Origin of the sequence: Dickeya sp. Secpp 1600 (genome assembly GCF_003049805.1) — a bacterium.
Taxonomy (GTDB): Bacteria; Pseudomonadota; Gammaproteobacteria; order Enterobacterales; family Enterobacteriaceae; genus Dickeya; species Dickeya fangzhongdai.
This window is the reverse complement of sequence record NZ_CP023484.1, coordinates 173015-229644: the sequence shown is the minus strand read 5'-3', so window position 1 is coordinate 229644 and position 56630 is coordinate 173015. Positions and strand designations below refer to the sequence as shown.

The window sequence follows — 56630 nt, the reverse complement described above, 5'->3', positions numbered from 1 at the left end:
GCTCCTTGAACGGTCCGCGCGTCACCGTCAGCCCCCAGGTGACCAGCGGTGCGGCATCACCCGGCCAGCAGTGCATAATCGGAATCCGCCCCAGATCCACCTCGTCGCCTTCCCACACCTGTTCCTGACAGGGCGCGCTCGACAGCCGTTTGGTCGGCATGTTGAGCACCTGACGGAATTTAGGCAGCTTGTCCACCAGATCGCGGAAACCGCGCGGCGGCTCCGGCTCTTTCAAAAACGCCAGCAAGCGGCCGACATCGCGCAACGCGCTGACCTCTTCCTGCCCCATGCCCAGCGCCACGCGCTTGGGCGTGCCGAACAGGTTGCACAGCACCGGCATACCGTAACCTTTGGGATTTTCAAACAGCAGGGCCGGGCCTCCGGCACGCAAGGTGCGATCGGCGATTTCGGTCATTTCCAGATAGGGGTCAATCGGCTGGTGGATACGTTTGAGCTCGCCTCTCGCTTCGAGTTGAGCGAGAAATTCACGTAAGTCACGGTATTTCATGCTGAATCATCAGAAAGGTCAGTGGTGGGGCTATTATAGAGGCTCTTGGTCATGCTGTCGCTTCCCGCCCGCGCTATTTCTGGCGGCGGTTAGCTCGCGCCTGTGACCAACGCAACGCGCGATTACACGTTTTTGCCGGAAATTTTTATCCCGCAAGGCGTAACGCTTTTGTTATCCTCTCCCGCTGTGAGAGCCACAGAAAAGTGAAATTATGCGAGCCTGGTACCTACTTTATTGCAAGCGCGGCCAACTGTTACGGGCAAAAGAACACCTGGAACGTCAGGAAGTGGTCTGCCTGAGCCCGATGATCGCGCTGGAGAAAATCGTACGAGGGAAACGAACCGAGGTCAGCGAGCCGCTGTTCCCCAATTATCTGTTCGTCGAGTTCGACCCGGAGCACATACACACCACCACCATCAGCTCAACGCGCGGCGTGAGTCATTTTGTCCGTTTCGGCAACCTGCCGGCCCTGGTGCCTCAACAGGTGGTTGACGATTTGCAGCAGCATCCGTGCGCTACGCATATCGACCCGGAAACGCCGCAACCCGGCGACGAGGTGACCATTACCGAAGGGGTGTTCAGCGGCCTGCAGGCCATCTACACCGAACCGGATGGCGAAGCGCGCTCCATGCTGCTGCTCAATCTGCTGAACAAGCAGGTGCGGCAAAGCATCGACAATCGCCAGTTCCGAAAAGCGTAAACCGCCAGGGCGCAGCCCTGACGGTTTATCATCAGCGACGCAACGCCTCGTCCCGCAGCCATTCGGCCACGCGTTTGGCGAAATAGGTCAGCACCCCATCCGCCCCGGCGCGTTTGAAGCACAACAACGACTCCATCACCAGCGGCTGTTCCTGCAGCCAACCATTCTGGATCGCCGCCATCTGCATCGCGTATTCGCCGGACACCTGATAGGCGAAAGTCGGTACGCCAAAGGTGTCTTTCACGCGGCGCACCACGTCCAGATACGGCATCCCCGGTTTCACCATCACCATGTCGGCCCCTTCCTGCAGATCCTGCGCGATCTCCTGCAGCGCCTCATTGGTGTTGGCTGGATCCATCTGATAGGTTTTCTTATTGCCGCCTTTCAGGTTGCCCGATGAACCGAGCGCATCGCGGAACGGCCCGTAGTAACAGGACGCGTACTTGGCTGAGTAAGCCATGATCTGGGTGTTCACCAGCCCTTGATCTTCCAGCCGATCGCGGATAGCGCCGATACGGCCGTCCATCATGTCGCTGGGCGCGACGATCTCCGCGCCGGCTTCAGCGTGGGACAATGCCTGGCGCACCAGAATCTCTTTGGTGATGTCATTGACCACATAACCGTCTTCATCGATCACGCCGTCCTGACCGTGCGTGGTGTAAGGGTCCAGCGCGACATCCGTCAGCAGCCCCAGCTCCGGCACCGCGTCTTTCAACGCGCGTACGGTACGCTGCACCAGCCCGTCCGGGTTGTAGGCTTCTTCAGCCAGCAACGATTTTTTGTCCGCTTCAATCACCGGAAACAGCGACAGCACCGGGATGCCCAATTTAGCGATGATTTCCGCTTCCCTGACCAGCTCATCGATCGTCAGACGATACACGCCCGGCATGGAGGGCACTTCCTGACGTCCCTGTTTGCCTTCCATGACAAATACCGGGTAGATGAGGTCGTTAACCGTGACCTGATGTTCCGCCACCAGACGGCGGCTGAAATCATGACGGCGCAGACGACGCATGCGCCGTCCGGGAAACGTACCGGGAAAAGCATGACTCATAATTATTCTCCTTTCTGGCCCGGCCGGAAAATCCGGCGGGCGTTTTCATCCACATTTCTGCCAAGCCATTCGGCATCCTGCCCGCGCCAGGCCGCGACCTGACGGACAATATGCGGCAGAAAACAGGGTTCGTTACGGCGGGATGCAGGTTTAGGATGTAAATCCCGGGGTAACAGGTAGGGCGCGTCGGTTTCCAGCAGCAACCGATTGTCCGGAATACGGGGCAACAGCGCGCGCAACGCCAGCCCACGACGCTCATCGCACACCCAGCCGGTAATGCCGATCATCAACCCGGCGCGCAAACTGTCGTCCAGCTCGTCGCCGGAACCGGTGAAACAGTGCAGTACCGCGGCCGGCAACTTATCGAGCCACGGCGTCAGCAGCGCCATAAAACGCGCATGCGCATCGCGACAGTGCAGAAAGACCGGCATCGCGCGTTCAGCGGCTATCGCCAGTTGCGCGCTGAATGCCAGTTCCTGCTCCTGTGGGGTGGAAAAGTTGCGGTTGAAATCCAGCCCGCACTCGCCAATCGCCAGCACCTGCTCACTTCCTGCCAGTTGATGAATCAACCCGGCGGTATCGTCATTCCAGCCGCTGGCGTCATGCGGATGAACCCCGGCGGTCGACCAGCAGTAACCGGGATATTGCGCGGCAAGCAGACATGCCTGCTCGCTCTCTTCGGCGCTGGTCCCCGTCAGCAGCAGACCGGTCACGCCAGCCTGACGGGCACGCGCCACAACCTGTTCCCGATCTGATCGAAATTGCGAGCTGGTGAGGTTAACGCCAATGTCGAACATGCACAGATATCCCAAAATCCATCGCGGTTATCCCGATGGATAACCCCAAAAAACAACACCTCCCGAAAGAGGTGTTGCAGTAAGAAGACCGCCGTTTCACGGCGAGACGCCACTCAGGAAGAGGGCGCAGACTCGTCCGCGTCTTCTTCTTCGTCTGTCCGGCGCCGTTTACCGACGTAGAACCGGGCGAAAAACACCCCGATTTCAAACAGTAAATACATCGGGATCGCCAGCAGCGTCTGGGAGAACACATCCGGCGGCGTCAGCAACATGCCAACCACAAACGCGCCCACCAGAACGTAGGGCCGCTTCTGTTTCAGGCTCTCCGGCGTCACCACCCCGCTCCAGCACAGCAGCACGATCGCCACCGGCACTTCGAACGACACGCCGAACGCCATGAACAACGCCATAACGAAATCGAGGTAGTTGTTGATATCGGTGGCAATCAGCACCCCTTTCGGCGCGGTCTGAGCAAAGAAGCTGAACGCCAGCGGGAAGACGACGAAATAGGCGAACGCCATCCCCATGTAGAACAACAGGCTGCTGGACACCAGCAACGGCATCATCAGCCGCCGCTCATGTTTGTACAACGCCGGGGCCACAAACGCCCAGATCTGATATAGCACCAGCGGCGCGGACAAAAAGACCGACACGATCAGCGTCAGCTTGATCGGGGTAAAAAACGGCGACGCCACGTCGGTCGCAATCATGCTGGCGCCGGCCGGCAACTGTTTGATGAGCGGCGCGGAGACAATCTGATAGATGTCGTTAGCGAAATAGACCAGTGCCAGAAACACCACCAGCACGCTGATAATGCTATTCAACAACCGCTTACGCAGTTCGATCAGATGGCTGATCAGCGGTTGGGTTTGATCAACAGCCATAGGTTAACGATCACCAGAAGGTTGGGAGGAAGGCGCTGACGCCGTCTGTTCAGATTTGGTCTTGCTTTCAGCATGGCTGGCGGACGCCGCACCTGCAGGCGCTGTCGGCGGCACAGCCGTCATCGCCTCGCCGCGCGTAACCGGCTCCACAGCGGGAGTCGCGGTGACCGCTGGCGTCGGCCCGGCATTGCGCTCGACGTCCAGAACACCATCGTGCGCCGCTTCAGGATCGGCAAGCGGTACATGTTCCGGCACATCGCTGCCATCCAGCTTGATGCTGTGAGGGCGCTTCATCGCTTCGGCAGCCTCTTTCAGTTCATCCATCGACGCTTTAAGCTCCGGCGACAAATTCTGCAGTTGGCTGGCCTGTTCCACTTTCTTCAGGCTTTCCTGCAATTCCTGCAGTTTCATCTCTTGCGCCAGTTCATTCTGCACCGTCGATGCCAGCGAGCGCAGCGCGCGAATCCATCCCGCTACGGTTCTTACCGCTACCGGCAGGCGTTCAGGCCCCAGCACTACCAGACCGATCACCATCACCAGCAGCAGTTCACTAAACCCGATATCAAACACCGATTACACCTGCTCTTTATGCTGGCTTTTCTCTTCCTGACTGGCTTGCGGCTTCTGCTCCGAAATGGATTTGGTCGCAAAGTCAGCGTCCTGTTGTTTGTCGTCGTTGGCAGCGGGCTGATCGTCGCTCATCGCTTTCTTGAAGCCCTTAATCGACGCGCCCAGGTCGGAACCCAGGGTTCTCAGCTTGTTGGTTCCGAACAGCAGTACCACGATCACCGCGATAACCAACAGATTCCAGATACTAATACCGCCCATACTGTGCTTACCTCTTTACTCAAAAGGAATTCATGTGACACGTTCATCAGGAACCGTCAGGCTCCTGATGAGGCGCTTGTTCAATGGGTGCAACTGTTCAACGAGTGCAACTGCTCAACGAGTACTACGCCAGCCGACAATCCAGGCCACAAAACCGGCGGCAATTAGGCCAGCCGGTACGATATCGGCCTCCACCTTACTGACCAACAGTATCGTCCCGCTCAACAGCAGCGTCGCCCCGACACCCAGCATATAACGGGCCCGACCATGGCGGGTGCGTTGTGTCCGCAGCTCGCTGGTCAACAGCTCCATGTTCTGCTTCAGCATCTTATGCTGGCGTAAACCGTCATAGAACAATTCGGGAATCTCAGGCAGTTTTTCCACCCAAAACGGCGCTTTCTCTTTAAATGCGCGCAACATGGCGGGCAATCCAACCTGATCCTTCAGCCAGGTTTCCAGAAAAGGCTTGGCCGTCTTCCACAAATCCAGCTGCGGGTAGAGCTGGCGCCCCACGCCCTCAATGTACAGTAACGTCTTCTGCAGCAGCACCAGTTGGGGCTGCACTTCCATATTGAAGCGACGCGCCGTATTAAAGAGGTTCAATAATACATGACCGAAAGAAATTTCTGCTAACGGCTTTTCAAATATTGGCTCGCACACGGTACGGATGGCGAATTCGAACTCTTCTACATTGGTATCTTGCGGAACCCAACCGGAGTCTACATGCAGCTCGGCGACGCGGCGGTAGTCGCGGTTGAAAAAGGCGATAAAGTTCTCCGCCAGATAGCGCTTATCGTTTTTATTCAGCGAACCGACAATACCGCAGTCAATGCCGATATATTGCGGGTCTTCCGGATGCTCGTAGCTGATGAAGATATTGCCGGGATGCATATCGGCATGGAAGAAGCTGTCGCGGAACACCTGGGTGAAAAAGACTTGCACGCCGCGCTCGGCCAGCAGCGGCATATTGATGCCGTGCCGCTTGAGCGCCTCGATATCCGACACCGGAATACCGTAAATACGCTCCATTACCAGCACTCGTTCGTTGCAGTAATCAGAGTAGATTTCCGGCACATACAGCATCGGGCTATTTTCAAAATTGCGCCGCAACTGGATGGCGTTGGCGGCTTCACGCAGCAGATTCAGTTCATCCAGCAACGTTTTTTCATACTCGCGCACCACTTCGCGCGGCCGCAGACGACGCCCGTCCGGCAGCAGAATCGGCAGCCAGCCGGCCAGACGATTCATCAACCGCATATCCGCCTTGATGACCGGCAGAATATCCGGACGAATGACTTTGATGACGATGTCTTTGCCGGTGGTTTTCAGCCTGGCGGTGTGCACCTGAGCAATCGACGCCGAGGCCAGCGGTTTGGCGTCAAAATCATCGAACCAGGTTTCCAGTTTTCCGCCCATCGACATCTCGATCTGCCGACGGGCCAACTCGCCGTCAAACGGCTCCACCTGATCCTGCAGCATCGCCAGTTGGTCGGCGATAGCGGGGGGAAACAAGTCACGGCGGGTCGACATCATCTGGCCGAACTTGATCCATACCGGACCCAGCTCTTGCAGCGCCAGACGCAAACGCTCGCCCAATGGTTTATCCTTGTGGCGATTCGGCAACCAGAACCACAGGCAACGCCAAAGACGCAACGGCGTCGTCAGAGGAATACGCGGAATCAGCTCATCCAGACCATAACTCAGCAGCACCCCGATAATCCGGTACAGCCGCAGCAATTCTCCCGGCGTCATGGCGATCCCTCCAGTTTTGCCAGCCGGCGGGACAGGGTTTCCGCCGACTGCGCCAGAGCGTCCACTTCATCGGCAAACCACAGCCCTTCCAGTTTGCCCGGCGCCAGACGCCACTCTTCGGTCACCGTTTCCGACAACGCCTGCTGCTGGCGGCACGCCGAGCGCATTAGCGCCCCGGCCACGTTGCCGACCGCCTGACTCAGCCCTTGCGCCACCACATCGCCCAGCCAGGGCGACAGCCACTCCGCCGGGTCAAACTCCGCCAGATCCAGCAAGGTGACAAACTGCTGCGCAACCTGAATGTCGCCTTCCAGCACCAGCTCGCCACTACGCATCAGCGCGGACAATTGCTGCCGGTCGCGCAGTTTCACCAGCGCCGACAGGCGGGTCTGCAACAGGCAATCCGGCTGCGCCGACCACTGACTCATGACATCGAGACGGTACTCGGAGAAAACCAATACCAGCGGCGTATCCAGCTCCGCCACTTCAACTCGCAACGTTTTTCCGTGCAAACGCTGACGGGCGGCCTTCATGCTCCGGTCGCGAAACAACAGCTGGTTGAGCGCTGTTTCCAGTGCCGCCGTCAACACAGGCATTATCAACATGGGAGTATCCAACTCAGAATTTAAATCCGCGATGCAACGCCACGATACCGCTGGTCAGATTGAAGTAATCCACACTGTCAAAACCGGCATCGACCATCATCCCTTTCAGGGTTTCCTGATCCGGGTGCATACGGATAGACTCCGCCAGATAGCGGTAGCTGCCGGCGTCGCTGGCTATCATTTCGCCAATGCGGGGCAGCACATGGAAAGAGTAAGCATCGTATACCTTGCTTAACGCTTTCACGGTTGGCTTCGAAAACTCCAGTACCAGCAGGCGACCACCGGGCTTCAACACCCGATACATGGAACGCAGCGCCTTCTCTTTTTCGGTTACGTTACGCAACCCGAACGAAATGGTGATGCAGTCGAAAAAGTTATCCGGGAACGGCAGGGCTTCGGCGTTGGCCTGAACATAGCTGACATTGCCCACCACACCGTGGTTGCGCAGTTTCTCGCGTCCTACCTTCAGCATCGACGCGTTAATATCCGCCAGCACCACTTCGCCTTCATCCCCCACCAGACGGGAGAATTTAGCGGTCAGGTCGCCGGTGCCGCCAGCCAGGTCCAGCACGCGCTGGCCGCGGCGCACACCGCTGCATTCGATGGTAAACCGTTTCCAGATGCGGTGAATGCCAAACGACATCAGATCGTTCATCAGGTCATATTTGGCCGCCACAGAATGAAAAACACCCGCGACCATGGCTTCCTTATCGTCTTTAGCCACCGTGCGAAAACCAAAATGTGTCGTTTTTTCCGAATCGTCTACCATGTTATCCGCCTGCTTTTTCAACTTCAGGATCGTGTTACCTATTAATGGGTAGAGAGTGTAACAGACCCCGCCCAAAAGCGACCGCCCTTCTTTTCACCCTATACATCGAACCTGATCAACATCATACCGCCGTGCCGTTGTGCACCTCATCCGTACCGCATTCAGCCGCATCGTCATCCAGATCCTGCGACAGCGCGGGCAGCTCATCATACGCCAACGGTTCGTCTTGCATTACGGGCACATTGACCGGCCGCTTAATCTCCACCCCCAGCGCACGAAACCCTTCGGCCTGACCGATCAGGTTGCCACGCCCGGACGCCAGCTTTTTCATCGCCTGACGGTAACCGGCCTGCGCCTTGTCCAGCCCTTGCCCCAATGCTGCCATGTCGTCAACGAACAAACGCAGTTTGTCATACAGCCGGGACGCCCGTTCGGCGATCAACTGCGCATTGCGGCTTTGCTGCTCGTAACGCCAGAGATTGTTAATTGTCCGTAACGCTACCAGCAAAGTCGTGGGGCTGACCAGCATAATATTGTGACGCAGTGCCTCGGTAATCAGATCAGGCTGACGGTCGATCGCCACCAGAAACGCCGGCTCGACCGGGATGAACATCAGTACATAGTCGAGCGAACGCAATCCCGGCAGTTGCTGGTAATCTTTACTGCCCAGCAGCCGGATATGATTACGGATGGACAGCAGATGCTCGTTGAGCGCCGCCGCCCGCTCGGCTTCGTTGTCGCTGTTGAAATAACGCTCATAGGCCACCAACGACATTTTGGCGTCGATGACCACATCCTTGCCGTGCGGCAGCCGGACTATCACATCCGGTTGCAGGCGACTGTTGCTGCCGGTTTGCACGCTGACCTGGGTGTCATACTCATGCCCTTCGCGCAGCCCGGAGCTTTCCAGCACCCGGCTTAACACCACCTCTCCCCAGTTGCCCTGAGTTTTATTGTCCCCTTTCAACGCATTGGTGAGGTTGATGGCTTCCTGCGCCATGCGGGCGTTAAGCTGTTGCAGGTTACGGATTTCATGGGCCAGCGTATGTCGCTCCTTCGATTCGGCGCCAAAGCTCTCCTGCACCTGACGACGAAAACCGTCCAGTTGTTCGCGCAGCGGCGTCAGCAGCTTTTCCATGCTCTGCTGATTTTGTTGATCCACTTTGAGCCCGTTCTGTTCAAAGATGCGATTGGCAAGGTTTTCAAACTGGGTGGACAACCGCTGTTCGCTGTTCATCAGCAACCGCTGCTTTTCTTCCGCCGCCAGCCGGGTTTCTTCAAGGCGGATTGTCACTTCGCGCAGTTCCGCTTCCTGTGCGCCGTTGGCTTCGCGCAGCGCACGCAGCTCCTGATTAAGCTGGGCGCACTCTTCCCGCAGCTCCGCCAGTTGCCGCAATTTTTCCTCGCCAGCCGCCAGTTGGCCGTGCAGCGTACGCAGTTCCTGCGTCTGCTGCTCCAGCCGCTGCTGGTCCTGCCGTCGTATCTGCTGGCTTTCAATCAGCTGTTGGCGCGCCTGTTCCAGCGCCTGCTGTTGCAACTGTAATTCGGTGTCATGCCGGGCCTGACGCTGTTGCTGCCACAGGCTGGCAGCCAGCCAACCCAGCAGCAGGCCGACCACGCCGCCGCCGACGCCATAAAACAAGGAGATCTCCACATCGCCTCCGGGTTATGAGTACCACTGCCCGCCAAGGTAAAATGAGGCTGTATATATGTCCAGAGGTGACGTGAGAAATCGGCCGAAAAAGCCGCTGTCAAACGAGAAAATGCGAGCCGACTTCAGAAAGCGGGCGGCAGAAAAAACAAAACCGGCCCTTGAGCCCGGTTTTGGAATTTATCGCAAGGATTACGCCAGACGCTGTTTTGCGTCGGCGATGGCGCGCACAACCTGTTGCGGTGACACCCCGCCTTGCGCGGCGCGTTTTTCCAGACAGGACTGCAACGACAGCACCGGGTACACATCGTCTTCGATCATAGCGCTGAACTGTTTGAGATCCGCCAGCGACAGCGCTTCCAGCGCTTTGCCCTGACGAATGGCCTCCACCACCGCTTCACCGACGATGTGGTGCGCTTCACGGAACGGCACGCCTTTGGCGACCAGATAGTCGGCCAGTTCGGTGGCGTTGGCGTAGCCCTGCTGCGCCGCTTCCTGACAGCGCGGACGTTTCACCTGAATGCCTTCCAGTACCAGCGCCGCCATCATCAGGCAGTCGTGCCAGGTGTCCAGCGCATCGAACAGCCCTTCCTTGTCTTCCTGCATATCTTTGTTGTACGCCAGCGGCAGGCCTTTCAGCGTCACCAGCATGCCGGCCAGCGCGCCCTGCACCCGTCCGCATTTACCGCGGATCAGCTCCAGCGCGTCCGGGTTCTTTTTCTGCGGCATCAGCGAAGAGCCGGAGGTAACGCGGTCGGACAGCTCGACAAACGCCGCTTCGCCGCTGTTAAAGAAAATCAAATCTTCAGCGAAGCGCGACAGGTGCACCATACCGATGGACGCATCGGACAGCAGCTCCAGCACGTGATCGCGATCGGATACCGTATCCAGACTGTTGCGCGTCGCCGAGGCAAAGCCCAGCCAACCGGCCAGTTGCTCGCGGTCGATAGGATAGGCGGTGCCTGCCAGCGCGCCGCAACCCAGCGGGCTGACGTCCAGACGCTTGAGCGTGTCTTCCAGACGACTCTCGTCACGCGCGAGCATTTCGTGATAAGCCAGACACCAGTGGGCGAACGTTACCGGCTGCGCGCGCTGCAAATGGGTATACCCCGGCATCACCGCGTCCTGATTGGCCTCGGCGGTAGCGACCAGCGCGGCGCGCAGATGACGGATCGCCTGCGCCAGTTCGCTCACCTGCGCCTTGCACCACAGTTTCAGGTCGGTGGCGACCTGATCGTTACGGCTGCGCCCGGTGTGCAGTTTCTTGCCCAGATCGCCGACTTTCTCGATCAGTTTCTGCTCCACCCAGCTGTGGATGTCTTCCGCATCGCTTTGCAGGATAGCGTCGGGATCCGCCTGCACCTCTTTCAGCAGTGCGTTGAGCGCCTGCTCCAGTTGCTGCTGTTCCTGAGCGCTCAGTACGTTCACCGTCACCAGCGCCTTGGACCAGCCGATGGATCCGATGATGTCCTGCTCCGCCAGACGGTAATCAAACCGCAGTGAATCGTTGAACTGTTTAAAACGTTGATCTGCCGCCTGCGTGAACCGTCCGCCCCACAAAGCCATAACTACACTCCCGGTATCTCTGATAAAGGCGGGCCGACTCCTGTCCGCCCCGCCGTTGAACTGCTCGTATTTCTCCGGCGGTTGTCGCCGGGAGAAAACGTAATTGGTGCTCGCGGCTTACGCCAGAATACGGGTGCCGATGGACACGCCGTTGAACAACGCCGGCAACTGCTCGGCGTGGCGCCAACTGGCGATATCTACCGGACGCCCCAGCGCGCGCGCCGCGTCCAGCGACGCATTGACCTTGACGATCATGCCGTCGGTAATAATGCCTTGCGCGATCAGTTCTTCCGCTTTACCAGCGGTCATTTCCGCGATGCGCTGACCTTTGCCGTCCAGAATGCCGCTGACATCGGACAGCAGGATCAGGTCGGCGCCCAGCGTCTGCGCCAGCGCGGTGGCGGCCTGGTCGGCGTTGACGTTCATCAGTTCGCCGCCGACGGTGATGCCGATGGAGCTAATGACCGGCAGATAACCGGCATTCAGCAGGGTGTTGAGCAGCGCCGGAGAGCCGGCTTCAGCTTTACCCACGTGTCCCAGTTCGTCGTTCAGTTGGGTGACCACCGTGCTGCCGCCATCCGCCAGACTCAGGCCCACGGCGTTGATGCCGTGACGAATCGACCAGGCCAGCAGGGTTTTGTTGGCGGACCCGGCCAGCGCGCCGGTAATAATGTCGATCTGATCGGCAGGCGTCACGCGCAGGCCATTCTTCTTGACCACCGGCAGCGACAGTTTCTTCATCAGGTCGTCCACCAGACAGCCGCCGCCATGCACGATCACCAGCGGGCGCTGATGCTGCTGACGGTAGGCCACCAGCGCGGTGAACAGACGCTCCAGCGCCTCTTCGCTATCCAGTAATACGCCGCCTAATTTGATAATTAACGGATTCATCGGTCTTTGCGCCTCAGGGTGTCATCAGAGTAAGGATTGGGTTTCAGGGAAACCGAAGCGAATGTTCATGCACTGCACAGCCTGCGCCGCCGCGCCTTTGAGCAGGTTATCTTCGGTGGCGACCACGATCAGGTGCTCGTCCTGCACCGCGAAGCCGATGTCGCAGAACGGCAGACCGACCACCGATTTCAGCGCCGGCACGCCTTTCTCATACAACCGCACCAGCGGTTTGTCATGGTAGGCGTTGTGGTAAGCTTCCGCCACGTCCTGCGCGGTAACGCCCGGCTGCAGGCGGCAGGTGATGGTCGCCAGAATGCCGCGCGGGAAATTGCCCAGATGCGGGGTAAAAATCACCGGAATGCCGAGATGGGTGGCGATTTCCGGATGATGGCGATGATTGAAAATGCCATACGGCTGCAGGCTGACTTCACAAAAGCTGTTGGTCATGCTCGCTTTACGGCCAGCGCCGCTGACGCCGCTGGTGGCGTCGATCACCGGCCACTGGTTCGGGTTCAGCAAGCCGCCTTCCACCAGCGGTTTCAATGCCAGCTGGGACGCGGTCGGGTAGCAACCCGGCACCGCGATCAGCTGCGCCTGCTTGATGCTGTCCGCCTGCCATTCCGCCAGACCGTACACCGCCTGCGCCAGCCAGTCGGCGTGCTGGTGCTCGAAACCGTAGTAACGGGTGTAGAATTCAGGATCCTGCACGCGAAACGCGCCGGAAAGATCGAACACGGTGCAGCCGGCTTTCAGGAACTGCGGCGCCAGATCGTGGCTCACCTTGTGGTCGGTGGCCAGAAACACCACGTCCACGCCTTTGGCGGCGTCGGCCACGTCGGTCAGCGGCTGCACCGGCAAGTCAATAATGCCTTTAAGCTGGGGATGCAGGTCGGAAATGCGTTTTCCCGCATCAACACTTTGCGCGGAAACCGCCAAAGCGGTTATGTTCATCTGCGGGTGACGGTTCAGGTACAGGGCCAGCTCAGCGCCGGTATAGCCACTTGCACCAACGATCAACGTATTCAGCATGAGTTCGGTATACCTTTATTGCCAGATAGGTGGAACAGGAAGCAGGCTCATCAGCGCGGCCACGCCGTTCACCCACAAAAGCCAGAAGAAACGATTATGCGACAATCTCGTATCGCCGCACAGCTTATGATTTCATTTCGCCTGGCATTATTGTATTTTTATTCACAATAAATGCATGAATATTGATACTATCCTAACCCAGAGGCTGTCAACAGTGAAGATGAATTTACCCCCTTTTATGGAGCTGTACCGGGCATTGATCGCCACCCCGTCCATCAGCGCCACCGAGCGCGCCCTGGATCAAAGCAATGAGACCTTAATCAACCTGTTGGCGGGATGGTTTAGCGATCTGGGTTTTCATGTCGACGTGCAGCCGGTACCCGGCACCTTTAATAAATTCAACCTGCTGGCCCGACTGGGAGAAGGCAGCGGCGGGCTGCTGCTGGCCGGCCATACCGACACGGTGCCGTTCGACGACGGCCGCTGGACGCGCGACCCGTTCACCCTGACCGAGCACGACAACAAACTCTACGGGCTCGGCACCGCCGACATGAAAGGCTTTTTCGCCTTTATTCTCGATGCGCTGCGCGATGTGGATGCCGGTAAGCTGACCAAACCGCTGTACATTCTGGCGACCGCAGATGAAGAAACGACGATGGCGGGCGCCAAGTATTTCTCCGAATCGACCGGCATTCGCCCGGACTGCGCGATTATCGGCGAGCCGACGTCATTGCAGCCGGTGCGCGCCCACAAGGGCCACATGTCGAATGTGGTTCGTATTCAGGGCCAGTCCGGCCACTCCAGCGACCCGTCGCGCGGCGTCAACGCCATCGAACTGATGCACGAAGCCATTTCCGAACTGATGGTGCTGCGCAACACGCTGCAAGAGCGTTATCACAACCCGGCGTTCCATATCCCTTATCCGACCATGAACTTTGGTCACATTCATGGCGGCGACGCCGCCAACCGCATCTGCGCCTGCTGCGACCTGCACATGGATATCCGCCCGCTGCCGGGCATGACGCTGAGCGATCTCAACGGTCTTATGAGCGAAGCGCTGGCGCCGGTCAGCGAACGCTGGCCCGGCCGTCTCACCATCAGCGAACTGCATCCGCCGATTCCGGGTTACGAGTGCCCGGCGGATCATCATCTGGCGCAGGTGGTGGAAAAACTGGTGGGGCAGCCGACCGATGTGGTGAATTACTGCACCGAAGCGCCGTTCATTCAGGAACTGTGCCCGACGCTGGTGCTTGGCCCCGGCTCCATCAATCAGGCGCATCAGCCGGATGAATTTATCGACATGTCGTTCATCAAACCGACGCGCACGTTGATTACCGAGTTGGTGCATCACTTCTGCCAGCACTGATTTCGTGTTCTGGCGTTGCCCGGCTGTGACCGCCGGGCAACATTGCCATTGCCGCCGAAAAAAACTCTGCACGCATCCAACCGGCTACCCGCCTCTTTTTTATTGTCTTCTTGCCGCCTTCTCATTGCCGTTCTTGCTTTCGCCGCCGCTATAAGATAAGCGTCACTTATCGGCAAGCTTTTGTAATTAAATTTCACAAATTGCCTTTGCACCGGTTAAACAGGTACAACTGTAGGGATTAAAGGACGTTCATTGACGAACAATGGCGAACGTGGCTAGATAACAGACAGTAACCACACAATTTTTGTGTGTAATAAATTTACAAAATCAAGAGATGGGTCAGGGTAACTATGAATGAACAATATTCCGCCATGCGGAGCAATGTCAGCATGCTGGGTAAATTGCTCGGCGACACCATCAAGGATGCGCTGGGCGCCAATATCCTTGAGCGTGTTGAAACAATCCGCAAGCTGTCCAAAGCCTCGCGAGCCGGCAGCGAAACACACCGTCAGGAACTGCTGACCACACTGCAGAACCTGTCCAACGAGGAACTGCTGCCGGTCGCCCGCGCGTTCAGCCAGTTCCTTAACCTGACCAACACGGCGGAGCAGTACCACAGTATTTCTCCGCACGGCGAGGCGGCCAGTAACCCAGAAGCGCTGGCGACGGTGTTTCGCAGCCTGAAAAGCCGCGACAATCTGAGCGACAAGGATATCCGCGACGCGGTGGAATCGCTCTCCATCGAGCTGGTGCTGACCGCGCACCCGACCGAAATCACCCGCCGCACGCTGATCCACAAACTGGTTGAAGTGAATACCTGCCTCAAGCAGCTCGACCACGACGATCTGGCCGACTATGAACGCCATCAGATCATGCGCCGTCTGCGCCAGTTGATCGCCCAGTACTGGCATACCGATGAAATCCGCAAAATCCGCCCGACGCCGGTGGACGAAGCCAAGTGGGGCTTCGCGGTGGTGGAGAACAGCCTGTGGGAAGGGGTGCCGGCGTTCCTGCGCGAACTCGACGAACAGATGGACAAGGAACTCGGTTATCGTCTGCCGGTGGATTCGGTGCCGGTACGCTTCACCTCCTGGATGGGCGGCGACCGCGACGGCAACCCGAACGTGACCGCTGAAGTCACCCGCCGCGTACTGCTGTTAAGCCGCTGGAAAGCCGCCGATCTGTTCCTGCGCGACGTACAGGTACTGGTGTCCGAACTGTCGATGACCACCTGTACGCCGGAGCTGCAACATCTGGCAGGCGGCGACGAGGTGCAGGAACCCTACCGCGAGCTGATGAAAACGCTGCGCGCGCAGTTGACCGCCACCCTGAACTATCTGGACGCGCGTCTGAAAGGCGAGCAACTGGTCGCGCCCAAAGATCTGCTGGTCACCAACGAGCAGTTGTGGGATCCGCTGTACGCCTGTTACCAGTCGCTGCATGCCTGCGGCATGGGCATCATCGCCGACGGTCAGTTGCTCGACACCCTGCGCCGGGTACGCTGCTTCGGCGTGCCGCTGGTGCGTATCGACGTACGGCAGGAGAGCACCCGTCACACCGACGCGCTGGCGGAAATCACCCGCTATCTGGGGTTGGGAGACTACGAAAGCTGGTCGGAATCCGACAAACAGGCGTTCCTGATCCGCGAGCTTAACTCCAAGCGTCCGCTGCTGCCGCGTCAGTGGGAACCCAGCGCCGACACGCAGGAAGTGCTGGAAACCTGCCGGGTGATCGCCGAAACCCCACGCGATTCCATCGCCGCCTACGTGATCTCGATGGCGCGCACCCCGTCCGACGTGCTGGCGGTGCATCTGCTGCTGAAGGAAGCCGGTTGCCCATACGCGCTGCCGGTGGCGCCGTTGTTCGAAACGCTGGACGACCTGAATAACGCCGACAGCGTCATGATCCAGTTGCTCAACATCGACTGGTATCGCGGCTTCATTCAGGGCAAGCAGATGGTGATGATCGGCTATTCCGACTCCGCCAAAGACGCCGGGGTGATGGCCGCCTCCTGGGCCCAGTACCGCGCGCAGGACGCACTGATCAAGACCTGTGAGAAATACGGCATCGCGCTGACGCTGTTCCACGGTCGCGGCGGCTCCATCGGCCGCGGCGGCGCGCCGGCTCATGCCGCGCTGCTCTCCCAACCGCCGGGAAGCCTGAAAGGCGGCCTGCGCGTCACCGAACAGGGCGAGATGATCCGCTTCAAGTTCGGTCTGCCGGAAGTCACCATCAGCAGCCTGTCGCTCTACACCTCCGCTATTCTGGAAGCCAACCTGCTGCCGCCGCCGGAACCGAAGCAGGAATGGCATCACATCATGAACGAGCTGTCGCGCATTTCCTGCGACATGTACCGCGGCTACGTGCGGGAAAACCCGGACTTCGTGCCTTATTTCCGCGCCGCCACGCCGGAACTGGAACTGGGTAAACTGCCGCTGGGGTCGCGCCCGGCTAAACGCCGACCGAACGGCGGCGTGGAAAGCCTGCGCGCCATCCCGTGGATTTTCGCCTGGACCCAGAACCGCCTGATGCTGCCCGCCTGGCTGGGCGCCGGCGCCGCGCTGCAAAAAGTGATCGACGACGGTCACCAGAACCAGTTGGAAGACATGTGCCGCGACTGGCCGTTCTTCTCCACCCGCATCGGTATGCTGGAGATGGTGTTCGCCAAGGCCGACCTGTGGCTGGCGGAATACTACGATCAACGGCTGGTGGAAGAGAAACTGTGGTCGCTCGGCAAACAGCTGCGCGAGCAGTTGGAAAAAGACATCAAGGCGGTACTGACCATCTCCAACGACGACCATCTGATGGCTGACCTGCCGTGGATCGCCGAATCCATCGCGCTGCGCAACGTCTACACCGACCCGCTCAACGTGTTGCAGGCGGAACTGTTGCACCGTTCGCGTCAGCAGGACACACTGGATCCGCAGGTAGAGCAGGCGCTGATGGTCACCATCGCCGGCGTCGCCGCCGGGATGCGCAATACCGGCTAATGACCCACCAACACAAACCGGGAGCAATAGCTCCCGGTTTGTTACTGCAATCGTTCACGACCTCACGCCAGATACTTATCCCGCAGCCCTTCCCGTGCCGACGCATCCAGTCCGTAATCCTGCTCCAGCCAGTTATCCACTGAGCCGTGTCGCTCACGGATAGTATGCAGCGCGGTCACCAGAAACTCTTCGCGGGCGGAAAGCACGAAATCAAAGCGCTTCAGCGCCTTTTCACTCAGGCTCGACGCCAAATCTTCCAGCAACTGGCGACGGAACGGAATCAGGGTGGATTCGGTGATCAGATAATCTTCCATAACCGTTTGTTCATCCGCGCCCAGCGCGAACAGCACCAGCGCGGAACCAATGCCGGTACGATCCTTGCCCACCGCGCAATGTTGCACCAGCGCGCCATCGTCAGGCTGGCGCAGCAACGCCACCAAATGCTGGTAGGCCGGATTGCCGAACGGCAGGCGACGGTACAGTTCCAGCATAAAAGCGCGGGAATCGAACGCTTCGAGTTTTTCCGACCCCAGCGTTTCCAGGCTGGCGGTCACTTCATGCCGTAGCGGATTGGCGGGAACCTGATGATAACGGGCACCGGACCACAGCCGGTCGGGCCGCAGCGAGGCTTCATCCTGATCGCGATAATCCACCACGTGCGCCACCGGCACGCTGGCGAGATGATCGATGTCACGTTCACTCAGCATGTCCAGCGCGCCGGAGCGAAACAGCCTGCCGCGCCGGACTTGCCGCCCGTCTGCCACGCGGATCCCCCCCAAATCACGGAAATTGACGCCGCCGTCAAGCGGAAGCAACGAGGGATGCAGTAATGAGGTTAAAGTCATATTTTTCCCTGTAGTTCTCGATATTTAGTTACCGATAATTCGTTATCGATACGGAGTTATCAATGCTGAATGATTACGGTTGACTCACCGTCGAATGATGGAAACCGATTCGTATTATCAGACCTGACAATTAAATTAGCATGAAGACGGGCAGGCAGATGAACCGCGCGAGGGAAGTCCCCGCGGAAACAGAAAAAGCGGTACGAAGGCTCGGCCATATCGTACCGCCCGCGCCGAACATATCGCCCGGCGATTGAATCACACTCAGGCGCTCAGCAGTTTGCGGGCCGCCGACAACACTACGTTGACCGACGCGTGTTCCGCTTTCTGCATCGTAGCGGTATCGGGGATTTCCTGCTGAGTACGATTGACAATCACGCCCGCCACCATTCCGGCGCGCAGCCCTTGACTGGCGCACATGGTCAGCAGCGTAGCGGACTCCATTTCATAGTTCAGTACGCCCATGCTCTGCCACTCCGCCATTGACCCCTGGAAACGGCGCACCACGCGGCCGGAATAGGTGTCGTAACGCTCCTGGCCCGGATAGAAGGTATCCGAAGAAGCTGTAACGCCGACATGCAGCGTCGCCCCCGCTTCACGCGCCGCTTCCGCCAGCGCGGAAGTACAGGCGAAATCCGCCACCGCCGGGAATTCCAGCGGCGCAAAATGCAGGCTGGCGCCGTCCAGACGAACCGCCGCCGTGGTCACCAGCACATCGCCCACCGCGATATGCGGCTGGATGGCGCCGGTGGTGCCGACACGCAGAAACGTGCGCACACCCAGTTGCGCCAGCTCTTCTACCGCAATCGACGTAGACGGGCCGCCAATACCGGTGGAACAAACAATCACCGGCTTACCCGCCAGTTCCGCGCGCCAGGAAGTGAACTCCCGATGCGATGCCAGAAACACCGGGTTCTCCATCAGCCGGGCGATTTTCTCCACCCGAGCCGGGTCGCCGGGCACAATCGCCAGCGTGGCACCTTGTAAATCCTGCTTTGTTAAACCGAGATGAAATACATCGGACATAAACGCCTCCAGACAACGGTCAGGTACGGAACGATCTTAGCGCACACACTGCGGCCGTTAAGTGAAGTGCGTCGCTGATTGGAAAGTAACAAACATCCATTTACATTAATATTGTGATTTTAATCACAATTTAAACTGTAATCACCCGACGTTGCGTCACGCAATGTGGCACCGATTGCCTTATCGGGTTGCCGGTATTCGCAATACACTACAAAGTTCCTACACTTGCTTAACGCGGGGGCGGCATTATCCCGCTGGCAGATTCCAGTCTTGATAAAGGAAAGGCAATGAAAACCGATGAGCTACTGACACTCAGAGAGACCACACGGGCATTTTCGCCAGCCGTCATGCCGCTGGCTTCTTCCGCGATGACTACTGACGCCGCCGGGCTGGTCGCCGGCGAGACCACCATCCCTTCGCAGGGCGACAACCTGCCCGCGTATATTGCCAAACCGGAAAAAGCCGACGGCCCGCTGCCGATCGTACTGGTGGTGCAGGAAATCTTTGGCGTGCATGAGCACATCCGCGATGTATGCCGGCGACTGGCAAAACAAGGCTATCTGGCGATCGCGCCGGAACTCTATTTCCGTCAGGGCGACCCGCAACAGTACAGCGACATTCCCACACTGCTGAGCGAACTGGTCAGCAAGGTGCCGGATAATCAGGTGCTGTCCGACCTCGACCACACCGCGCATTGGGCGGTGCGCCAGGGTGGCGACGCCAGTCGGCTGGCGATCACCGGTTTCTGCTGGGGCGGCCGCATCAGTTGGCTGTACGCTGCGCACAATCCGCAGTTAAAAGCCGCCGTCGCCTGGTACGGCAAACTGGTCGCCGAAAAAACGCTGACCTCGCCTCAACACCCGGTGGACGTGGCGAAAGACCTGAGCGCGCCGGTGCTGGGCCTGTACGGCGGGCAGGATAAAGGCATTTCGCTGGAGCAGGTGGAAACCATGCGTCAGGCGCTACGGGCGGTCAATGCCGATGCGGAGATCGTGGTCTACCCGGAAGCGGAGCATGCTTTCCATGCCGATTACCGCGCTACTTACCACGAAGCCTCGGCCAAAGACGGCTGGCAACGCATGCTGGAGTGGTTCGCCCGCTACGGCGTGGTGTAACCCCGCAACAAATGTAAAAAGGGAGACGCTATCGTCTCCCTTTTTCATGTCAGGCGGTGATGCGGAACGTCCCGGCCCTGTGCGTCACATCCTGTGGTTCACGCGCGTCCTGTCATCCTTTGCGCCATTCCTCATCACCGTGTTCGGTTACTGACTTTTTTCGCTAACTTACTCGGCGGTTTCGCGCAGACGTTTCGCTGCCTGCACCATGTTCGCCAGCGACTGACGGGTTTCCGGCCAGCCGCGGGTTTTCAGGCCGCAGTCAGGGTTAACCCACAGACGTTCGGACGGAATACGCTGGGCCGCTTTGCGCAGCAGCGCTTCAATCCACTCTACGCTCGGCACGTTCGGCGAGTGAATGTCGTACACGCCTGGGCCGATTTCATTCGGGTACTCGAACTCTTCGAACGATTCCAGCAGTTCCATGTCGGAACGCGAGGTTTCGATGGTGATCACGTCCGCATCCAGTGCCGCGATGGAATCCATGATGTCGTTGAATTCGCAGTAGCACATGTGGGTGTGGATCTGGGTGTCGTCTTTCGCTACCGCCGCGTGCAGGCGGAACGCATCGACCGCCCACTCCAGATAAGCAGCCCAGTCGGAGCGGTGCAGCGGCAAGCCTTCACGTAGCGCCGGTTCGTCAATCTGGATGATGCCGATGCCGGCCTGTTCCAGATCCGCCACTTCGTCGCGCAGCGCCAGCGCAATCTGCCTGGCGATGGTTTCACGGGTGACGTCTTCACGCGGGAAGGACCAGCACAGAATGGTGACCGGACCAGTCAGCATGCCTTTCACCGGCTTGTCGGTCAGCGACTGGGCATATTTCGCCCACTCGACCGTGATCGGCTCCGGACGGCTGATGTCGCCAATCACCACCGGCGGTTTCACGCAACGGGAACCGTAGCTCTGTACCCAGCCGTTCTGGGTGAACACGAAACCATCCAGATGTTCGCCGAAATACTCCACCATGTCGTTACGTTCGGCTTCACCGTGCACCAGTACGTCCAGCTCCAGACGTTCCTGTTCCACAATCGCCTGTTTAATGTGCTCGGCGATGCCGATACGGTAGTTCTGACCGTCCAGACGACCCTGTTTGAAGTCCAGACGCAGGCTGCGGATTTCGGTGGTCTGCGGGAACGAACCGATAGTGGTGGTCGGCCAGGCCGGCAGGTTGAAACGCGCACGCTGTGCGTCGGCGCGTACCGGGTACGGATTCTGACGCAAACTGTCCTGCGCGGTGATCGCCGCCAGACGCTTCGCCACCTCCGGGTTGTTAACGCGAGTAGAGGTGCGACGGGCGCGGATCGGCGCGCTGTAAGCCACCAGTTCGTCGCCGTTGCCGCTGTTGAGCGCGCGGGTCAGCAGCGCCAGTTCCTGACACTTCTGAATCGCAAAGGCGAACCAGCTTTTCACTTCCTCGTCCAGACGGGTTTCGACGCTGAGATCGATCGGGCTGTGCAGCAGGGAGCAGGAGCTGCCCAGCCACAGAGCGCGTTTACCCAGCAGCGGTTGCAGGCGTTCGAACCAGCTCGCCAGATCGGCGCGCCACACGTTACGGCCGTTGATCACGCCCAGCGACAGCACCCAGTCAGCCGGCAGTTGCGCGTTCAGCACCGCGGCGTCGTCTTTGCCGTGCACCAGATCGACATGCAGACCCTGTACCGGCAGCGCTGTGATCACGTCCAGATTCTGGCCGATGCTGTCGAAATAGGTGGTCAGCAGCAGTTTCACCTGCCCTTGCAGCGCATCGTAAGCCGGTTTGAAAGCGGCTTTCCACTCGGCGTCCAGTTCCAGCGCCAGCAGCGGCTCGTCAATCTGCACCCACTCGATGCCGCGTTTAGCCAGTTCGGCCAGCACCTGCTGGTACACCGGCAGCACCGCGTTCAGCAGATCCAGACGGTTGAAGGCTTCCCCTTTGACTTTGCCCAGCCACAGGTAGGTCACCGGACCCAGCAGCACCGGTTTCACCTTGTGGCCCAGCGCCAGCGCTTCGTCCACTTCATCCAGCAGTTGGGTCCAGCTCAGCTTGAACTGCTGGCCTTTGCTGAATTCCGGCACCATGTAGTGATAGTTGGTGTTGAACCATTTGGTCATTTCAGCGGCGGCGGCCGGCTCACCGGTCGGTGCGCGGCCACGGCCGATACGAAACAGGGTATCCAGATCGACGGAACCATCCGCGTTCTGGTGACGGGCAGGTACATTCCCCAGCAACAGGCTGGTGGTCAGCACATGGTCGTACCAGGCAAAATCGCCTACCGGCAGCAATTCCACGCCGGCGTCTTTCTGCTGTTGCCAGTGACGGGCACGCAACTCACGGCCCACGGTCAGCAACTCTTCCTGCGTGCTGTTCCCTGCCCAATAGCTTTCCTGTGCTTTTTTCAGTTCACGACGCAGACCGACGCGCGGAAAACCGAGAGTGTGATTTAAAATTGCCATGCTTGAATTCCCATTTAGCCGTCCAGATGTTTACACATCCATAATCCGCAGGTAGTGTAGTAAGTACAAGCGCAATTTATTCACTGTCACTGTGAAGGACTCTCATGATCGAACTTAAACACTTACGGACGCTGCAGGCGCTGCGCAACACGGGATCGTTAGCCGCCGCCGCCGCACAGCTCCATCAGACGCAATCCGCCCTGTCGCATCAGTTCAGCGATCTGGAACAACGGCTGGGATTCCGCTTGTTCGTCCGTAAGAGCCAGCCGCTGCGCTTTACGCCGCAGGGGGAAATTCTGCTGCAGCTGGCCGAGCAGATCCTGCCGCAGATACAGCAGGCGCTGCAGGCATGCAACGAGCCGCATCAGACCACCTTGCGGCTGGCGATCGAGTGTCACAGTTGTATTCAGTGGCTGACGCCGGCGCTGGAGAACTTCCACCAAAGCTGGCCGCAAGTGGTGATGGATTTCAAATCCGGCGTCACTTTCGACCCGCAACCTGCGCTGCAACAAGGCGAGCTGGACCTGGTGATGACCTCCGACATTCTGCCGCGCAGCGGCTTGCACTACTCGCCGATGTTCGACTTTGAGGTACGGCTGGTGCTGTCGCCGGATCATCCGCTGGCCGCCAAAGCCGTGATTGCGCCTGAGGATCTGGCGCAGGAAACGCTGATGATTTATCCGGTGCAGCGTCAGCGGCTGGATGTGTGGCGCCACTTTCTGCAACCAGCGGGGGTCAGCCCGTCGCTAAAAAGCGTAGACAATACCTTGCTGTTGATCCAGATGGTGGCGGCGCGCATGGGCATCGCCGCGCTGCCGCACTGGGTAGTGGAGAGCTTTGAACGTCAGGGGCTGGTCGTCACCAAAACCCTGGGAGAAGGCTTGTGGAGCCGGCTGTACGCCGCCGTTCGCGATGGCGAGCAGCGTCAGCCGGTTATCGAAGCGTTTATTCGCTCCGCGCGCCAGCATGCCTGCGAGCATCTGCCGTTTGTGCGGGACGCTTCACGACCCAACGCCGGTGCACCCATAAAGCAACCGCAATAATCGCAGAACCGATGAGAAAGCTGGTCCAGTTTGGCGTTTTCTGCCAGAACGCGAAATTGACCAGCAACCCGGCCGGGACGTGAAAGTTGTTCATGATACTCAACGTACCGGCGTCCACCTGAGTCGCGCCGTAGTTCCACATGAAATAGCCAAGACCCGACACCACCACGCCAAGAAACGCCAGCACCCCCCACTGCACCGGTGCGGTGGGCAGTTTGGTCAGATTGCCGAATAGCGCCCAGGCTACCAGCGTCACCAGCGCGGCGCCGAGGTAGAACCAGGAAAAGGCGCTGTGCTGCGGCATCGGATGCACTTCCATCAGCCGTTTATACCCCACTTGCCCCACGGCAAAACAGACATTGGCCGCCTGCACCAGCAGCAGCCCCCACCAGAAATGTTCGCTCACGCCGTGATAGTGGATCACAGCGGCGCCCAGAACAGCCAGCAAGGCGCTGAATACATAGCCCCAGCGCAGGCGATGCCCGCTGAGCAGGTCGTAAATCAGCGTGACGTACAGCGGCGTCATCACCGAAAACAGCAGAATCGTCGGCACATTGAGGTACAGGTAACTGCGGAACAGGAACAGATACATGACGCCAAGCTGGAAAACGCCCACCAGCAGATACAGCCCCAACACTTTGGGGGAATAGCCGCGCCAGCGCAGGAAAGGCAAAAACACCAGCGCCGCCAGCACCAACCGGAACATGGCTGAGAACCAGCTGTCGACCTGGCCGGCCAGGTATTCGCCAATCAGGCTGAAGGAAAACGACCACAAAATCGTGGTGATGATCAATAACGGCACGGCGTCACTCACTCTATCGCTGTTAACAGGAAGAGCATTGTAGTCGAGTTACGTGGCCGTATTTTCCTCAACTTGGTTTACATGAGAATAAAATACAACCAATCAATTAATCAAAATTGCCAGCGCAACCAGGCGAAGAACACGTTGCCATTATTATGCGTGCCGGGAATGTAAGTAGCCTGAAGAGACAGGCGCTGATAACTGACCGACGCCAGCGGCAGCAGCACCGGGATCGGGATATATTTCCAGTTGTCCCGCATGGTGGCCCCGGCGGTAAAACCCAACCCCAACTGGAAATCCTGATTTTCCAGCGGCCGCCAGCGTTTTTCATAGCCATAGCCGCCGATAGGCTCCCACTTGTTAAAAGAGTCCTTGAACGCCATCAGGTACAGGCTGTGCCAGTCGCCATCGCGATCCAGCCGGGATACGCCATAGCCCGCTCCCCAGGGGCGCTCGTTGTACCTGTCGGTCTTCGTCTTGTCGTAAGTCCAGCGGTTATGCCAGGTCATGACCGGCACATACAGATCCTGAGACTGCCAGTGATGCCAGGTCTCCGACAGATTATCGCCGGCGCGCCGCCAGATTCCCTGCTCCGCGCCGCTTTCAACGACATCAGACGCCGTATTTTCGCCAGACGGCGCGGCAGCAAATGCCGGGGTAGATAACAGGGCAGACAGCGCAAAGAGGCAAGTGTGTGGTGTCAATTTTAATTGCATAAACAACATGTCCAAAGCGAATTACCAATGACCGGCAGGTCAGGTGGTCTGGCGTTTATGTCCAGAGGTTTGTGGTCCGACCACCGATATACAACGATTTTCGCGATATTAAATACAACTAAAGCCAAACCACCGGGCTAATCCGGCACTTTTGAGAGACTTCCTAGACAAAGTGTAGAAGAAACAACCAAGTCAGGCGATTTGCCACAGATAAGGGGATAACGCGCGGACAACAGAGTATTCCTGCGGTACTAATGTGTTCTAAAAAGCTACCGCGCCGACTTTGCCAGCCAGATAGAAAAGAGAGGCTAGGGTGAAAAAATCCGGTTATCCGGCTTGCCGGGCAGACAGGCCGGAAAAAATATCAGATGCCGTCGCCGTCTTCGAAACCGCGCAACGAGCCGTTGAAGTACTGGTCCATATCCAACGAGGGTTTATCGCTTTCCGGGCGGCCAACAATTCGCGCCGGCACGCCGGCGGCAGTGGTATGCGGCGGCACCGGCTGCAAAACCACCGAACCCGCGCCAATCTTGGCGCCGCATCCCACTTCGATATTACCCAGGATCTTGGCGCCTGCGCCGATCATCACCCCTTCCCGAATCTTGGGATGACGGTCGCCATTGGTCTTGCCGGTCCCGCCCAGGGTGACCGATTGCAGGATGGAAACGTCGTTTTCCACGACGGCGGTTTCACCGATCACGATACCGGTGGCGTGGTCCAGCATGATGCCGCAACCGATGCGCGCCGCCGGGTGGATATCCACCCCAAATGACACTGAAATCTGGTTCTGCAGGTAAATCGCCAGCGCCTGCCGTTCCTGCCGCCACAGCCAGTGGCCGATACGGTAAGCCTGCAGAGCATGAAATCCTTTCAGGTAGAGCAGCGGCGTCGAGTATTTATCCACCGCCGGGTCGCGCAGGCGCACCGCCAGAATGTCGCGGGCAGCGGACGCAATCATCTGCGGTTCGGCGCGGTAGGCCTCTTCCACCACTTCACGGATGGCAATCGCCGGCATGATGGCGTTAGCCAGCTTATTCGCCAGCATGTAGCTCAATGCGCTGCCTAGATTCTCATGTTTCAGCAGCGTCGCGTGAAAGAAACTGGCCAGCATCGGTTCGCATTCCGCCAGACTGCGCGCCTCTTCCTTAATGTTTTTCCAAACCAGTTCCAGCTCATCATTCGACATCGCGACACCTCTTTGAAAAACCGTCAACCCACCGCTTCACTTACAACTGCACGACGCGCTACTGCACAAAGCTCTATCAGCATAAAACAACAACGGGCCTCCCAAGGGAAGCCCGAACAATGCCCTGCCGTCACAGGCTGGCGCTTTCGTCTTTGCGCGCCCGGCCCAGCAGGCTCAACGCCGCTTCACGCGCGTCTTTACCACAATACAGCACTTGCCAGAGCTGCTCGGTGATCGGCATTTCCACACCGTAGCGCTGCGCCAGCGCCATCACTTCCTTGGTATTACGGTAGCCTTCCACCACCTGACCAATCTGGTTCTGGGCGCTGACCACGTCCATCCCTTGTCCCAGCATCATGCCGAAACGACGGTTGCGTGACTGGTTGTCGGTGCAGGTCAGCACCAGATCGCCCAAGCCCGCCATGCCCATAAACGTGGTCGGGTCGGCCCCCAGCGCCACGCCCAGCCGCGTCATTTCGGCCAGACCGCGGGTGATAAGCGCAGTACGCGCATTGGCGCCGAACCCCATGCCGTCAGACATGCCGGCGCCGATGGCGATCACGTTCTTCACGGCGCCTCCCAGTTGCACCCCGATAAAATCAGGGTTGCTGTAGACGCGAAAACTTTTGCCGCAATGCAGCAGATGTTGCAAATCGTCGGAAAACGGCTGATCGGTCGATGCCAGCGCAATCGCAGTAGGCAACCCGGCCGCCAGCTCTTTGGCGAAAGTCGGCCCGGAGAGCACCGCCAGCGGGATCGTATTACCCAGCGCTTCGCGGGCGACGTCCTGCAACAAACGACCGGTTTCCGCTTCCAGCCCCTTGGTAGCCCACACCAGTCGCGCGTCCGCCCGCAGATGGGGCTTGAGCTGGCGCAGCACATCGCCAAACACATGGCTCGGCACCACCACCAGAATGTTGCGGCTGGCGGCCAGCGCCTGCGACAGGTCCGCTTCCAGTTGCAGGGTATCCGGGAACGGTACGTCGGGCAGGAACGCCTGATTGCACCGTGCGGCCTGCAACGCCTGAATATGAGCGGGGTCATGGCCCCAGAGCACCACACGGTGGCCGTTGCGGGCCACCGTGATCGCCAGCGCGGTGCCGTAAGATCCGGCACCGACTACCGTCATTGCTGCATCAGACGGGTTCATCAGGCATCCAGCGTCTGAGCGGTGCCGTCCTGGCCTGCCTGCTGTTCCAGATAGTTCATGAACAGAGCGTCAAAGTTAACCGGAGCCAGGTTCAGCTGCGGGAAGGTACCGCGGGACACCAGGCTGGTAATGCACTCGCGCGCGTACGGGAACAGCACGTTCGGGCAGTAAGCGCCCAGGCAGTGTGCCAGTTGGGTGCCTTCGATGCCGGAGACGGTGAAGATACCCGCCTGCTGCACTTCGCACAGGAACGCGGTTTCTTCGCCGAGGGTGGAGGTCACGGTCACGCGCAGCACCACTTCGTACACATCGTCAGCCAACTGGGTGGATGCGGTATCCAGATCCAGTTTGACTTCCGGGTTCCATTCCTGCTGGAACACCTGCGGCGCGTTCGGCGCTTCGAAAGAAATATCCTTGGTGTAGATACGCTGGATCTGGAAAGTCAGTTCGCCGTTGTTTTGTTCAGACATGTTGAATAATACCCTTTCGTTAGATTTCCTTGCGCGCTTCCCTTCGCCAGGAAGGACACGCCATAACACAAACAGACTCCCCTCTGACGGGGCGTCGCATTATTTACCGCGCACCAGCGGGAGGTTTTCGCCGCTCCAGCCAGCCAGCCCGTCTTTCAGGATCACGACGCGCTCAAACCCGGCTTTGAACAGACTCTCTGCCGATTCACGAGATGCCATGCCGTTGGCGCACACCACAATCACCGGCTGCGCCTTGTGTTTTTCCAGCTCGCTCAGGCTGCCGTTTTTGATGTCGTTCGGCAACAGGTTGATGGCGCCGGCGATATGTCCACGACGGTAATCATCGCGATTACGGGTGTCTACCACCACCGCATCTTCTTTATTAATCAGTTGGATCGCTTCACCACGAGCCACTTCTTTTACCTTGGACAGTTTACTCTTCACCGTAAGCACAATGACCGCGACCAGCAGGGCAATCCAGGCCACGCTCAGAATCGGGTGTCGGCTGATGAATGGCATAATCTCTTGCATGGGGTGTAACGACTCCGAAATCAGTTAAGCAATTCAAATACAGGGTGTCTGAGTATACCTATGCGATACCGCAATTACAGCCTGTAAGCCAACATCGCGTCATGATTATGCGCGGCGGATTGCATTTATCCGTAGGATCCAGGGCCGCTCGCTGTCATGGATGGAAATAGAAATCCCTGACGAGACAACTGGTAAGGCGCTGTTCATCGTGGAATAATCTTTCGCCATGAGCAAAAAAGCGTTCTCTGTACCGTTGCCGACGGGTCGTGACAAACTGTTAATCCGGTGCGCCAGTGTGCTTTGTGTCGGCGTGCTGCTGTTGCCGTGCCCCAGTTGGAGCGACGACGGCCAGCAGCAGTTGAAATCCCTGCAGCAAGACATCGCAGAGAAGGAAAAAAGCGTCCGGGAACAGCAGCAACGTCGCAGCGCCCTGCTTGAGCAACTGAAAAAGCAGGAACAGTCGATCGCTCAGTCCACCCGCCAGCTACGCGACACCCGCGCCACCCTTGAACGTCTGAATCAGGATGTCGGCAGCCTGAGCGCCTCCATCGCCAAACTGCAAACCCAGCAGAAAACGCAGGAAACCCTGCTGGCGAAACAGCTGGATGCCGCGTTCCGTCAGGGCCAGCATGGCGCCCTGCAACTGATCCTCAGCGGTGAGGAAAGCCAGCGGCGCGAGCGCATCCTCGCCTACTTCAATTATCTGAATCAGGCGCGCGAGCAATCCATCACCGCGTTACAGCAAACCCGTACGCAGCTTGCCAGCCAGAAACAGCAACTGGAGCAGAAACAGGCGCAGCAAAAACGCCTGCTCGGCGACCAACAGCAGCAGCAGAAAACGCTGGAACAGGCGCAGGGCGAACGTCAGAAGACGTTGGGCGCACTGGAAAACGCGCTGGAAAAAGACCAGCAACAATTGACGGAACTGCGTCAGAACGAAACCCGTTTGCGCGACCAGATCGCGCGTGCGGAACGGGAAGCCAGGGCGCGAGCGGAGCGAGAAGCACGCGAAGCAGCCAAACTACGTGAAAAAGAAGAACAGGCCAAACGCAGCGGCGCCAGTTACAAACCCACCGAGCAGGAGCGTTCGCTGATGGCGCGCACCGGCGGTCTGGGTCAGCCGGCCGGCCAGTACGTATGGCCGGTGCGCGGCCGCACGCTGCACCGTTTCGGCGAACCGTTGCAGGGCGAACTGCGCTGGAAGGGGCTGGTGATCGGCGCATCCGAAGGTACCGAGGTGCGCGCCATCGCCGACGGCACCGTGCTGATGGCCGACTGGCTGCAGGGCTATGGTCAGGTGGTGGTGCTGGAACACGGCAAGGGCGACATGAGCCTGTATGGTTATAACCAGAGCGCGCTGGTCTCGGTAGGCGCGCAGGTGAAAGCTGGTCAGCCTGTGGCGCTGGTCGGCAACAGCGGCGGGCAGAATCAGCCCGCCCTCTATTTTGAAATTCGACGTCAGGGACAGGCGGTCAACCCCTTACCCTGGCTAGGAAGGTAGGTTTGCGTCCATTAATTTCCCGCTTGTTGACTCTCACCGGCATGACGCTCACCGGCACGCTGCTGGCCCTTCCCGTCTGGGCGGGCAAGCTGGCGCTGGTGATCGACGATTTCGGCTACCGCCCGCATAACGAAAATCAGGTGCTGGCGATGCCCACCGCCATTTCCGTGGCCGTGTTGCCCAATGCGCCATACGCCCGCGACATGGCGACCAAGGCCCATGCGCAAGGCAGAGAAGTGTTGATTCACCTGCCGATGGCGCCGATGAGCAAGCAGCCGCTGGAGCGTGACACGCTGCGCCCGGACATGAGCAGCGAGGAAATCGCGCGCATCCTGCGCGATGCGGTCAACAAGGTGCCTTACGCCGTCGGGCTGAACAACCACATGGGCAGCGCCATGACCGCCAGCCTGCCGGGCATGCAGAAGGTGATGCAGGCGATGACCGCCTACCGCTTCTATTTCCTCGACAGCATGACCATCGGCAGCAGTCAGGCCACCCAGGCGGCGGCCGGTACCGGCATCAAGGTACTCAAACGCAAGGTCTTCCTGGACGACACCCAGAACGTTGCCGACATTCGGCGTCAGTTCAGCCGGGCGGTGGAGATCGCGCAACGCAGCGGGTACGCCATCGCCATCGGCCACCCTCACCCCACCACCATTCAGGTGTTGCAGCAGATGTTGCCGACGCTGCCGGCCGATATCGTACTGGTGCGCCCCAGTCAATTGCTGAACGAACCGGAACCGCGCTATGCGCCGGTGCCGACGTACCCTGCGTCGCAACCGACCGCCCCGGCGCAAAAACGGCTGCGCCCTATTCAGGTCTGCGCGATCAAACAGCCGCTGCCGGCGATCTCTCAGTCGGATCTGTGGCGGCAGCTTGGACATAATCTGGCGACCAGCCCCGCCGTCAGCTACCTGAAACAGCACTGGCAGACCTGGCTGGGGTAATACGGCGAGCCGCGTCGTCTATCGGCGGCGCGGCCGGTTACCAGCTCAGCACCACCTTGCCGGATTGGCCGGAGCGCATCACATCAAACCCGTTTTGGAAATCGTCAATGGCGTAGCGATGGGTGATGATCGGCGACAGATCCAGTCCGGACTGGATCAACGCCGCCATTTTGTACCAGGTTTCAAACATTTCACGGCCGTAGATACCTTTAATCACCAGCCCCTTGAAAATGATGTCACTCCAGTCTACCGATACGGCTTCCGGCGGAATACCCAGCATGGCGATGCGACCGCCGTGGTTCATCACCGACAGCAGCGTGCGCAAGGCCGCCGGCGCGCCGGACATCTCCAGCCCGATGTCAAATCCTTCGGTCATGCCCAGTTCCCGCATCACGTCGGTCAGCGATTCCCGCGCTACATTCACCGCCCGGTTAACGCCCATCCGCCGCGCCAGCGCCAGCCGGTAGTCATTAACGTCGGTAATCACCACATGACGGGCGCCGACATGGCGGCAAACCGCCGCCGCCATGACGCCAATCGGCCCCGCGCCGCTTACCAACACGTCTTCACCCACCAGATCAAACGCCAGCGCCGTATGCACCGCGTTGCCGAACGGATCGAAAATAGCAGCGATGTCATCGGGAATCGCCGCCGGAAGACGGAACGCGTTATACGCCGGAATCACCAGGTACTCGGCGAAAGCGCCCGGCCGGTTAACGCCGACGCCGGAGGTATTGCGGCACAAATGACGGCGTCCGGCGCGGCAGTTACGGCAATAGCCGCAGGTAATATGCCCTTCGCCCGACACCCGATCGCCAATCCTGAACCCTTCCACTTCCTGCCCTATCGCCACGATCTCGCCGACATACTCATGCCCGACCACCATCGGCACCGGGATGGTTTTCTGCGACCACGCATCCCAGTTGTAGATATGCACGTCGGTGCCGCAAATAGCGGTTTTACGGATTTTGATCATCACATCGTTGTGGCCCGGTTCCGGCGCGGGAACGTCAGTCAGCCAGATGCCCGGTTCCGGGCGCAGTTTCGCCAGCGCTTTCATCATCGTCTCCTCACTTCACCACGCCCAGTTGGCGGCCGACCCGGATAAACGCCGTCACCGCCCGTTCAATCTGCTCCGGCGTATGCGCCGCCGACATCTGGGTACGGATGCGCGCCTGCCCATGCGGCACCACCGGGTAGAAAAAACCGGTGACATAAATGCCTTCCTGTCGCAACGCCGCCGCGAATGCCTGCGCCAGCCGGGCATCGCCCAGCATCACCGGAATAATGGCGTGATCCGCGCCCGCGAGCGTAAACCCCGCCTCAGTCATCCGCTGACGAAACAGACTGGCGTTATGCCACAGACGCCGACGCAGCGCCTGTCCATCCTGCAGCAGGTCCAATACCTTGATCGACGCCGCCACAATCGACGGCGCCAGCGAATTGGAAAACAGGTACGGCCGGGAGCGCTGACGCAGCCACGCCACCACCTCCCGCCGGGCGGCGGTATAGCCGCCGGACGCACCGCCCAGCGCTTTGCCCAGCGTGCCGGTAATAATGTCCACCCGCCCCATCACCTGGCAGTATTCATGGGTGCCGCGTCCCTGTTCGCCGACAAATCCCACCGCGTGGGAGTCATCCACCATCACCAGCGCGTCGTAGCGCTCCGCCAGATCGCAAATACCGCGCAAATTGGCGATCACGCCGTCCATCGAAAACACGCCGTCGGTGGCAATCATCAGATTACGCGCCCCTTCCGACCGGGCCTGTTGCAACCGTGCCTCCAGCTGATGCATATCGTTATTGTCGTAACGATAACGGCGCGCTTTTGACAGGCGAATACCGTCGATGATCGACGCATGATTGAGCGCATCGGACACAATCGCGTCGTTTTCCCCCATCAGGGTTTCGAACAACCCGCCGTTGGCGTCAAAGCAGGAGGAGTAGAGGATGGCATCCTCCATACCGAGAAACGCCGCCAGCCGGCGCTCCAGCATCTGGTGAATATCCTGCGTACCGCAGATAAAACGTACCGACGCCATGCCGAAGCCGTGGCTATCCAGCCCGGCTTTAGCCGCGTCGATCACCGCCGGGTGATTGGCTAACCCCAGATAATTATTCGCGCAGAAGTTAATCAGCTCGCCGCCGCCCGCCACCGTAATGTGCGCCTGCTGCGCTGTGGTGATCGGTCGTTCATCCTTAAACAGTCCCTCGTCGTGCAGCGAGGCAAGCTGGGCGGTCAGTTGGTGATAAAACGCATCAGGCATGGCGCGGCTCTCCTTTTCGTCCGTCATCGGAATTTCCGCCGAGCGGCGGTAGGCCTTATGGAGGTAAAGGTAGTGGAGAAATGCGAGCCGGGCTGACAGGTCAGCCACAAAATGCCACAGTGATCACGCCGGAAATGCGAAGCGCCTGGCAAGAAACGGCGGGAAAATCCGCACAGGATGTCTGTGGTGCGTCGAAATGCTATTATAGCGGCCAATAGGTGTGGAGCGCGGTGCTCCACCAGCAAGATAGCAGGTAACTCCCATGATTATCGTAACTGGCGGCGCTGGTTTCATCGGCAGCAATATCGTAAAAGCGCTGAATGATGACGGGTATCGGGATATTCTGGTGGTCGACAACCTTAAGGATGGCACCAAGTTCGCCAATCTGGTTGATCTGGACATCGCCGACTACATGGATAAGGAAGACTTCCTCGCCAGCATCGTTGCCGGAGACGATCTGGGCGATATCGAGGTTATTTTCCACGAAGGCGCCTGTTCCTCCACTACTGAGTGGGATGGTAAGTACATGATGGATAATAACTATCAGTACTCCAAGGACGTGTTGCACTACTGCCTGGAGCGTGGAATTCCATTCATGTATGCCTCTTCTGCCGCTACCTACGGCGGCCGCACCGACAACTTCGTGGAAGAGCGTCAATATGAGCAGCCGCTGAATGTTTACGGCTATTCCAAGTTCCTGTTCGACCAGTATGTGCGTGAAATTCTGCCGCAAACCAGCTCACAGATTTGCGGCTTTCGCTACTTCAACGTCTACGGGCCGCGCGAAGGCCACAAAGGCGGCATGGCCAGCGTGGCGTTCCACCTGAATAACCAGATCAATCAGGGTGAAAAACCCAAATTGTTCGCCGGCAGCGAAAATTTCAAACGCGATTTCATCTATGTCGGCGACGTGGCGGCGGTGAACCTGTGGTTCTGGCAACACGAAGTTTCCGGCATCTTCAACTGCGGCACCGGCCGTGCCGAGTCCTTCCAGGCCGTGGCGGATGCCGTACTGGCCTATCACCAGAAAGACGGCGTGGAATACATCCCTTTCCCGGAAAAACTGAAAGGCCGCTATCAGTCCTACACGCAGGCAGACCTCACCAACCTGCGCGCCGCTGGTTATGAAAAGCCGTTCAAAACCGTAGCGGAAGGGGTCGCCGACTACCTGGCCTGGCTGAACCGCAACGCCTGATTCGCTTTGCCGTAAGGAAACACGAACGGTATGAAAATTCTGGTTATCGGCCCTTCCTGGGTGGGCGACATGATGATGTCGCACAGTCTTTACCGCACCCTGAAGGCCGAACACCCGGACGCCATCATCGATGTGATGGCGCCGGCCTGGTGTCGCCCGCTGCTGGCGCGCATGCCCGAAGTACATCAGGCATTGCCCATGCCGCTGGGGCACGGCATGCTGGCGCTCGGCGAACGTCGGCGACTGGGCGTATCACTGCGCGAGCAGCGATACGATCGCGCCTATGTGCTGCCCAATTCCTTCAAATCGGCGCTGGTGCCTTTTTTTGCCGATATTCCGCATCGCACCGGCTGGCGCGGTGAAATGCGTTACGGTCTGCTCAATGACCTACGGGTTCTGGACAAAGCCGCTTTCCCGCTGATGGTGCAGCGCTATGTCGCGCTGGCTTATGACCGTGCCCGCATTCATACCGCCGCTGATTTGCCTCAGCCTTTACTGTGGCCGCAGTTGGCGGTGAATGACGCCGAAATTGCGGATGTCACCGCCGCCTTTAATTTGACCGACGCCCGGCCGCTGATTGGTTTCTGCCCCGGCGCCGAGTTCGGCCCGGCCAAACGCTGGCCGCATTACCACTACGGTTCGCTGGCACAAACGCTGATTGAACAAGGTTATCAGGTCATCTTGTTCGGTTCGAACAACGACCGTCAGGCAGGTGAGGACATCCGTCAAACCCTGAGTGCCGATGCCCGCGAACATTGTCTCAATCTGGCCGGGCAGACTGCGCTGGATCAGGCGGTGGTGTTGATCGCCGCCTGTCAGGCGATCGTCAGTAACGACTCGGGTCTGATGCACGTGGCAGCAGCGCTCAACCGCCCGCTGGTGGCGCTGTACGGCCCCAGCAGCCCGGACTTCACCCCGCCGCTCTCCCACCAGGCCGAGGTCATCCGCCTGATCACCGGTTATCACCGGGTGCGCAAGGGCGATGCCGAACAAGGGTATCATCAGAGCCTGATCGATATTCAGCCGCAACAGGTGCTGGACGCCCTGTCACGCTATCTGCCCGCCAAAGGGGAGCCTGCATGAGGGTATTGATCGTCAAAACGTCTTCCATGGGTGACGTGCTGCACACCCTGCCCGCACTCACCGATGCGATGCAGGTGATTCACGGCATCCAGTTCGACTGGGTGGTGGAAGAAGGTTTTGCCCAGATCCCCGGCTGGCACCCGGCGGTTGATCGCGTCATTTCGGTGGCAATCCGCCGCTGGCGCAAAAGCTGGTTCAGCCGTGAAACCCGCGCCGAGCGGGCCGCGTTCAAAACACAGCTGCGGGAAAAACGCTATGATGCGGTCATCGACGCGCAGGGGCTGCTGAAAAGCGCGGTGCTGGTGACCCGCCTGGCACTCGGCAACAAGCATGGGCTGGACTGGAAAAGCGCCCGCGAGCCGCTGGCCAGTTGGTTTTATCAGTATCGACATCCGATCGCCAGCCAGCAGCACGCGGTAGAACGCATCCGGGAGCTGTTTTCCGTCAGCCTGAATTACCGTAAACCGACGGAACAGGGCGATTACGCCATTGCGGCGCGTTTTCTGTCGGCACAGCCCGCCGACAGCCAGCCGTATCTGGTGTTTCTGCATGCCACCACCCGGGATGAAAAACACTGGCCGGAGTCGCACTGGCGCGAACTGATCGCGCTGGCCGAACCTCGCGGACTGCGCATCAAATTGCCCTGGGGCGCGGAGCACGAGCACCAGCGGGCGCAGCGACTGGCAGCCGGGTTTTCTCACGTGGACGTGCTGCCCCGGCTTACTCTGGAACAGGTCGCAGGCATACTGGCGGGCGCAAAAGCCGTGGTCTCGGTGGATACCGGGCTCAGTCACCTCGCCGCCGCGCTCGACCGCCCCAACATCACGCTGTACGGCCCGACCGATCCGGGGTTGATTGGCGGCTACGGCCAAAACCAGCATGTCTGCCGTCCGGCAGGCAGCCGCAATCTGGCGGATCTCCGCGCCGCCGATGTGTGGCAGCACTGTGCTTCTCTCTTGACTGAATAAGGCGGTTTTACTGTGACCTCACCGCGTAAGGTTGAACTCCGGCGAATCCTTATTACCAAATTCCGCCATCATGGCGATGTGCTGCTGACATCGCCGCTATTTTCCATTCTGCGTCAGCGTTACCCGGACGCCCAAATCGACGCGCTGGTGTTTGCCGACACGGCGGAAATGCTGTCGCTGCATCCGGCGATTGACCAGCTTTATACCGTCGACAAAAAATGGAAAAAACTTGGGGCGTTCGGTCATCTGGCGAAAGAGTGGGCGCTGCTGAAAACGCTGCGGGCGCAACGTTATGACGCCATCATTCACCTGACCGAGAGTATGCGCGGTTTATGGATCGCGCGTCTGGCGGGCATCCCGCTCGGCGTCACCTTTCGCAACAGCGCACGCGACAAACTGTCGTTCTGGAAAAAGACGTTTCAGTATCGCGTACCGCGCATTCCGCGCCGCCACACGGTGGAATCCCATCTGGATACCCTGCGAGTACTGGGGATCCAGCCGGAACCGGAAGCGCGTCGGTTACAACTGATCGCCGGCGAGGAGGCCGATCAGGCGGTAGACCAGAAACTGCGGGCCCAGCAATGGCAGGGGCAACCCTTCATCGTGGTTCATCCAACATCGCGCTGGCTGTTCAAATGCTGGAAGAGCAGCGCGATGGCGGAAGCCATCAACACCCTGTGCGAACGCGGCCACACCATCGTGCTAAGCGCTTCGCCGGCGGAAAGCGAAATGGCGATGATCGCCGACATCAAGTCGCGCCTGACCCATCCGGTGTTGGATCTGGCCGGCCAGTTGACGCTCAAACAGCTGGCGAGCCTGATCGGCAAAGCACAATTGCTGCTGGGCGTGGACTCGGTGCCGATGCATATCGCGTCTGCGATGCAAACGCCGGTGGTGGCGCTGTTCGGCCCCAGCGGAGAAACCGAATGGGCGCCGTGGATGACCGTCAACCGGGTGATAGTCTCCGACCGCCATCCCTGCCGCCCTTGCGGTAAAGACGGTTGCGGCGGCAGCAAGGTTAGCGACTGTCTGCAGCAAATCAGCGTTCAGCAGGTGTTGCTGGCGGTTGATTCGGCACTGCTGGAGGCACAGGGATGAAACTGGCGATCGTGCGGCAGAAATACCGACCGGACGGCGGGGCGGAGCGCTTCGTTTCCAGGGCGCTCGACGCGCTCAGCAACCACCGTTCACTGGATGTCAGCGTTATCACCCGCAGTTGGGAAGGCGCGGAACAGGTCAACCGCAACGTTATCATCTGTAACCCGCGCATCACCGGCCGGGTCCAGCGCGAGAGCGCGTTCGCACAGGCTGCTCAGCAGCACTTCGCCGCGTTCGATCTGGTGCAGAGCCACGAACGGATTCCAGGCTGCCATATTTACCGCGCCGGCGACGGCGTTCATCAGTCCTGGCTTACCCAGCGTTCGCGGATTCTCAACCCGTTGCAGCGACGTCTGCTGTGGTGGTCCGGTTTTCACCGCTATGTGATGATGCAAGAGCAGGCGATGTATCAGCATCCATCGCTGAAAGCCGTCATCTGCAACTCGCAGATGGTGGCGGATGAAATTCGCCACTACTTTGGCGTGCCTGCCGATAAAATTCAGCTGATTTACAACGGGGTAAACACCGACACCTTTACCCCCGACCTGCGCGCGACCTACCGCCACGCGCTGCGTCAGCAACTGGGTGTACCGCAAAACGCGCCAGTGATGCTGTTTGTCGGTTCCGGTTTCGAGCGCAAAGGGCTGGCGGGCGCGATCCACGCCATCAGCGGCGTTCCTCAGCATCCGCACCTGATCGTGGTGGGGAAAGATAAGCACAGTCGTCGTTATCAGCGTCTGGCCCGGCGGCTCGGCGTCGCCGATCGGGTTCATTTCGTCGGTATGCAGCCGGATACCCGGCCCTACTACGGCGCGGCGGATATGCTGCTGCTGCCGACGCTGTACGACCCGTTCCCGAATGTGGTGTTGGAAGCGATGGCCAGCGGACTGGGGGTGATTACGTCACAACAGTGCGGCGGCAAAGAGTTTATCCAGTCAGGTTTGAACGGGTTTGTTTGCGATTCGCTGGACTATGACGGCCTGCGCCAGTCGGTACGACAGGCTTGTGAAACCGGGTTCGACGGGTTTGGGGAGCAGGCGAGAGCCAAAGTGGAACGCTACGACCTGCGCTTTCTGAGCGATAACATGCTCAAACTCTATGAACAGTTGATTTGATGCTATACCGGGTGCGCCGCGATTTTCGGCGTATGCCTTTCGGTAAAAGAAGCCGGGTCACGGCCGACGTTACGTCCATGACCCGGCTGTCGGATCAGATAAAACGCTGACGATCGTAGCGATACTGGCTCAGCCACAGTGCAAAACAGAGCATGCTCAGATTGGCATGTTCATGATGGAAAGTGGTGTTAACCAACCCGACCACCAGCGTGACCACCAATGCCGAGCAGGCCGCCCCCCACGATAGCCAGGAAACCGGCAACGCATTTTTCTTCGGTATATAACGCGCCAACGTCACGCCCATCGCGCCAAACAGGCTGAAGACCCAAAAGGCGCCCCAGACGCCGTTTTCCGCCAGCACGTTGATAAAGATATTATGGGCATGAGAAACATGTGTGAACAGTGGCTTATCTGGCCATTTATTGATGTCGATTTTCTCGAAGTTTTCCTTCCCTACACCAAAGAAAGGATGCTGTTTGAAGACATCAAGAGCTGAACTCCAGATAACATCACGATAACTCAATACATTGTTATCCGAAGCATTTTGCTCCTGTTTTACCACAACGCGCGCATTACTGAGGATTGCAACCGCAATTAACCCGGCGATAAAGACAGCAGGCAGCAGCAGAAATTTTTTATTTTTTCTGGCGAACCCTACTCCCAAAACCAGCGCCACCACAAGAACGGCCCCGAAGGTCGCCCGGCTTTCACCAAACGCCACATAGACCAGAGACAGCGCCAGCATGGCTATCCACATCAGTCGTTTGCCAACGCTCAACATCGACCAGTAACTGAACAGAACCGTCAGCGCCATCCCGCAAATAATAGCGTTATAGATGGCGGCGTGATTCACATGACCAACCGAGTTGAGCGTCCAGTACGTTTCCCTGCCGAGGTAAAAGTGTTCCCACGCGCCATAAATCAGACCGACGAATGTCCCCAGCGTGGCCCAGAACACCAGACCGATTTTCTGCTTTTCGCTGAAACTGGCATGATAGATCACCCAGCCGAACAGCATATAACGGGCTACATCGGTCAGAGAACGCACATCGGTGTGATAAGCGGAAAACGGCAGGCCAACCAGATACGAGAGTATGTAAAGGGCAAAAAACAGATCCCACCCTGACCACTGGCGCTCTTTTTTATTCATGACCGCCTGAACGATCACCCACAGCAGCAACAGCGCCATGGCGATGTTTTTAGGCGCTTCGGCCAACGGGTTAACAAAAATAGCCAGCGCACTGAGAAAATACAGGCCGCGATTATCGGTACGTCGGGTGTTAAACGATAACTGAGTTGTCATTAAATCTTTCTCAACAAATGGGTAAAAGCCGTCTGAATCTCAGGAAGGGAAATCTGTTGCATACACGCTGACTGCCCGTCGCAGAACTGCAGGCAGCGCGTTTCATTCCGATTGCACCGTTCAAGCCAGGACAATTCACGGCCAAATAGCGTGTGCTGGTCGCGACAAGGAATCGGGTGGAAACCGATGTTGATAATCGGGTTATTCTGCCAGAAGCGGCCGGGACCAAACGCGACCGGATTACCCGGACCATACAGCGTCATGGTCGGGGTATTGACCCATTTCGCCAGATGCGCCACGCCGGTGTCGGCGCAGATCAGCGCTTTCGAACCCGCCAGCAGCGTCAGCAGTTGCGACAAAGACAACTCACCGGCAAAACTGCGATAACGCCGTTCCGGGTCAATCGCGTCAACGATATACCGTTCATTGCCGCCGCCGCTCCATACCGGGGTGTAACCTTGCGCCGCCAGCCAATCCGCCAACGCCAGCCAGCGCTCCGGCGGCCAGAAACGCACCGGATTGCTGGCGCCGACATGCAGTACGACAAAAGGCGACTCCGGCGGGGAAAAATCGCACGCCGGCGCAGACCAGCGCTGAGGCGCGGGCAACTCGCCGTCCGTCAGGGCGGCCATCGCGTCGCCCCACGCCATCGGTTCAACCGGATAGTCTCGATATTCATTGACCGGCCAGCTCTTGGCGTTGCGCAGCGCAGGTCGATGCGCAACGATCCAACGGCTGCCCGCCGCCAGCGCCAGCCAGCTATAGCGGTTGTCGCCTGGAATCAACGCCAGATCATAGGGTCCGCTGTTAACAATCGCCGACACCGACGACGCCGAAGCGGGTTGGTAAGGCATCGGCACTACGCCGTAGGGATTCAGGCGATAAACCTCGACGAACGGCGGCTTGCACAGCAGCACGATTTCCGCCCGCGGATAATTACGCCGCAGCTTGGCCAGCAACGGCGTCAGCATCACGGTATCGCCCAGCAACAGATTGTGGGCGACCAGAATGCGTTTCACCGCTGTCGGCGCGCGACGCCAGGGCTTTTTCAGCAACTGCAGCAGACCGCGCGGAAAAATCCGCAACCGGGCGGAAAATTTACTCATGAACGAGTCGACCGCTGGCTGTTCCGGAAAATAGTGGTCATTCGATCGAGCATGATATCCGCGCCAAACTGCTCGGACGCGCGTTTGAGCGCCGCTTCGCCAAATTGGGCGCGCAACGCATCGTCGCCCATCAGTTGACGCAATTTCTGTTCCAGCAACGCGGTATCTTTGGGCGTGATCAAATAGCCGGTCTGTTCATTGACCACCGCTTCGTCAATCGCGCCGACCGTGGTCGACACCACCGGCAAGCCGCAGGCCATCGCCTGCATAATGCTTTGCGGTACGCCTTCGTTGCCGTAGGAGGGCAGCACAAACAGATCCATACTGTTCAGGCAATCCGGCACATCGTCGCGGTTGCCCAGAAAAATGACCCGATCGGCCAGCCCCATCGACGCGACCTGCTGCTCCAGCGCCTGACGCTGCGGCCCATCGCCCACCATCAGCAACTGCCAGTCCGGAAAATCCTTCGCCAGCGTCTGCCAGGCCTCCAGCAGATAGGTGTGCCCTTTCCAGGAACGCATGGTCGCCAGAATACCCAGCGTCGGCCGATCCGGCACGCCGATGGTCTGACGGGCGCTCTGCCGGGCAGCCTGACGATAAAAGCTCAGGTCGATGCCGGTCGGCACCGAGGTCATATGCGACAACGGATAGCGATTGTCGCGATGCAGCTGCTGACGCAGCCGTTCGCCGGTGGTGGCGATGTGGCGGGTTGCGGTCATGTACAGCCAGCGGGTGGTCAGCGAACGGTTGATGTCGGTGGAAACATGGCGGGTACGCACCATCGGCGGCACCCGTTTTCCCAGCATCAGCCCGGCGACCGCGACCAGCCAGGCATCGGTGGAGCTGTGCGTATTGATGATATCGAACGCGCAACCGTGCTGACGCAGCCAACCGACCAGCGCCAGCAGGGAAGACAACCGTTTTTTCTCGATCGGCAGCCCAACCACGGCAATACCCCGCGCCTGCGCTTCACGATAAATATTGGAGTGCGGACAACACAGAATGGTGACCTTATGGCCACGCTTCATCATTCCCTGAGACTCCGTAAGAATACGAATTTCCTGCCCGCCCCAACCACAAGAGGACTCGGTATGTAATATATTTAAAGATGTGTCTAACATCTTTTTATACCTATATCAAATAAGCCTTAAATCATAAACCGCCTATAATACATGAAGGCTGGCGAAGAATCCTGTACAAAATGCGTTCGTCATACGTTAAAGAGAGGATTGATTTAAGATCGGAATCGTAAAACGGAATGTCGCCAGGCTGTTCAACTTTCTGCCATTTTTCGATAACGCCACCACCTTACTCCCCACGGTATCAAACACATTTTGAAATAAACCACCATATCGTTAAATATTATTTGATAATTCACTTCATGAGTTGATAAATATATTTTCTTCACTGGATAAAAACAGAGTAAATATTTATTTACCTTGTCCTTTTGTTTTAATTATTACGTCCCTTTATTCCCCTAATTGATGTTTCCTGCGACGAATAATCCTGTTTGTCATCAATCATTAATCCAACGTACAACGGTGCAATTTCCAGCGCTAATTACCTGTTTCTTCGGTAGAAAGGAGAACACCGACCGTAGCCGGTTAAAATGATAGATTTAACCGCTATAAATATATAGAATTCGCTATCGCCGACTATAATACCGATGATTATGTTACAAACGCTGTACACCTTTCTGTTTTACATGATCCAGCCGCTTATCTGGCTGCGCCTCTGGCTCCGGGGCCGCAAAATCCCCGCTTACCGCAAACGCTGGGGGGAGCGCTACGGCTTCTACAGGAATCAGGTAAAACCCGAAGGCATACTGCTGCATTCCGTCTCCGTCGGAGAGACGCTGGCCGCGGTGCCGCTGGTCCGCGCCTTGCGCCACCGTTATCCATCTCTGCCGATTACCGTCACCACCATGACGCCGACCGGCTCCGAGCGCGCGTTATCCGCATTCGGCAAAGATGTTTACCATGTCTACCTGCCCTACGATCTGCCCGGCGCTATGGCGCGCTTTCTCGACCATGTGCAGCCGCGTCTGGTAATCATCATGGAAACCGAGCTGTGGCCTAACCTGATCACGGCGCTGCACCAGCGCAAAATTCCGCTGATCATCGCCAACGCTCGTCTGTCCGAACGTTCCGCCAACGGCTACCGTAAACTCGGCCGCTTTATGCGAACGCTGCTGCGTCGCATCACCCTCATCGCAGTGCAAAATGAGGAAGATGGCGAGCGCTTTATCAATCTGGGGCTGAAACGCACCCAGTTGAACGTGACCGGCAGCCTGAAATTCGATATTTCCGTCACGCCGGAGCTGGCCGCGCGCGCCGTGACGCTGCGTCGACAGTGGGCGCCGCAGCGCCCGGTGTGGATCGCCGCCAGTACCCATGAAGGCGAAGAAAAAATCATCGTCGACGCCCACACCGAATTGCTGAAAGCCTTTCCTACTCTGTTGCTGATTCTGGTGCCGCGCCATCCCGACCGTTTTGACGACGCCAAAGCGATCGTCCGCAAGGCCGGGCTGGAATATACCCTGCGCAGCGCAGGTACCGTTCCTCCCGCCTCGTCTCATGTAGTGATTGGCGATACCATGGGTGAACTGATGCTGCTGTACGGCATTGCCGACCTGGCATTTGTCGGCGGCAGCCTGATTGAGCGGGGCGGACACAATCCGCTGGAACCGGCTGCGCACGCCATACCGGTGCTGATGGGACCGCATACCTTCAATTTTAAGGATATCTGCGCCCGCCTGCAGGAATCCGATGGGCTGATCACCGTGCGGGATACCGCATCGCTGGTGGAACAGGTCACCACCCTGCTGTCCGACGATGATTATCGCCGTTATCACGGCCACCATGCCGTGGACGTACTGCACAAAAACCAGGGCGCGCTGCAAAGTCTGCTGGCTCTGCTGGAGCCCTATCTGCCGCCACGGAGTCAGTAATGAGCCGGAAACGCCTGTCCGTCGTTCTTATCAGCCATAACGCGGCGGAGCTGCTGCCCGACTGTCTGGCGTCAGTCGACTGGGCCGACGAGATTATCGTGCTGGATTCCGGCAGCAGCGACGACACACTGGATGTCGCCCGCCGCCACGGCGCGCAGGTTTATCAGAACACCGACTGGCCCGGTTTCGGCAAACAGCGTCAACTGGCGCAGCAGTATGCCAGCGGCGATTACATCTTCATGATTGATACCGACGAACGGGTCACGCCGGCGCTGCGGCAGTCCATCGAGACGACGCTCGAATCCCCTGAAAGCGATGCCGTCTATCGCTGCGCGCGCCGCAATCTGTTTCTGGGGCGCTTCATGCGTCACAGCGGCTGGTATCCGGATGAGGTTATCCGCCTGTACCCCAACCGCTACCGTTACAACGACAACGCGGTACACGAATCCCTCGATTATGGCGCCGCCCGGGTGATTTCACTGGATGGCGACCTGAAGCACCTGACCTGCCGGGACTTTTTCAGTTTCCAGCAAAAGCAGTTCGCCTACGCGGCAAGCTGGGCGGAAGAGCGCTTTCGTCAGGGCAAACGCTGCGGTTTCTCCTCCATCGTACTGCACACGCTGGGAGCGTTTGTCAAAACCTGGCTGTTGCGGGCCGGCTTTCTGGACGGCAAACAAGGACTGTTGCTGGCCATCGTAAATGCACAGTACACATTTAACAAATATACTGGTCTATGGGCCCTGAATAACCGGCGCGACACTCACCAGGAACATCAGCACCATGAAGACTAGAGCCATCTATCCCGGCACCTTTGACCCGCTGACCAACGGCCATCTGGACCTGTTGACACGCGCGGCGCGCATGTTCGATCACCTGATTCTGGCTATTGCCGCCAGCCCCGGTAAAAAAACGCTGTTTACGCTGGAAGAACGGGTGGCGCTGGCTAAAGAAGCCACGCAGCATCTGTCGAACATCGAGGTGGTTGGGTTTACCGATCTGATGGCTAATTTCGCCCGGCAGCAGCGGGCGACGATTCTGGTGCGGGGGTTACGCGCCGTGTCTGATTTCGAATACGAACTGCAACTGGCCAAAATGAACCACCACCTGATGCCGACGCTGGAAAGCATATTTCTGATGCCATCGGAGCAGTGGTCTTTCATCTCATCGTCATTGGTTAAAGAAGTTGCCCGTCACGGCGGCGACGTTTCACACTTTTTGCCACGACCTGTCGCCGCTGCTCTGCTGGAAAAATTAGGCTGAGCGCTACGCTATCGTTGTTTAATTACTCCGGAACGGATTGCGCTTAACGCTGACAGCACTTACAGAAAAAAGTGCTGCGCTGGCCCTGCTTGATGCTCTCAATCGGCGTGCCGCAATGGTGACAGGGCTCGCCGCTGCGGCCATAGACCTGCAACTCCTGCGCAAAATAACCCGGTTTGCCATCGGACTGCAGAAAATCCCGCAGCGTGGTGCCGCCCTGCTCAATCGAGCGTTGCAATACCTGCTTGATGGAACGTACCAGTTGGTCCGCTTCAACCTCAGACAGCGAACCCGCCGGCCGGTTCGGCAGAATACCGGCGTTAAACAGCGACTCGCTGGCGTAGATGTTGCCTACGCCCACCACCAGCTTGTTATCCATAATCCACAGCTTGACCGGCGTTTTACGACCGCGGGATTGGGTGAACAGATAGCGACCGGAAAAATCGTCGCTGAGCGGTTCCGGCCCCAGATGCGCCAGCACCGAACTGGTCGCTGGGTCATCACACCACAGCCAGGCGCCGAAACGACGCGGATCGGTATAACGCAGCACCTTACCGCTGTCCATCACCAGGTCGACGTGGTCATGCTTATCCGGTTCGCTGTATTCCGGCAACACCCGCAAACTGCCGGACATGCCAAGATGGACGATTATCCAGCCGGTCGTCAGCTCAATCAGCAGGTATTTGGCGCGCCGCTGCACACTCAGCACCGGCGTATCGCTCAGCGACAGAATTTCAGGAGAGACGGGCCAGCGCAGGCGCGCATTACGCACCTCGGCATACAAAATAGTATGACCGACCAGCCAGGGTGAAATGCCGCGGCGGCTGGTTTCCACTTCGGGTAATTCTGGCATGCGTCCTCCGGTGAAACGTCCTGCTGAAGCGATAAAAAAACCCGGCCGAAGCCGGGTTTTTCAGATCCACTAAAATTACTTGATTTTAGCTTCTTTGTAGACGACGTGCTGACGAACGACTGGATCGAATTTTTTCAGTTCCAGTTTTTCCGGCATCGTACGTTTGTTCTTCGTAGTGGTATAGTAGTGACCAGTACCAGCAGAAGAAACCAGCTTGATCTTCTCGCGAACACCTTTAGCCATGATTCAGTTCCTTAATACTTTTCACCACGGGCACGCAGATCGGCCAGAACCGCTTCGATACCCTTTTTATCGATAACACGCATACCTTTAGCAGATACGCGCAGCGTTACAAAACGCTTCTCACCTTCAACCCAAAAACGATGGGAATGCAGGTTTGGCAGAAAACGGCGTTTAGTCGCATTCATTGCGTGGGAACGGTTATTACCGGTCACCGGACGCTTGCCAGTAACTTGGCAGACTCGGGACATGTCTATTCTCCAAAAATCAAATCAGCTCGAGCTTCGTAGAGGGTGTCGGCCGCCTCGTCAGGCTTTAGAGCCCATCTCAGCAACTTCACTGAAAAGACTCTGTCATCAGGGTAAACCTGCTGAGATAGGCTCTTAACGCCACACCCAAGATTCTCAAAGGTGGCGTAGTATACGCTCTGAAGCGTATGCGCTCAAGTCCCGAACAGCTAAAGATCCCACAGGATCGCGGAAATATCTTTCAAATCCACCCTCGCTCGGCAAAAGAAACGTACTCGCCGCGCCCGATAACCAGGTGGTCGAGCACCCGAATTTCCAGCAACTGACAGGCTTGCACGATTTTTCCGGTGATGGAACGGTCGGCCTGACTGGGCTCCGCCCGACCGGACGGATGGTTATGCGCCAGAATCAGCGCGGCGGCGTTGGCTTTGAGAGCCTCACGCACAATCTCGCGCGGATGCACCTCCACGCTGCTGATCGTGCCGGCGAACATTTCCTGATGACGAATCACTCGGTGCTGGTTATCCAGAAACATCACCAGAAAGACTTCCCGTTCATGATGCGCCAGCAGCAATTGCAGATACTGCTGCGTCACTTCCGGGTTAAGCATGGCGTCCTCCCGCGCCAGATGGGAAGAAAACAGCCGCCGGGCCAGTTCCGCCACCGCCTGCAGCTGCGTATATTTGGACACCCCCACGCCCCGTGCGGTGCAAAAGGTGTCTTTGTCCGCCATCATGAGCTGATACAACGACCCAAACTGCACCAGCAGACTTTCCGCCAGTTGCATCACATGCGTACCTGCGATGCCGGTACGCAGAAAGATCGCCAACAGTTCCGTATCGCTCAACGCCCCGGCGCCCAGCGTCATCAGTTTTTCACGCGGCGCACACCCGTCATTCCATGCCATTGCTGCTCTCCTTGCCGAACGGTGGCTTATCATCCCATGCGTCCGCCGAAGGGACGACAGGCCGGTGCGCGGGTTGCGAGGCGTTCCGCAATTTTTTCTGTATCAGGAAATGCGATACCTAACATTCCTCGACCTGCGGCAGCTTATGATAAAATGCAGCCTCTTTTCGGCTGACAAACGGATATAACGATGACAGATTCTTCCAGTCTGCACGGGCTTTCCGGCACGCTGCTTGCGGAAAAACGGCTTGCAGGAAAACATATCGTACTGGGCATCAGCGGCGGCATCGCCGCCTACAAATGCCCGGAACTGGTTCGACGCCTGCGCGACAGGGGCGCCGAGGTGCGCGTGGTGATGACGCCCGCCGCCAGCGCGTTTATCACGCCGTTGACGCTGCAGGCGGTGTCCGGTCATCCGGTATCGACCGATCTGCTGGATCCCGCCGCCGAGGCCGCCATGGGCCATATCGAGCTGGGGAAATGGGCGGACCTGGTGATTCTGGCTCCTGCGTCAGCAGACCTGATCGCCCGGATGGCGGCAGGCATGGCCAACGATCTGCTGACTACCATCTGTCTGGCGACGGCGGCGCCTGTCGCCATCGCACCGGCCATGAACCAGCAGATGTACCGCGCCGCCGCCACACAGCACAATCTGGGCGTGCTGGCTGCCCGCGGCGCGCTGATCTGGGGTCCGGACAGCGGCAGTCAGGCCTGTGGCGATGTCGGCCCCGGCCGGATGATTGATCCACTGGAGATTGTGGCGAACGCCGACGCGCACTTCTCTCATGTCAATGATCTGCAACACCTCAGTGTTATGGTGACGGCAGGGCCGACGCGTGAAGCGCTGGATCCGGTGCGCTTCATCAGCAATCACAGTTCCGGGAAAATGGGATTCGCCATCGCCGCCGCCGCCGCCGCGCGCGGGGCTCGCGTGACGCTGGTGGCAGGCCCGGTTAATTTACCGACGCCTGATAACGTCACTCGTATTGATGTCATCAGCGCGCAGGAAATGCACCAGGCCGTGATGCGTGAAGCGCCGCAGCAGAATATCGTGGTGGGCTGCGCCGCCGTGGCGGACTACCGGGCGCAGGCGATCGCCGATGAAAAGATCAAAAAACAGGGTGATGAAATCAGTGTCACTTTGGTCAAAAATCCGGATATCATCGCCGATGTGGCCGCCATGAGCGAAAACCGTCCTTATGTTGTCGGGTTTGCCGCCGAAACCAGTAATGTGGAAGAATACGCGCGCCAGAAACTGGCCCGCAAACAGCTGGACCTGATTTGCGCGAATGATGTATCCCTTTCCGATCAAGGGTTTAATTCGGAAAATAATGCATTGCATCTTTTCTGGCCAGGCGGGGATAAGCGCCTGCCGCACGGCAGCAAACACCTGCTGGGCCAACAGTTAATCGACGAGATTGTCAGCCGTTATGATGAAAAAAATCGACGTAAAAATTCTTGATGCGCGTATCGGGCAACAGTTCCCGCTGCCGACCTACGCAACGCCGGGTTCTGCCGGGCTGGACCTGCGCGCCTGTCTGGACAGCGCGGTGGAACTGGCGGCTGGCGCAACCACGCTGGTGCCGACCGGTCTGGCTATCCACATCGGCGACCCGTCGCTGGCTGCGGTGATCCTGCCTCGTTCGGGCCTCGGCCACAAACATGGCGTAGTGTTGGGCAATCTGGTGGGTCTGATCGATTCCGACTACCAGGGTCAGTTGATGGTGTCGGTCTGGAACCGCGGCAGCCAGTCTTTCACCATCGAACCCGGTGAACGCATTGCCCAGATGGTATTCGTGCCGGTGGTGCAGGCCGAATTCAATCTGGTTAACGATTTTGTCGGCAGCGAACGGGGAGAGGGTGGTTTCGGCCATTCCGGCCGTCACTGATACGCCCCATCCCTGCCTCCCAGGAAAACTATAAAGCCACAGCGTTAAGGCGATTGTGGCGCTATCTGGTGTTTGTCCGTCACATTTTTATCAAGGGTCTTTTCTGACATGGCAGAGAAAGAAAATACGAAAAGGAATCGTCGCGAAGAAATTCTGCAGGCGCTAGCGCAGATGCTGGAATCCAGCGACGGCAGTCAACGCATTACCACCGCCAAGCTGGCCGCCACCGTCGGCGTTTCAGAAGCCGCGCTTTACCGGCACTTTCCCAGCAAAACGCGGATGTTTGACAGCCTGATCGAATTTATTGAAGACAGCCTGACCACTCGCATCAACCTGATTCTGCAGGATGAAAAAGACACCTTTAACCGGCTGCGGCTGATTTTGTTGCTGATTCTCGGCTTTGCGGAGAAAAACCCCGGCCTGACGCGCATTCTCACCGGTCACGCGCTGATGTTCGAGCAGGATCGGTTGCAGGGCCGCATCAACCAGCTGTTTGACCGCATCGAATCCCAGTTGCGTCAGGTGCTGCGCGAACACAAGCTGCGTAGCGGCGAAGCGTTCCGCCATGACGAAACGCTGCTGGCCAGCCAGTTGCTGGCGTTCTGCGAAGGCATGCTGTCGCGCTTTACCCGCTCCGAGTTCCGCACCCTGCCCACGCAGGATTTCGATACCCGCTGGCCGCTGCTGGCTGCCCAGCTTCAGTAACCGCACTGCGTGGCAACTCGCCACGCCGCTTATTTCACGCCCTGAATTTCACACGCCGAACTGCGCGCGATAGGCTTTCACCGCCTCCAGATGCGCGGCCATCTCCGGTTTTTCGGCCAGATAGGTAATCAGATCTTCCAGAGTGATGATCGACGTAACCTTGCACTGGTAGTCGCGTTCCACTTCCTGAATGGCGGACAGTTCGCCGCGGCCGCGTTCCTGACGGTCCAGCGCGATCAGCACGCCCGCCAGCGTCGCCCCCTGTGCGGCGATGATTTCCATCGACTCGCGGATGGCGGTGCCGGCGGTAATCACATCGTCCACCAGCATGATGCGGCCTTTCAGCGGGCTGCCGACCAGATTGCCGCCCTCGCCGTGATCCTTGGCTTCCTTACGGTTGAAGCAGTACGGCACATCGCGGTCGTGGTGCTCCGCCAGCGCCACCGCAGTGGTGGTGGCAATCGGAATGCCCTTGTAGGCCGGCCCGAACAAGACGTCGAATTCGACGGCGGCGTCCACCAGCGCCTCGGCATAAAAACGCCCCAGCAACGCCAGATCGCGCCCGGTGTTGAACAGCCCGGCATTAAAGAAATAAGGGCTGATACGCCCGGATTTCAGGGTAAATTCGCCGAACTTCAATACCTGCTTGCTGAGTGCGAATTCGATAAACTGGCGCTGGTAGGCTTTCATGACTCCCTCTCCTGTAACGACCGCGGGGCGCCCCGCCGTCCTGACGACATAGCATAAAAAATGATGGCATAAAAAAGCGACCACTGGGGTCGCTTTGAAAAATCAGTCGGCCAGTGCGGCCTTCTGCGCGTTGACAATATCTTCGATGCCCCGGCGCGCCAGCGCCAGCAACGACAACAACTCATCGTGGCTGAACGGCTCGCCCTCGGCGGTGCCCTGCACCTCGATCATACGGCCGTCTTCGGTCATCACCACGTTCATGTCGGTTTCCGCCGCGGAGTCTTCCACGTATTCCAGATCGCACACCGCTTCGCCGTTGACGATCCCGACCGATACCGCCGCCACCATGCCTTTCAGCGGGCTGGTTTTCAGCTTGCCGCTGGCCACCATGCCATTCAGCGCATCGGCCAACGCCACACAGGCGCCGGTGATGGACGCGGTGCGGGTGCCGCCATCGGCCTGCAGCACATCGCAATCCAGCGTAATGGTGTATTCACCCAATTTGTTCAGATCGACCGCGGCGCGCAGCGAACGGGCGATCAGGCGCTGGATTTCCAGCGTGCGGCCGCCCTGCTTGCCTTTCGCCGCTTCACGGGCGTTACGGCTGTGAGTAGAACGCGGCAGCATACCGTATTCAGCGGTAATCCAGCCTTGTCCCTGACCTTTCAGAAAACGCGGTACCCCTTCTTCCACCGTGGCGTTGCACAATACCTTGGTATCGCCAAACTCAACCAGCACCGATCCTTCGGCATGTTTGGTGTAGTGGCGGGTTAATGTAAGAGGGCGGATTTGCTGGGCATTTCGGCCTGTTGGGCGCATGGCTCGTCTCCGGGCAGGTTCATTAAACTGGCGCGCATTATACGGTCTTCCCCCTGCCCTGCCTACCGCCAGTCACGATTAAAATTTCATCAATTTTTCCGCCGCCATCCGCCTCACTGGCTGGAGAGCCGCGGCCCGGCCATGTAGAATGCGGGCATTGTCTATCCGCTGGCCGTTGATGCCCATGAGTGACCCAGCCGCTTCACCCACTTCACCGACGTCGTCCGACAAGAAAATCCCCTGGCAGCAGCAGGGCTCGACGCCGGATTACCGCTTTTCGCTGGCCAACGAGCGTACTTTTCTGGCCTGGATCCGCACCGCGCTGGCGTTTCTGGCGGGCGCGGTCGCCATTGACCAGTTTGCGCCTACGCTGGCGCCGCCCGCCGTCCGGGGCGGCATTGCGGTGGTGCTGTCGCTGGCGGCGGCGCTGCTGGCGTGGATGGCTTATCGACGCTGGGCCGACAACGAGCGGGCGATGCGCACCGGGCAAGCGCTGCCTTATACCCGTATGCTGATTATCATCGCCAGCTGCGTGAGCGCCATTTCCGTCGCGCTGGCGTTGGTTATCCTGCTGCTGTAGGCCGCCATGATTCCCTCTGCCGATACCCCGCCGCGCGATCCGGGTCTGCAGCCGGAACGTACGCGGCTTGCCTGGTCGCGGACCGCTTTTGTGCTGCTGGTCAACAGCGTACTGCTGTTGAAAGCCGGATCGATGAAAAGCCAGCCGCTGATGCTGGTTGTCGGGCTGTTTCTGCTGCTGATGACGCTGATTACCTATATCTGGTCACGCCTGCGGTTGCGCGCCCTGTTGCGCAGCGGCTACCCCTGCACCCGGCAATTAATGTGGATGATGCGGCTACTGATGCTGACGGTGGTGGCAACCGCACTAAGTCTGCTGCTCGGGCTGGTGGTCTTCTACACGTAATCCGCGAAGCGTTTTCCTACTGATGTAAAAGATTTTGATCTGCCTGTTTCGACATAACCCGCCGCTATACCCTGCCGACATTTGCAAACACTATTCCTTAAATAACAATAAATTAAATAAAATCACCCCTATAACGTCAGGTTATACCCCACCCATAAACAAGCATTCGTCAGGAAAAAAGCATCGTGGAATAGTCTTAGACATCACCTTTATGCAACCACTATGCAACCACGGATAAGACATCATGCTGATTCCACAACCTTACCTGCTTTTTCTTGGCGACGTGACCGACCCGCTGGCGGTGAAAACGGCGCGCGGCATTCACACCTGGCGCCCCGAACAGTGCGTAGGTCAGCTGCGCCTGCCGGGCAGCACGGTGTCGCTGGGGCTCGATGATCTGGATATTCCGTCCGCCGTGGCGCGCGGCGCCAAAACGCTGGTGCTGGGCACCGCCAACGCCGGCGGTTTTTTGCCGCCTCACTGGCTGGATACCGTGCGCGCCGCTATCGAAGCCGGCATGAACGTCGCCAACGGCCTGCATCAGCGCCTGATCGACGTCCCCGGTTTGCAGGCGCTGGCGGAACAGCATCAGGTACAGCTGTTCGATATTCGCCACCTGCGCCCGGAACTGACCGTCGGCAGCGGCAAAAAACGCAGCGGCAAGCGTGTGCTGACCGTCGGCACCGACTGCTCGGTCGGTAAGATGTACACCTCGCTGGCGCTGGAATCCGCCATGCGCGCGCAGGGTCTGAAAGCCGATTTTCGCGCCACCGGCCAGACCGGGGTGCTGGTAGCCGGCGACGGCATCGCCATTGACGCGGTGATCGCCGACTTCATCGCCGGCGCGGCGGAAGCGCTGTCTCCGGCCAACGACGACGACCACTGGGATATCGTCGAAGGCCAGGGATCGCTGTTTCATCCGTCCTACGCCGGGGTGACCACCGGTCTTATCCACGGCGCACAGCCGCACTGGCTGGTGATGTGCCACGAAATGGGCCGCCCGCACATGCGCCACCTGCCCCATCAGCCGATGGTGGAACTGGGCGACTGCGTGGACGCCAACCTGCGCGCCGCCCGCGTCACCAATCCGGACGTACAGTTGGCCGGTTTCGCCATCAACACCTCCAACTATGGCGAACAGGAAGCGCGCGATTACTGCCGTGACCTGAGCGAACGCTTTGGCGTGCCGGCCACCGACCCGATCCGCTTCGGTATCGATGACATTGCGACACTGCTGAAAACCCGGGGGTAAGCCCATGCGACAGATGCAAATCGAAACCGTGGAATTGCCGCTGGCCCGTCCTTTCGCCATCTCCCGCGGCACCCGCACCGCCGTCACGGTGGTGCGCGTCACGCTGGAAGAGCGCGGCTTTATCGGCCGGGGAGAATGCACCCCCACCGCGCACTATCAGGAAACCGCCGACAGCGTGACCCGCCAGTTGGAAACCGTGCGTCAGGCGGTGGAAAACGGCATCGGCCTGGAAGCATTGCAGCAGTCGTTGCCGCCGGGCTCGGCCCGCAACGCGCTGGACTGCGCCCTATGGCGGCTGAACGCCGCGCTGGCCAGACAGACGCTGTGGCAGCACCTCGCCATTGCGCCGCCGCAGTCGATCATCACCGCCGAGACCCTGAGTCTCGACAGCGTGGAAAACATGGCGAACGCCGCCAAAGACGCGGTCTCCCGCGGCGCGCTGTTGCTGAAAATCAAGCTCGACCGGGAGCAGATTCTGGAAAAAGTGGCGGCGATTCGCCAGTCCGCGCCCAACGTGACGCTGATTGTGGACGCCAACGAAGCCTGGGGCGGACTGGAACTGGAGCCGCTGCTGCGCCAGCTTGCCGCGCATCGCATCGCGATGGTGGAGCAGCCGTTGCCCGCCGGGCAGGACAGCGCGCTGGCGACGTTTGAACACGCCATTCCGGTGTGCGCCGACGAAAGCTGCCATCACCGCGGCGACATCGCCGCCCTGCGCGACCGCTACGAAATGATCAACATCAAGCTGGACAAGTGCGGCGGGCTGACCGAAGCGCTGGCGATGGTGGCGGAAGCACGCCAGTACGACATGCGCATCATGGTGGGCTGCATGCTCGGCTCCTCGCTGGCGATGGAAGCCGCCATGCCGGCGGCGCTGGCCGCCGAACACGTGGATCTGGACGGCCCGATCTGGCTGGCGGCGGACAGCTCGCCGTACCTGACGTATAACCTCGGCCGCATCTGGCTGTGACAGAACCTACCGGAGTGACGATGACGGATACCACCTCAACCGCAATCCCTGCTGCGATCGCGTCCGACCCGGCGCCGCAACCGGTGCTGGAGATCGATGACCTGAGCGTTAGCTTCAGCGGCCGCTCCGGCACCCATCTGGCGCTCAAGGGCGTCTCTTTCAGCCTCAACAAAGGGGAAGTGGTGGCCGTGGTCGGCGAGAGTGGCTCCGGCAAGTCGGTCACCTCTCTGACGGTAATGGGGCTGCTGGCCGCTTCCGCCCGCATTGAACGCGGCGGTATCCGCTTTATCGATAGCGCCGGTCGCCGCCATGACCTGCTGAACATGAAGGACGACGCCCGCCGTCGGCTGCGCGGCCGCGATATGGCGATGATCTTTCAGGAGCCGATGACCTCGCTCAACCCGGTGCTGAAAGTGGGCGACCAGCTCACCGAGGCGTTGCTGGATCACCAGATGTGCGACGCCGCCAGCGCCGACAACAAAGCGCGCGAGCTGCTGCGCAAGGTGCGCATCGCCGACATCGACCGGGTAATGGACAGCTACCCGCACTCACTGTCCGGCGGCATGCGTCAGCGGGTGATGATCGCTCAGGCGCTGGCCTGCGACCCGCAGTTGCTGATCGCCGACGAACCCACCACCGCGCTGGATGTCACGGTGCAGGCGCGCATCCTGCAAATCCTGCGCGACCTGCAACGCCAGAGCAACATGTCGGTGTTGTTCATCACCCACGACATGGGCGTAGTGGCGGAAATCGCCGACCGCGTGGTGGTGATGTACCGCGGCGAGGTAGTGGAACAGGGAACGGTGGACGCCATTTTCAACCGCCCGCAGCACGACTACACCAAAGCGCTGCTGGCGGCGGTGCCGCGGCTGGGCGACATGCGCGACAGCGCCTGGCCCCGCCGTTTCCCGCTGCTGGGGCAGCAAAGCGCCGCGCCCGAACAGGACCATACCACCGCGCGTTATGACGCGCCGCCGCTGCTCGATATCCGCGGTCTGAAAGTCTATTACCCGATACGCAGCGGCATTCTCTCCTCCGTCACCCACCGGGTACATGCGGTGGAGCAGATCGATTTCGCCGTCTGGCCGGGTGAAACGCTGGCGATCGTCGGCGAATCCGGCTGCGGCAAATCCACCACCGGGCGGGCCTTGCTGCGTCTGGTGGAAAGCCAGACCGACAGCCTGCTGTTCGACGGGCAGGAAATCGCCAGCCTGCGCGACCGCGACTTCCAGCCGCTGCGCCGCAAAATGCAGATGGTGTTTCAGGACCCGTATGCCTCGCTCAACCCGCGTCTGACCGTCGGTTTCACCATCGCCGAGCCGCTGCTGCTGCACGGGCTGGTGAAATCGCTGGAAGACGCCACGCCGCAGGTGCAGGCGCTGCTGAAAAGCGTCGGCCTGCAACCGGAACACGCCCAGCGCTATCCGCACGAATTTTCCGGCGGCCAGCGCCAGCGTATCGCCATCGCCCGCGCTATGGCGCTGCAACCGCAGGTGATCATCGCCGACGAGGCGGTGTCGGCGCTGGACGTGTCGATTCAGGCGCAGGTGGTCAACCTGATGATGGATTTACAGCAGAAAACCGGCGTGTCGTGGATTTTCATCTCCCACGACATGGCGGTGGTGGAACG

56 protein-coding genes (2 of these 56 running past the window's edge) are annotated in these 56630 nt (G+C 59.0%); 23 read left to right on the top strand and 33 right to left on the bottom strand.

Annotated elements, in window-relative coordinates; genetic code table 11:
* A protein-coding gene (gene ubiD, locus CPA59_RS01010) for a 4-hydroxy-3-polyprenylbenzoate decarboxylase (RefSeq protein ID WP_100848695.1) crosses the window boundary here: on the bottom strand, positions 1-508 show its start. 980 nt of this gene lie to the left of the window's left edge; the window shows 508 of its 1488 coding nt (coding positions 1-508); it begins with the start codon at positions 506-508; its stop codon lies off the left edge, out of view.
* A 211-nt stretch (positions 509-719) separates the two neighbouring features.
* Here ubiD and rfaH point away from each other — a divergent pair, with 211 nt between their 5' ends.
* The gene (gene rfaH / locus CPA59_RS01005; RefSeq protein WP_107758534.1) at positions 720-1208 is read left to right on the top strand and encodes a transcription/translation regulatory transformer protein RfaH; all 489 of its coding nucleotides are present in this window, start codon (positions 720-722) and stop codon (positions 1206-1208) included.
* A 31-nt stretch (positions 1209-1239) separates the two neighbouring features.
* Here rfaH and hemB read toward each other — a convergent pair whose 3' ends face one another.
* The 12 genes from hemB to argC form a co-directional block, all read right to left on the bottom strand.
* Positions 1240-2262, bottom strand: a complete 1023-nt coding sequence (hemB, locus tag CPA59_RS01000; protein ID WP_038920538.1) for a porphobilinogen synthase — start codon at positions 2260-2262, stop codon at positions 1240-1242.
* Positions 2263-2264: 2 nt separating this feature from the next.
* The gene (gene tatD / locus CPA59_RS00995; protein ID WP_107758533.1) at positions 2265-3059 is read right to left on the bottom strand and encodes a 3'-5' ssDNA/RNA exonuclease TatD; all 795 of its coding nucleotides are present in this window, start codon (positions 3057-3059) and stop codon (positions 2265-2267) included.
* 113 nt (positions 3060-3172) lie between these two features.
* Positions 3173-3943 carry a Sec-independent protein translocase subunit TatC gene (gene tatC, locus CPA59_RS00990; protein ID WP_038663405.1) on the bottom strand — a complete coding sequence of 257 codons (771 nt, stop codon included), beginning with the start codon at positions 3941-3943 and terminating at the stop codon, positions 3173-3175.
* Between the two features lie 3 nt (positions 3944-3946).
* Positions 3947-4513 (bottom strand): Sec-independent protein translocase protein TatB, encoded by a 567-nt coding sequence (tatB, locus tag CPA59_RS00985; protein ID WP_107758532.1) that lies wholly within the window; start codon positions 4511-4513, stop codon positions 3947-3949.
* A gap of 3 nt (positions 4514-4516) precedes the next feature.
* Entirely contained in the window at positions 4517-4771 is a 255-nt protein-coding gene (gene tatA / locus CPA59_RS00980; RefSeq protein ID WP_013319898.1) for a Sec-independent protein translocase subunit TatA, read from the bottom strand.
* A gap of 114 nt (positions 4772-4885) precedes the next feature.
* Positions 4886-6523, bottom strand: coding sequence for a ubiquinone biosynthesis regulatory protein kinase UbiB (ubiB, locus tag CPA59_RS00975; RefSeq protein WP_049855337.1), 1638 nt, complete (start codon positions 6521-6523; stop codon positions 4886-4888).
* Positions 6520-7128 carry an SCP2 domain-containing protein gene (locus CPA59_RS00970; RefSeq protein ID WP_038920542.1) on the bottom strand — a complete coding sequence of 203 codons (609 nt, stop codon included), beginning with the start codon at positions 7126-7128 and terminating at the stop codon, positions 6520-6522. The genes ubiB and CPA59_RS00970 overlap by 4 nt, the downstream gene beginning before the upstream one ends.
* Positions 7129-7141: 13 nt before the next feature.
* On the bottom strand, positions 7142-7897 hold the full coding sequence (gene ubiE, locus CPA59_RS00965) for a bifunctional demethylmenaquinone methyltransferase/2-methoxy-6-polyprenyl-1,4-benzoquinol methylase UbiE (protein ID WP_038669048.1): 756 nt from the start codon (positions 7895-7897) through the stop codon (positions 7142-7144).
* Positions 7898-8018: 121 nt separating this feature from the next.
* A complete protein-coding gene (rmuC, locus tag CPA59_RS00960; RefSeq protein WP_107758531.1) occupies positions 8019-9551 on the bottom strand; it encodes a DNA recombination protein RmuC in 1533 nt (510 codons plus the stop codon).
* A 189-nt stretch (positions 9552-9740) separates the two neighbouring features.
* A complete protein-coding gene (gene argH / locus CPA59_RS00955) occupies positions 9741-11114 on the bottom strand; it encodes an argininosuccinate lyase (RefSeq protein WP_107758530.1) in 1374 nt (457 codons plus the stop codon).
* Positions 11115-11231: 117 nt separating this feature from the next.
* On the bottom strand, positions 11232-12005 hold the full coding sequence (gene argB, locus CPA59_RS00950; protein ID WP_107758529.1) for an acetylglutamate kinase: 774 nt from the start codon (positions 12003-12005) through the stop codon (positions 11232-11234).
* A 24-nt stretch (positions 12006-12029) separates the two neighbouring features.
* Positions 12030-13034, bottom strand: coding sequence for an N-acetyl-gamma-glutamyl-phosphate reductase (gene argC, locus CPA59_RS00945; protein WP_038663429.1), 1005 nt, complete (start codon positions 13032-13034; stop codon positions 12030-12032).
* Positions 13035-13248: 214 nt separating this feature from the next.
* Between argC and argE the strand changes: the two genes are divergently transcribed.
* A complete protein-coding gene (gene argE, locus CPA59_RS00940) occupies positions 13249-14400 on the top strand; it encodes an acetylornithine deacetylase (RefSeq protein ID WP_100848688.1) in 1152 nt (383 codons plus the stop codon).
* Positions 14401-14750: 350 nt separating this feature from the next.
* The gene (gene ppc, locus CPA59_RS00935; protein WP_107758528.1) at positions 14751-17390 is read left to right on the top strand and encodes a phosphoenolpyruvate carboxylase; all 2640 of its coding nucleotides are present in this window, start codon (positions 14751-14753) and stop codon (positions 17388-17390) included.
* Between the two features lie 62 nt (positions 17391-17452).
* Here ppc and CPA59_RS00930 read toward each other — a convergent pair whose 3' ends face one another.
* Together CPA59_RS00930 and udp are read right to left on the bottom strand one after the other, a co-directional pair.
* Positions 17453-18235, bottom strand: coding sequence for a tyrosine-protein phosphatase (locus CPA59_RS00930; RefSeq protein ID WP_107758527.1), 783 nt, complete (start codon positions 18233-18235; stop codon positions 17453-17455).
* A gap of 264 nt (positions 18236-18499) precedes the next feature.
* Positions 18500-19261: a uridine phosphorylase gene (udp, locus tag CPA59_RS00925; protein ID WP_013319909.1), complete on the bottom strand. Its 762-nt coding sequence runs from the start codon at positions 19259-19261 to the stop codon at positions 18500-18502.
* A 287-nt stretch (positions 19262-19548) separates the two neighbouring features.
* On the opposite strand from udp, the gene CPA59_RS00920 reads away from it, so the two are divergent.
* A complete protein-coding gene (locus tag CPA59_RS00920; protein WP_049855332.1) occupies positions 19549-20376 on the top strand; it encodes a dienelactone hydrolase family protein in 828 nt (275 codons plus the stop codon).
* Between the two features lie 168 nt (positions 20377-20544).
* On the opposite strand, the gene metE is transcribed toward CPA59_RS00920, so the two are convergent.
* Entirely contained in the window at positions 20545-22812 is a 2268-nt protein-coding gene (gene metE, locus CPA59_RS00915; protein ID WP_107758526.1) for a 5-methyltetrahydropteroyltriglutamate--homocysteine S-methyltransferase, read from the bottom strand.
* A 104-nt stretch (positions 22813-22916) separates the two neighbouring features.
* Here metE and metR point away from each other — a divergent pair, with 104 nt between their 5' ends.
* Positions 22917-23855 carry an HTH-type transcriptional regulator MetR gene (metR, locus tag CPA59_RS00910; RefSeq protein ID WP_038920550.1) on the top strand — a complete coding sequence of 313 codons (939 nt, stop codon included), beginning with the start codon at positions 22917-22919 and terminating at the stop codon, positions 23853-23855.
* Here the strand turns inward: metR and CPA59_RS00905 are convergent.
* The 6 genes from CPA59_RS00905 to CPA59_RS00880 all read right to left on the bottom strand — a co-directional run bounded on the left by CPA59_RS00905 (position 23758) and on the right by CPA59_RS00880 (position 28710).
* Positions 23758-24657, bottom strand: a complete 900-nt coding sequence (locus CPA59_RS00905; protein WP_038921155.1) for a carboxylate/amino acid/amine transporter — start codon at positions 24655-24657, stop codon at positions 23758-23760. The two genes, metR and CPA59_RS00905, sit on opposite strands and share 98 nt — an antisense overlap.
* Positions 24658-24767: 110 nt before the next feature.
* Complete coding sequence (gene pagP / locus CPA59_RS00900; protein WP_107760750.1) at positions 24768-25373, bottom strand: lipid IV(A) palmitoyltransferase PagP; 606 nt, start codon at positions 25371-25373, stop codon at positions 24768-24770.
* A 364-nt stretch (positions 25374-25737) separates the two neighbouring features.
* A complete protein-coding gene (gene cysE, locus CPA59_RS00895) occupies positions 25738-26559 on the bottom strand; it encodes a serine O-acetyltransferase (protein ID WP_013319915.1) in 822 nt (273 codons plus the stop codon).
* Positions 26560-26689: 130 nt separating this feature from the next.
* On the bottom strand, positions 26690-27709 hold the full coding sequence (gene gpsA / locus CPA59_RS00890; protein WP_038920552.1) for an NAD(P)H-dependent glycerol-3-phosphate dehydrogenase: 1020 nt from the start codon (positions 27707-27709) through the stop codon (positions 26690-26692).
* On the bottom strand, positions 27709-28179 hold the full coding sequence (gene secB / locus CPA59_RS00885) for a protein-export chaperone SecB (protein ID WP_038920553.1): 471 nt from the start codon (positions 28177-28179) through the stop codon (positions 27709-27711). Before secB ends, gpsA begins: the two co-directional genes overlap by 1 nt.
* Positions 28180-28278: 99 nt before the next feature.
* Positions 28279-28710, bottom strand: a complete 432-nt coding sequence (locus CPA59_RS00880; RefSeq protein WP_107758525.1) for a rhodanese-like domain-containing protein — start codon at positions 28708-28710, stop codon at positions 28279-28281.
* Between the two features lie 226 nt (positions 28711-28936).
* On the opposite strand from CPA59_RS00880, the gene envC reads away from it, so the two are divergent.
* Together envC and CPA59_RS00870 are read left to right on the top strand one after the other, a co-directional pair.
* A complete protein-coding gene (envC, locus tag CPA59_RS00875; RefSeq protein ID WP_107758524.1) occupies positions 28937-30211 on the top strand; it encodes a murein hydrolase activator EnvC in 1275 nt (424 codons plus the stop codon).
* A gap of 41 nt (positions 30212-30252) precedes the next feature.
* Positions 30253-31158, top strand: coding sequence for a divergent polysaccharide deacetylase family protein (locus tag CPA59_RS00870; protein ID WP_107760749.1), 906 nt, complete (start codon positions 30253-30255; stop codon positions 31156-31158).
* A 37-nt stretch (positions 31159-31195) separates the two neighbouring features.
* On the opposite strand, the gene tdh is transcribed toward CPA59_RS00870, so the two are convergent.
* The gene (gene tdh / locus CPA59_RS00865; RefSeq protein ID WP_107758523.1) at positions 31196-32218 is read right to left on the bottom strand and encodes an L-threonine 3-dehydrogenase; all 1023 of its coding nucleotides are present in this window, start codon (positions 32216-32218) and stop codon (positions 31196-31198) included.
* Positions 32219-32228: 10 nt separating this feature from the next.
* Positions 32229-33425 carry a glycine C-acetyltransferase gene (locus CPA59_RS00860; RefSeq protein ID WP_107760748.1) on the bottom strand — a complete coding sequence of 399 codons (1197 nt, stop codon included), beginning with the start codon at positions 33423-33425 and terminating at the stop codon, positions 32229-32231.
* 262 nt (positions 33426-33687) lie between these two features.
* On the opposite strand from CPA59_RS00860, the gene rfaD reads away from it, so the two are divergent.
* The 5 genes from rfaD to CPA59_RS00835 are packed head-to-tail and all read left to right on the top strand — an operon-like array spanning position 33688 to position 38884.
* Entirely contained in the window at positions 33688-34620 is a 933-nt protein-coding gene (rfaD, locus tag CPA59_RS00855; RefSeq protein WP_107758522.1) for an ADP-glyceromanno-heptose 6-epimerase, read from the top strand.
* Between the two features lie 30 nt (positions 34621-34650).
* Positions 34651-35703 (top strand): ADP-heptose--LPS heptosyltransferase RfaF, encoded by a 1053-nt coding sequence (gene rfaF, locus CPA59_RS00850; RefSeq protein WP_038920558.1) that lies wholly within the window; start codon positions 34651-34653, stop codon positions 35701-35703.
* Positions 35700-36671, top strand: a complete 972-nt coding sequence (rfaC, locus tag CPA59_RS00845) for a lipopolysaccharide heptosyltransferase RfaC (protein WP_107758521.1) — start codon at positions 35700-35702, stop codon at positions 36669-36671. The genes rfaF and rfaC overlap by 4 nt, the downstream gene beginning before the upstream one ends.
* Before the next feature lie 12 nt (positions 36672-36683).
* Complete coding sequence (gene rfaQ / locus CPA59_RS00840) at positions 36684-37769, top strand: putative lipopolysaccharide heptosyltransferase III (RefSeq protein WP_107758520.1); 1086 nt, start codon at positions 36684-36686, stop codon at positions 37767-37769.
* Positions 37766-38884 carry a glycosyltransferase family 4 protein gene (locus tag CPA59_RS00835; protein WP_107758519.1) on the top strand — a complete coding sequence of 373 codons (1119 nt, stop codon included), beginning with the start codon at positions 37766-37768 and terminating at the stop codon, positions 38882-38884. Before rfaQ ends, CPA59_RS00835 begins: the two co-directional genes overlap by 4 nt.
* Before the next feature lie 94 nt (positions 38885-38978).
* Here the strand turns inward: CPA59_RS00835 and CPA59_RS00830 are convergent, their stop codons facing one another.
* Genes CPA59_RS00830 through CPA59_RS00820 form a run of 3 tightly spaced genes read right to left on the bottom strand, consistent with a single transcriptional unit; the run spans position 38979 to position 42414 of the window.
* A complete protein-coding gene (locus tag CPA59_RS00830; RefSeq protein ID WP_049855323.1) occupies positions 38979-40187 on the bottom strand; it encodes an O-antigen ligase in 1209 nt (402 codons plus the stop codon).
* Entirely contained in the window at positions 40187-41293 is a 1107-nt protein-coding gene (locus tag CPA59_RS00825; protein WP_038920563.1) for a glycosyltransferase family 9 protein, read from the bottom strand. Before CPA59_RS00825 ends, CPA59_RS00830 begins: the two co-directional genes overlap by 1 nt.
* Entirely contained in the window at positions 41290-42414 is a 1125-nt protein-coding gene (locus tag CPA59_RS00820; protein ID WP_038920564.1) for a glycosyltransferase family 4 protein, read from the bottom strand. The genes CPA59_RS00825 and CPA59_RS00820 overlap by 4 nt, the downstream gene beginning before the upstream one ends.
* Before the next feature lie 551 nt (positions 42415-42965).
* Between CPA59_RS00820 and waaA the strand changes: the two genes are divergently transcribed.
* The 3 genes from waaA to coaD are packed head-to-tail and all read left to right on the top strand — an operon-like array spanning position 42966 to position 45503.
* Entirely contained in the window at positions 42966-44243 is a 1278-nt protein-coding gene (gene waaA / locus CPA59_RS00815; protein ID WP_100850379.1) for a lipid IV(A) 3-deoxy-D-manno-octulosonic acid transferase, read from the top strand.
* Positions 44243-45034, top strand: coding sequence for a glycosyltransferase family 2 protein (locus CPA59_RS00810; RefSeq protein ID WP_038920565.1), 792 nt, complete (start codon positions 44243-44245; stop codon positions 45032-45034). The genes waaA and CPA59_RS00810 overlap by 1 nt, the downstream gene beginning before the upstream one ends.
* The gene (gene coaD / locus CPA59_RS00805; RefSeq protein ID WP_038920566.1) at positions 45024-45503 is read left to right on the top strand and encodes a pantetheine-phosphate adenylyltransferase; all 480 of its coding nucleotides are present in this window, start codon (positions 45024-45026) and stop codon (positions 45501-45503) included. Before CPA59_RS00810 ends, coaD begins: the two co-directional genes overlap by 11 nt.
* Before the next feature lie 43 nt (positions 45504-45546).
* Here the strand turns inward: coaD and mutM are convergent, their stop codons facing one another.
* The 4 genes from mutM to radC form a co-directional block, all read right to left on the bottom strand.
* Positions 45547-46356: a bifunctional DNA-formamidopyrimidine glycosylase/DNA-(apurinic or apyrimidinic site) lyase gene (gene mutM, locus CPA59_RS00800; RefSeq protein WP_100848679.1), complete on the bottom strand. Its 810-nt coding sequence runs from the start codon at positions 46354-46356 to the stop codon at positions 45547-45549.
* A 75-nt stretch (positions 46357-46431) separates the two neighbouring features.
* The gene (gene rpmG / locus CPA59_RS00795; RefSeq protein WP_012763802.1) at positions 46432-46599 is read right to left on the bottom strand and encodes a 50S ribosomal protein L33; all 168 of its coding nucleotides are present in this window, start codon (positions 46597-46599) and stop codon (positions 46432-46434) included.
* Between the two features lie 11 nt (positions 46600-46610).
* Positions 46611-46847: a 50S ribosomal protein L28 gene (gene rpmB / locus CPA59_RS00790; protein WP_012763801.1), complete on the bottom strand. Its 237-nt coding sequence runs from the start codon at positions 46845-46847 to the stop codon at positions 46611-46613.
* Positions 46848-47085: 238 nt separating this feature from the next.
* Positions 47086-47751, bottom strand: coding sequence for a DNA repair protein RadC (gene radC / locus CPA59_RS00785; protein WP_107758518.1), 666 nt, complete (start codon positions 47749-47751; stop codon positions 47086-47088).
* 189 nt (positions 47752-47940) lie between these two features.
* Here radC and coaBC point away from each other — a divergent pair, with 189 nt between their 5' ends.
* The 3 genes from coaBC to slmA all read left to right on the top strand — a co-directional run bounded on the left by coaBC (position 47941) and on the right by slmA (position 50344).
* Positions 47941-49212, top strand: a complete 1272-nt coding sequence (gene coaBC, locus CPA59_RS00780) for a bifunctional phosphopantothenoylcysteine decarboxylase/phosphopantothenate--cysteine ligase CoaBC (protein WP_107758517.1) — start codon at positions 47941-47943, stop codon at positions 49210-49212.
* Complete coding sequence (dut, locus tag CPA59_RS00775; protein WP_038920569.1) at positions 49181-49639, top strand: dUTP diphosphatase; 459 nt, start codon at positions 49181-49183, stop codon at positions 49637-49639. Before coaBC ends, dut begins: the two co-directional genes overlap by 32 nt.
* 108 nt (positions 49640-49747) lie before the next feature.
* Positions 49748-50344 carry a nucleoid occlusion factor SlmA gene (slmA, locus tag CPA59_RS00770; protein WP_013319939.1) on the top strand — a complete coding sequence of 199 codons (597 nt, stop codon included), beginning with the start codon at positions 49748-49750 and terminating at the stop codon, positions 50342-50344.
* 48 nt (positions 50345-50392) lie between these two features.
* On the opposite strand, the gene pyrE is transcribed toward slmA, so the two are convergent.
* Both pyrE and rph read right to left on the bottom strand, forming a co-directional pair.
* The gene (gene pyrE / locus CPA59_RS00765) at positions 50393-51034 is read right to left on the bottom strand and encodes an orotate phosphoribosyltransferase (protein ID WP_038920570.1); all 642 of its coding nucleotides are present in this window, start codon (positions 51032-51034) and stop codon (positions 50393-50395) included.
* A gap of 102 nt (positions 51035-51136) precedes the next feature.
* Positions 51137-51853, bottom strand: a complete 717-nt coding sequence (gene rph, locus CPA59_RS00760; protein ID WP_033568040.1) for a ribonuclease PH — start codon at positions 51851-51853, stop codon at positions 51137-51139.
* Positions 51854-52031: 178 nt separating this feature from the next.
* Here rph and CPA59_RS00755 point away from each other — a divergent pair, with 178 nt between their 5' ends.
* From CPA59_RS00755 to CPA59_RS00735, 5 genes are all read left to right on the top strand, one after another.
* Positions 52032-52433: a YidH family protein gene (locus CPA59_RS00755; RefSeq protein ID WP_049842701.1), complete on the top strand. Its 402-nt coding sequence runs from the start codon at positions 52032-52034 to the stop codon at positions 52431-52433.
* A gap of 6 nt (positions 52434-52439) precedes the next feature.
* Positions 52440-52778, top strand: coding sequence for a DUF202 domain-containing protein (locus CPA59_RS00750; protein WP_038920571.1), 339 nt, complete (start codon positions 52440-52442; stop codon positions 52776-52778).
* A 244-nt stretch (positions 52779-53022) separates the two neighbouring features.
* Complete coding sequence (gene dgcN / locus CPA59_RS00745) at positions 53023-54030, top strand: N-acetyltransferase DgcN (protein WP_038663531.1); 1008 nt, start codon at positions 53023-53025, stop codon at positions 54028-54030.
* A 4-nt stretch (positions 54031-54034) separates the two neighbouring features.
* On the top strand, positions 54035-55000 hold the full coding sequence (gene dgcA / locus CPA59_RS00740; RefSeq protein WP_107758516.1) for an N-acetyl-D-Glu racemase DgcA: 966 nt from the start codon (positions 54035-54037) through the stop codon (positions 54998-55000).
* A 20-nt stretch (positions 55001-55020) separates the two neighbouring features.
* On the top strand, positions 55021-56630 hold the 5' portion of the coding sequence (locus tag CPA59_RS00735) for an ABC transporter ATP-binding protein (RefSeq protein WP_100848676.1). It continues 286 nt past the right edge of the window; only the first 1610 of its 1896 coding nucleotides appear in the window; its start codon is at positions 55021-55023; the stop codon falls past the right edge of the window.

Coding starts and splice junctions, on each gene's coding strand:
- hemB (WP_038920538.1), bottom strand. CDS start 2,262: ATGAGTCATGCTTTTCCCGGTACGTTTCCCGGACGGCGCATGCGTCGT.
- argC (WP_038663429.1), bottom strand. CDS start 13,034: ATGCTGAATACGTTGATCGTTGGTGCAAGTGGCTATACCGGCGCTGAG.
- slmA (WP_013319939.1), top strand. CDS start 49,748: ATGGCAGAGAAAGAAAATACGAAAAGGAATCGTCGCGAAGAAATTCTG.
- rfaC (WP_107758521.1), top strand. CDS start 35,700: ATGAGGGTATTGATCGTCAAAACGTCTTCCATGGGTGACGTGCTGCAC.
- CPA59_RS00755 (WP_049842701.1), top strand. CDS start 52,032: ATGCCCATGAGTGACCCAGCCGCTTCACCCACTTCACCGACGTCGTCC.
- secB (WP_038920553.1), bottom strand. CDS start 28,179: ATGTCTGAACAAAACAACGGCGAACTGACTTTCCAGATCCAGCGTATC.
- CPA59_RS00880 (WP_107758525.1), bottom strand. CDS start 28,710: ATGCAAGAGATTATGCCATTCATCAGCCGACACCCGATTCTGAGCGTG.
- dut (WP_038920569.1), top strand. CDS start 49,181: ATGATGAAAAAAATCGACGTAAAAATTCTTGATGCGCGTATCGGGCAA.
- CPA59_RS00835 (WP_107758519.1), top strand. CDS start 37,766: ATGAAACTGGCGATCGTGCGGCAGAAATACCGACCGGACGGCGGGGCG.
- CPA59_RS00920 (WP_049855332.1), top strand. CDS start 19,549: ATGAAAACCGATGAGCTACTGACACTCAGAGAGACCACACGGGCATTT.
- envC (WP_107758524.1), top strand. CDS start 28,937: ATGAGCAAAAAAGCGTTCTCTGTACCGTTGCCGACGGGTCGTGACAAA.
- mutM (WP_100848679.1), bottom strand. CDS start 46,356: ATGCCAGAATTACCCGAAGTGGAAACCAGCCGCCGCGGCATTTCACCC.
- tatA (WP_013319898.1), bottom strand. CDS start 4,771: ATGGGCGGTATTAGTATCTGGAATCTGTTGGTTATCGCGGTGATCGTG.
- rph (WP_033568040.1), bottom strand. CDS start 51,853: ATGCGCCCAACAGGCCGAAATGCCCAGCAAATCCGCCCTCTTACATTA.
- rpmB (WP_012763801.1), bottom strand. CDS start 46,847: ATGTCCCGAGTCTGCCAAGTTACTGGCAAGCGTCCGGTGACCGGTAAT.
- CPA59_RS00830 (WP_049855323.1), bottom strand. CDS start 40,187: ATGACAACTCAGTTATCGTTTAACACCCGACGTACCGATAATCGCGGC.
- cysE (WP_013319915.1), bottom strand. CDS start 26,559: ATGTCGAATGATGAGCTGGAACTGGTTTGGAAAAACATTAAGGAAGAG.
- rfaH (WP_107758534.1), top strand. CDS start 720: ATGCGAGCCTGGTACCTACTTTATTGCAAGCGCGGCCAACTGTTACGG.
- CPA59_RS00810 (WP_038920565.1), top strand. CDS start 44,243: ATGAGCCGGAAACGCCTGTCCGTCGTTCTTATCAGCCATAACGCGGCG.
- rfaD (WP_107758522.1), top strand. CDS start 33,688: ATGATTATCGTAACTGGCGGCGCTGGTTTCATCGGCAGCAATATCGTA.
- tatD (WP_107758533.1), bottom strand. CDS start 3,059: ATGTTCGACATTGGCGTTAACCTCACCAGCTCGCAATTTCGATCAGAT.
- pyrE (WP_038920570.1), bottom strand. CDS start 51,034: ATGAAAGCCTACCAGCGCCAGTTTATCGAATTCGCACTCAGCAAGCAG.
- tdh (WP_107758523.1), bottom strand. CDS start 32,218: ATGAAAGCGCTGGCGAAACTGCGCCCGGAACCGGGCATCTGGCTGACT.
- CPA59_RS00930 (WP_107758527.1), bottom strand. CDS start 18,235: ATGACTTTAACCTCATTACTGCATCCCTCGTTGCTTCCGCTTGACGGC.
- metE (WP_107758526.1), bottom strand. CDS start 22,812: ATGGCAATTTTAAATCACACTCTCGGTTTTCCGCGCGTCGGTCTGCGT.
- dgcA (WP_107758516.1), top strand. CDS start 54,035: ATGCGACAGATGCAAATCGAAACCGTGGAATTGCCGCTGGCCCGTCCT.
- CPA59_RS00970 (WP_038920542.1), bottom strand. CDS start 7,128: ATGTTGATAATGCCTGTGTTGACGGCGGCACTGGAAACAGCGCTCAAC.
- argB (WP_107758529.1), bottom strand. CDS start 12,005: ATGAATCCGTTAATTATCAAATTAGGCGGCGTATTACTGGATAGCGAA.
- CPA59_RS00860 (WP_107760748.1), bottom strand. CDS start 33,425: ATGCCTGATGCGTTTTATCACCAACTGACCGCCCAGCTTGCCTCGCTG.
- udp (WP_013319909.1), bottom strand. CDS start 19,261: ATGTCCGATGTATTTCATCTCGGTTTAACAAAGCAGGATTTACAAGGT.
- CPA59_RS00750 (WP_038920571.1), top strand. CDS start 52,440: ATGATTCCCTCTGCCGATACCCCGCCGCGCGATCCGGGTCTGCAGCCG.
- rpmG (WP_012763802.1), bottom strand. CDS start 46,599: ATGGCTAAAGGTGTTCGCGAGAAGATCAAGCTGGTTTCTTCTGCTGGT.
- argH (WP_107758530.1), bottom strand. CDS start 11,114: ATGGCTTTGTGGGGCGGACGGTTCACGCAGGCGGCAGATCAACGTTTT.
- rfaF (WP_038920558.1), top strand. CDS start 34,651: ATGAAAATTCTGGTTATCGGCCCTTCCTGGGTGGGCGACATGATGATG.
- CPA59_RS00820 (WP_038920564.1), bottom strand. CDS start 42,414: ATGTTAGACACATCTTTAAATATATTACATACCGAGTCCTCTTGTGGT.
- gpsA (WP_038920552.1), bottom strand. CDS start 27,709: ATGAACCCGTCTGATGCAGCAATGACGGTAGTCGGTGCCGGATCTTAC.
- ubiB (WP_049855337.1), bottom strand. CDS start 6,523: ATGACGCCGGGAGAATTGCTGCGGCTGTACCGGATTATCGGGGTGCTG.
- dgcN (WP_038663531.1), top strand. CDS start 53,023: ATGCTGATTCCACAACCTTACCTGCTTTTTCTTGGCGACGTGACCGAC.
- tatC (WP_038663405.1), bottom strand. CDS start 3,943: ATGGCTGTTGATCAAACCCAACCGCTGATCAGCCATCTGATCGAACTG.
- metR (WP_038920550.1), top strand. CDS start 22,917: ATGATCGAACTTAAACACTTACGGACGCTGCAGGCGCTGCGCAACACG.
- ppc (WP_107758528.1), top strand. CDS start 14,751: ATGAATGAACAATATTCCGCCATGCGGAGCAATGTCAGCATGCTGGGT.
- CPA59_RS00870 (WP_107760749.1), top strand. CDS start 30,253: ATGACGCTCACCGGCACGCTGCTGGCCCTTCCCGTCTGGGCGGGCAAG.
- CPA59_RS00825 (WP_038920563.1), bottom strand. CDS start 41,293: ATGAGTAAATTTTCCGCCCGGTTGCGGATTTTTCCGCGCGGTCTGCTG.
- pagP (WP_107760750.1), bottom strand. CDS start 25,373: ATGCAATTAAAATTGACACCACACACTTGCCTCTTTGCGCTGTCTGCC.
- radC (WP_107758518.1), bottom strand. CDS start 47,751: ATGGCATGGAATGACGGGTGTGCGCCGCGTGAAAAACTGATGACGCTG.
- coaD (WP_038920566.1), top strand. CDS start 45,024: ATGAAGACTAGAGCCATCTATCCCGGCACCTTTGACCCGCTGACCAAC.
- coaBC (WP_107758517.1), top strand. CDS start 47,941: ATGACAGATTCTTCCAGTCTGCACGGGCTTTCCGGCACGCTGCTTGCG.
- waaA (WP_100850379.1), top strand. CDS start 42,966: ATGTTACAAACGCTGTACACCTTTCTGTTTTACATGATCCAGCCGCTT.
- ubiE (WP_038669048.1), bottom strand. CDS start 7,897: ATGGTAGACGATTCGGAAAAAACGACACATTTTGGTTTTCGCACGGTG.